This window comes from Pararhizobium sp. DWP3-4, assembly GCF_049898205.1.
GTDB lineage: Bacteria > Pseudomonadota > Alphaproteobacteria > Rhizobiales > Rhizobiaceae > Pararhizobium.
The window spans coordinates 114227-168906 of sequence record NZ_JAFCXF010000001.1; the positions used below are offsets into that span (position 1 = coordinate 114227).

The 54680-nt window shown below is 59.9% G+C and carries 58 protein-coding genes and 1 tRNA gene (2 of these 59 running past the window's edge); 35 read left to right on the top strand and 24 right to left on the bottom strand.

All coding sequences use genetic code 11. The features are described 5' to 3' along the window. From ACP7E6_RS00535 to ACP7E6_RS00545, 3 genes are all read left to right on the top strand, one after another. A protein-coding gene (locus ACP7E6_RS00535) for a mannitol dehydrogenase family protein (protein ID WP_426226944.1) crosses the window boundary here: on the top strand, positions 1 to 1455 show its 3' portion. It extends 30 nt beyond the left edge of the window; only the last 1455 of its 1485 coding nucleotides appear in the window; its start codon lies beyond the left edge, outside the window; it ends in the stop codon at positions 1453 to 1455. An 81-nt stretch (positions 1456 to 1536) separates the two neighbouring features. Then, a complete protein-coding gene (locus ACP7E6_RS00540; protein WP_426226946.1) occupies positions 1537 to 2232 on the top strand; it encodes an HAD family hydrolase in 696 nt (231 codons plus the stop codon). Further along, the gene (locus tag ACP7E6_RS00545; RefSeq protein ID WP_426226948.1) at positions 2232 to 3812 is read left to right on the top strand and encodes an FGGY-family carbohydrate kinase; all 1581 of its coding nucleotides are present in this window, start codon (positions 2232 to 2234) and stop codon (positions 3810 to 3812) included. The genes ACP7E6_RS00540 and ACP7E6_RS00545 overlap by 1 nt, the downstream gene beginning before the upstream one ends. Positions 3813 to 4048: 236 nt before the next feature. On the opposite strand, the gene ACP7E6_RS00550 is transcribed toward ACP7E6_RS00545, so the two are convergent. Both ACP7E6_RS00550 and ACP7E6_RS00555 read right to left on the bottom strand, forming a co-directional pair. Then, the gene (locus tag ACP7E6_RS00550; protein WP_426228469.1) at positions 4049 to 5011 is read right to left on the bottom strand and encodes an HWE histidine kinase domain-containing protein; all 963 of its coding nucleotides are present in this window, start codon (positions 5009 to 5011) and stop codon (positions 4049 to 4051) included. A gap of 244 nt (positions 5012 to 5255) precedes the next feature. Beyond that, the gene (locus ACP7E6_RS00555) at positions 5256 to 6053 is read right to left on the bottom strand and encodes a response regulator (RefSeq protein WP_426226950.1); all 798 of its coding nucleotides are present in this window, start codon (positions 6051 to 6053) and stop codon (positions 5256 to 5258) included. A gap of 141 nt (positions 6054 to 6194) precedes the next feature. On the opposite strand from ACP7E6_RS00555, the gene ACP7E6_RS00560 reads away from it, so the two are divergent. The 3 genes from ACP7E6_RS00560 (at position 6195) to ACP7E6_RS00570 (ending at position 8628) form a co-directional block, all read left to right on the top strand. Beyond that, positions 6195 to 6389, top strand: coding sequence for a NepR family anti-sigma factor (locus ACP7E6_RS00560; RefSeq protein ID WP_426228471.1), 195 nt, complete (start codon positions 6195 to 6197; stop codon positions 6387 to 6389). Between the two features lie 8 nt (positions 6390 to 6397). Continuing rightward, entirely contained in the window at positions 6398 to 6952 is a 555-nt protein-coding gene (locus tag ACP7E6_RS00565) for an RNA polymerase sigma factor (RefSeq protein WP_426228472.1), read from the top strand. 170 nt (positions 6953 to 7122) lie between these two features. Beyond that, complete coding sequence (locus ACP7E6_RS00570) at positions 7123 to 8628, top strand: sensor histidine kinase (RefSeq protein ID WP_426226952.1); 1506 nt, start codon at positions 7123 to 7125, stop codon at positions 8626 to 8628. Positions 8629 to 8647: 19 nt separating this feature from the next. Here the strand turns inward: ACP7E6_RS00570 and ACP7E6_RS00575 are convergent, their stop codons facing one another. The 7 genes from ACP7E6_RS00575 to hemP form a co-directional block, all read right to left on the bottom strand. Next, entirely contained in the window at positions 8648 to 9079 is a 432-nt protein-coding gene (locus tag ACP7E6_RS00575) for a hypothetical protein (RefSeq protein ID WP_426226953.1), read from the bottom strand. Between the two features lie 118 nt (positions 9080 to 9197). Then, positions 9198 to 9587 (bottom strand): hypothetical protein, encoded by a 390-nt coding sequence (locus tag ACP7E6_RS00580; protein ID WP_426226955.1) that lies wholly within the window; start codon positions 9585 to 9587, stop codon positions 9198 to 9200. Positions 9588 to 9728: 141 nt separating this feature from the next. Beyond that, positions 9729 to 10514: a heme ABC transporter ATP-binding protein gene (locus ACP7E6_RS00585; RefSeq protein WP_426226957.1), complete on the bottom strand. Its 786-nt coding sequence runs from the start codon at positions 10512 to 10514 to the stop codon at positions 9729 to 9731. 3 nt (positions 10515 to 10517) lie between these two features. After that, a complete protein-coding gene (locus tag ACP7E6_RS00590; protein ID WP_426226959.1) occupies positions 10518 to 11642 on the bottom strand; it encodes a FecCD family ABC transporter permease in 1125 nt (374 codons plus the stop codon). Beyond that, complete coding sequence (locus ACP7E6_RS00595; protein ID WP_426226961.1) at positions 11629 to 12579, bottom strand: heme/hemin ABC transporter substrate-binding protein; 951 nt, start codon at positions 12577 to 12579, stop codon at positions 11629 to 11631. The genes ACP7E6_RS00590 and ACP7E6_RS00595 overlap by 14 nt, the downstream gene beginning before the upstream one ends. A 10-nt stretch (positions 12580 to 12589) precedes the next feature. Next, positions 12590 to 13648, bottom strand: a complete 1059-nt coding sequence (locus tag ACP7E6_RS00600) for a hemin-degrading factor (RefSeq protein WP_426226963.1) — start codon at positions 13646 to 13648, stop codon at positions 12590 to 12592. Between the two features lie 9 nt (positions 13649 to 13657). After that, the gene (hemP, locus tag ACP7E6_RS00605) at positions 13658 to 13795 is read right to left on the bottom strand and encodes a hemin uptake protein HemP (protein ID WP_426228474.1); all 138 of its coding nucleotides are present in this window, start codon (positions 13793 to 13795) and stop codon (positions 13658 to 13660) included. 262 nt (positions 13796 to 14057) lie between these two features. On the opposite strand from hemP, the gene ACP7E6_RS00610 reads away from it, so the two are divergent. The 5 genes from ACP7E6_RS00610 to ACP7E6_RS00630 all read left to right on the top strand — a co-directional run bounded on the left by ACP7E6_RS00610 (position 14058) and on the right by ACP7E6_RS00630 (position 16681). Further along, on the top strand, positions 14058 to 14492 hold the full coding sequence (locus tag ACP7E6_RS00610) for a hypothetical protein (RefSeq protein ID WP_426228476.1): 435 nt from the start codon (positions 14058 to 14060) through the stop codon (positions 14490 to 14492). 25 nt (positions 14493 to 14517) lie between these two features. Continuing rightward, positions 14518 to 15426, top strand: a complete 909-nt coding sequence (locus ACP7E6_RS00615; protein ID WP_426226965.1) for an energy transducer TonB — start codon at positions 14518 to 14520, stop codon at positions 15424 to 15426. Positions 15427 to 15603: 177 nt separating this feature from the next. Then, positions 15604 to 16023, top strand: a complete 420-nt coding sequence (locus ACP7E6_RS00620; protein ID WP_426226967.1) for a DUF2325 domain-containing protein — start codon at positions 15604 to 15606, stop codon at positions 16021 to 16023. A gap of 63 nt (positions 16024 to 16086) precedes the next feature. After that, entirely contained in the window at positions 16087 to 16356 is a 270-nt protein-coding gene (locus ACP7E6_RS00625; protein ID WP_426226969.1) for a hypothetical protein, read from the top strand. A 10-nt stretch (positions 16357 to 16366) separates the two neighbouring features. Then, a complete protein-coding gene (locus tag ACP7E6_RS00630) occupies positions 16367 to 16681 on the top strand; it encodes an antibiotic biosynthesis monooxygenase family protein (RefSeq protein ID WP_426226970.1) in 315 nt (104 codons plus the stop codon). Here ACP7E6_RS00630 and ACP7E6_RS00635 read toward each other — a convergent pair. Both ACP7E6_RS00635 and ACP7E6_RS00640 read right to left on the bottom strand, forming a co-directional pair. Then, positions 16678 to 17046: a DUF423 domain-containing protein gene (locus ACP7E6_RS00635; RefSeq protein ID WP_426226972.1), complete on the bottom strand. Its 369-nt coding sequence runs from the start codon at positions 17044 to 17046 to the stop codon at positions 16678 to 16680. The two genes, ACP7E6_RS00630 and ACP7E6_RS00635, sit on opposite strands and share 4 nt — an antisense overlap. Before the next feature lie 2 nt (positions 17047 to 17048). Then, entirely contained in the window at positions 17049 to 17444 is a 396-nt protein-coding gene (locus tag ACP7E6_RS00640; RefSeq protein WP_426226974.1) for a group II truncated hemoglobin, read from the bottom strand. A 155-nt stretch (positions 17445 to 17599) separates the two neighbouring features. Between ACP7E6_RS00640 and ACP7E6_RS00645 the strand changes: the two genes are divergently transcribed. From ACP7E6_RS00645 to ACP7E6_RS00660, 4 genes are all read left to right on the top strand, one after another. Continuing rightward, positions 17600 to 18160: a TetR/AcrR family transcriptional regulator gene (locus ACP7E6_RS00645; RefSeq protein WP_426226975.1), complete on the top strand. Its 561-nt coding sequence runs from the start codon at positions 17600 to 17602 to the stop codon at positions 18158 to 18160. A gap of 19 nt (positions 18161 to 18179) precedes the next feature. Next, positions 18180 to 18521 (top strand): DMT family transporter, encoded by a 342-nt coding sequence (locus ACP7E6_RS00650; protein WP_426226977.1) that lies wholly within the window; start codon positions 18180 to 18182, stop codon positions 18519 to 18521. A 121-nt stretch (positions 18522 to 18642) separates the two neighbouring features. Beyond that, positions 18643 to 19428 carry a ThuA domain-containing protein gene (locus ACP7E6_RS00655; RefSeq protein WP_426226979.1) on the top strand — a complete coding sequence of 262 codons (786 nt, stop codon included), beginning with the start codon at positions 18643 to 18645 and terminating at the stop codon, positions 19426 to 19428. Between the two features lie 8 nt (positions 19429 to 19436). Continuing rightward, entirely contained in the window at positions 19437 to 20480 is a 1044-nt protein-coding gene (locus ACP7E6_RS00660; protein WP_426228478.1) for a Gfo/Idh/MocA family protein, read from the top strand. On the opposite strand, the gene ACP7E6_RS00665 is transcribed toward ACP7E6_RS00660, so the two are convergent. From ACP7E6_RS00665 to ACP7E6_RS00675, 3 genes are read right to left on the bottom strand one after another with little or no spacing between them, the layout of a single operon-like run. Then, positions 20477 to 21496 (bottom strand): substrate-binding domain-containing protein, encoded by a 1020-nt coding sequence (locus ACP7E6_RS00665; protein ID WP_426226981.1) that lies wholly within the window; start codon positions 21494 to 21496, stop codon positions 20477 to 20479. The two genes, ACP7E6_RS00660 and ACP7E6_RS00665, sit on opposite strands and share 4 nt — an antisense overlap. A gap of 40 nt (positions 21497 to 21536) precedes the next feature. Then, positions 21537 to 22580, bottom strand: coding sequence for a DUF4105 domain-containing protein (locus ACP7E6_RS00670; protein ID WP_426226983.1), 1044 nt, complete (start codon positions 22578 to 22580; stop codon positions 21537 to 21539). Then, positions 22577 to 22786: a hypothetical protein gene (locus ACP7E6_RS00675; protein WP_426226985.1), complete on the bottom strand. Its 210-nt coding sequence runs from the start codon at positions 22784 to 22786 to the stop codon at positions 22577 to 22579. Before ACP7E6_RS00675 ends, ACP7E6_RS00670 begins: the two co-directional genes overlap by 4 nt. A 154-nt stretch (positions 22787 to 22940) precedes the next feature. Between ACP7E6_RS00675 and ACP7E6_RS00680 the strand changes: the two genes are divergently transcribed. From ACP7E6_RS00680 to ACP7E6_RS00705, 6 genes are read left to right on the top strand one after another with little or no spacing between them, the layout of a single operon-like run. Then, on the top strand, positions 22941 to 23996 hold the full coding sequence (locus ACP7E6_RS00680) for a dipeptidase (protein WP_426226987.1): 1056 nt from the start codon (positions 22941 to 22943) through the stop codon (positions 23994 to 23996). A 47-nt stretch (positions 23997 to 24043) separates the two neighbouring features. Beyond that, a complete protein-coding gene (locus tag ACP7E6_RS00685) occupies positions 24044 to 25687 on the top strand; it encodes an ABC transporter substrate-binding protein (RefSeq protein ID WP_426226989.1) in 1644 nt (547 codons plus the stop codon). 14 nt (positions 25688 to 25701) lie between these two features. Beyond that, positions 25702 to 26769, top strand: a complete 1068-nt coding sequence (locus ACP7E6_RS00690; RefSeq protein WP_426226990.1) for an ABC transporter permease — start codon at positions 25702 to 25704, stop codon at positions 26767 to 26769. Further along, positions 26766 to 27701 (top strand): ABC transporter permease, encoded by a 936-nt coding sequence (locus ACP7E6_RS00695; protein ID WP_426226992.1) that lies wholly within the window; start codon positions 26766 to 26768, stop codon positions 27699 to 27701. Before ACP7E6_RS00690 ends, ACP7E6_RS00695 begins: the two co-directional genes overlap by 4 nt. Next, positions 27698 to 28531: an ABC transporter ATP-binding protein gene (locus ACP7E6_RS00700; protein WP_426122184.1), complete on the top strand. Its 834-nt coding sequence runs from the start codon at positions 27698 to 27700 to the stop codon at positions 28529 to 28531. Before ACP7E6_RS00695 ends, ACP7E6_RS00700 begins: the two co-directional genes overlap by 4 nt. Further along, positions 28528 to 29292: an ABC transporter ATP-binding protein gene (locus ACP7E6_RS00705; RefSeq protein WP_426226994.1), complete on the top strand. Its 765-nt coding sequence runs from the start codon at positions 28528 to 28530 to the stop codon at positions 29290 to 29292. Before ACP7E6_RS00700 ends, ACP7E6_RS00705 begins: the two co-directional genes overlap by 4 nt. A 25-nt stretch (positions 29293 to 29317) precedes the next feature. On the opposite strand, the gene ACP7E6_RS00710 is transcribed toward ACP7E6_RS00705, so the two are convergent. After that, positions 29318 to 30214, bottom strand: a complete 897-nt coding sequence (locus tag ACP7E6_RS00710) for an MBL fold metallo-hydrolase (RefSeq protein ID WP_426226996.1) — start codon at positions 30212 to 30214, stop codon at positions 29318 to 29320. Between the two features lie 103 nt (positions 30215 to 30317). Between ACP7E6_RS00710 and ACP7E6_RS00715 the strand changes: the two genes are divergently transcribed. Both ACP7E6_RS00715 and ACP7E6_RS00720 read left to right on the top strand, forming a co-directional pair. Continuing rightward, entirely contained in the window at positions 30318 to 31247 is a 930-nt protein-coding gene (locus ACP7E6_RS00715; protein WP_426226998.1) for a LysR family transcriptional regulator, read from the top strand. A 262-nt stretch (positions 31248 to 31509) separates the two neighbouring features. After that, a complete protein-coding gene (locus ACP7E6_RS00720; protein WP_426227000.1) occupies positions 31510 to 32943 on the top strand; it encodes an FAD-binding oxidoreductase in 1434 nt (477 codons plus the stop codon). 28 nt (positions 32944 to 32971) lie between these two features. Here ACP7E6_RS00720 and ACP7E6_RS00725 read toward each other — a convergent pair. After that, a tRNA-Arg gene (locus ACP7E6_RS00725) sits at positions 32972 to 33048 on the bottom strand. A gap of 195 nt (positions 33049 to 33243) precedes the next feature. Between ACP7E6_RS00725 and ACP7E6_RS00730 the strand changes: the two genes are divergently transcribed. Both ACP7E6_RS00730 and ACP7E6_RS00735 read left to right on the top strand, forming a co-directional pair. After that, positions 33244 to 33939, top strand: a complete 696-nt coding sequence (locus ACP7E6_RS00730; protein ID WP_426227001.1) for an SDR family NAD(P)-dependent oxidoreductase — start codon at positions 33244 to 33246, stop codon at positions 33937 to 33939. Further along, on the top strand, positions 33933 to 35483 hold the full coding sequence (locus ACP7E6_RS00735) for a cryptochrome/photolyase family protein (protein ID WP_426227003.1): 1551 nt from the start codon (positions 33933 to 33935) through the stop codon (positions 35481 to 35483). Before ACP7E6_RS00730 ends, ACP7E6_RS00735 begins: the two co-directional genes overlap by 7 nt. 53 nt (positions 35484 to 35536) lie before the next feature. On the opposite strand, the gene ACP7E6_RS00740 is transcribed toward ACP7E6_RS00735, so the two are convergent. The 3 genes from ACP7E6_RS00740 to xylF all read right to left on the bottom strand — a co-directional run bounded on the left by ACP7E6_RS00740 (position 35537) and on the right by xylF (position 38910). Further along, positions 35537 to 36322, bottom strand: a complete 786-nt coding sequence (locus tag ACP7E6_RS00740) for an ATP-binding cassette domain-containing protein (RefSeq protein WP_426227005.1) — start codon at positions 36320 to 36322, stop codon at positions 35537 to 35539. A gap of 13 nt (positions 36323 to 36335) precedes the next feature. After that, on the bottom strand, positions 36336 to 37649 hold the full coding sequence (locus ACP7E6_RS00745; RefSeq protein ID WP_426227007.1) for a sugar ABC transporter permease: 1314 nt from the start codon (positions 37647 to 37649) through the stop codon (positions 36336 to 36338). A 220-nt stretch (positions 37650 to 37869) separates the two neighbouring features. Continuing rightward, positions 37870 to 38910 carry a D-xylose ABC transporter substrate-binding protein gene (gene xylF, locus ACP7E6_RS00750; RefSeq protein ID WP_318410288.1) on the bottom strand — a complete coding sequence of 347 codons (1041 nt, stop codon included), beginning with the start codon at positions 38908 to 38910 and terminating at the stop codon, positions 37870 to 37872. Between the two features lie 230 nt (positions 38911 to 39140). Between xylF and ACP7E6_RS00755 the strand changes: the two genes are divergently transcribed. Then, positions 39141 to 40376, top strand: a complete 1236-nt coding sequence (locus ACP7E6_RS00755) for an ROK family protein (protein ID WP_426227010.1) — start codon at positions 39141 to 39143, stop codon at positions 40374 to 40376. A gap of 48 nt (positions 40377 to 40424) precedes the next feature. On the opposite strand, the gene iolG is transcribed toward ACP7E6_RS00755, so the two are convergent. After that, positions 40425 to 41420 carry an inositol 2-dehydrogenase gene (iolG, locus tag ACP7E6_RS00760; RefSeq protein ID WP_426227012.1) on the bottom strand — a complete coding sequence of 332 codons (996 nt, stop codon included), beginning with the start codon at positions 41418 to 41420 and terminating at the stop codon, positions 40425 to 40427. A gap of 384 nt (positions 41421 to 41804) precedes the next feature. Here iolG and ACP7E6_RS00765 point away from each other — a divergent pair, with 384 nt between their 5' ends. Beyond that, positions 41805 to 42032 (top strand): hypothetical protein, encoded by a 228-nt coding sequence (locus ACP7E6_RS00765; RefSeq protein ID WP_426227014.1) that lies wholly within the window; start codon positions 41805 to 41807, stop codon positions 42030 to 42032. Between the two features lie 21 nt (positions 42033 to 42053). Here ACP7E6_RS00765 and ACP7E6_RS00770 read toward each other — a convergent pair whose 3' ends face one another. Both ACP7E6_RS00770 and ACP7E6_RS00775 read right to left on the bottom strand, forming a co-directional pair. Beyond that, positions 42054 to 42521: a hypothetical protein gene (locus ACP7E6_RS00770; protein WP_426227015.1), complete on the bottom strand. Its 468-nt coding sequence runs from the start codon at positions 42519 to 42521 to the stop codon at positions 42054 to 42056. A gap of 54 nt (positions 42522 to 42575) precedes the next feature. Further along, entirely contained in the window at positions 42576 to 43553 is a 978-nt protein-coding gene (locus tag ACP7E6_RS00775) for a LysR family transcriptional regulator (RefSeq protein WP_426227017.1), read from the bottom strand. A gap of 296 nt (positions 43554 to 43849) precedes the next feature. Between ACP7E6_RS00775 and chvE the strand changes: the two genes are divergently transcribed. The 8 genes from chvE (at position 43850) to ACP7E6_RS00815 (ending at position 53082) form a co-directional block, all read left to right on the top strand. Then, complete coding sequence (gene chvE, locus ACP7E6_RS00780) at positions 43850 to 44917, top strand: multiple monosaccharide ABC transporter substrate-binding protein (protein ID WP_426227018.1); 1068 nt, start codon at positions 43850 to 43852, stop codon at positions 44915 to 44917. 119 nt (positions 44918 to 45036) lie between these two features. Next, positions 45037 to 46572 (top strand): multiple monosaccharide ABC transporter ATP-binding protein, encoded by a 1536-nt coding sequence (gene mmsA, locus ACP7E6_RS00785; protein ID WP_426227020.1) that lies wholly within the window; start codon positions 45037 to 45039, stop codon positions 46570 to 46572. Then, positions 46572 to 47780 (top strand): multiple monosaccharide ABC transporter permease, encoded by a 1209-nt coding sequence (gene mmsB, locus ACP7E6_RS00790; RefSeq protein WP_426227022.1) that lies wholly within the window; start codon positions 46572 to 46574, stop codon positions 47778 to 47780. Before mmsA ends, mmsB begins: the two co-directional genes overlap by 1 nt. Before the next feature lie 230 nt (positions 47781 to 48010). Further along, positions 48011 to 49003, top strand: coding sequence for an AraD1 family protein (gene araD1 / locus ACP7E6_RS00795; RefSeq protein WP_426227024.1), 993 nt, complete (start codon positions 48011 to 48013; stop codon positions 49001 to 49003). Positions 49004 to 49072: 69 nt separating this feature from the next. Continuing rightward, positions 49073 to 50506, top strand: coding sequence for an aldehyde dehydrogenase family protein (locus tag ACP7E6_RS00800; protein ID WP_426227026.1), 1434 nt, complete (start codon positions 49073 to 49075; stop codon positions 50504 to 50506). A gap of 55 nt (positions 50507 to 50561) precedes the next feature. Beyond that, positions 50562 to 52301, top strand: coding sequence for an L-arabinonate dehydratase (gene araD / locus ACP7E6_RS00805; RefSeq protein ID WP_426227028.1), 1740 nt, complete (start codon positions 50562 to 50564; stop codon positions 52299 to 52301). 125 nt (positions 52302 to 52426) lie between these two features. Beyond that, positions 52427 to 52672, top strand: a complete 246-nt coding sequence (locus ACP7E6_RS00810; protein WP_426227029.1) for a type II toxin-antitoxin system Phd/YefM family antitoxin — start codon at positions 52427 to 52429, stop codon at positions 52670 to 52672. Next, positions 52669 to 53082, top strand: a complete 414-nt coding sequence (locus tag ACP7E6_RS00815; protein ID WP_426227031.1) for a type II toxin-antitoxin system VapC family toxin — start codon at positions 52669 to 52671, stop codon at positions 53080 to 53082. Before ACP7E6_RS00810 ends, ACP7E6_RS00815 begins: the two co-directional genes overlap by 4 nt. Positions 53083 to 53094: 12 nt before the next feature. On the opposite strand, the gene ACP7E6_RS00820 is transcribed toward ACP7E6_RS00815, so the two are convergent. Both ACP7E6_RS00820 and ACP7E6_RS00825 read right to left on the bottom strand, forming a co-directional pair. Continuing rightward, positions 53095 to 53916, bottom strand: coding sequence for a transglutaminase family protein (locus ACP7E6_RS00820; protein ID WP_426227032.1), 822 nt, complete (start codon positions 53914 to 53916; stop codon positions 53095 to 53097). Between the two features lie 21 nt (positions 53917 to 53937). Then, positions 53938 to 54680 carry the 3' portion of an alpha-E domain-containing protein gene (locus ACP7E6_RS00825; RefSeq protein ID WP_426227034.1) on the bottom strand. 196 nt of this gene lie beyond the right edge of the window, so the window shows 743 of its 939 coding nt (coding positions 197-939); its start codon lies off the right edge, out of view; it ends in the stop codon at positions 53938 to 53940.

Genomic DNA, 54680 nt, shown 5'->3' on the forward strand with positions numbered 1-54680 from the left:
ACCGCCATCAAGGCGACCGCCGCGATCCCGGCCTATGACCGATCCGCGTTAAAGGCTGGCATCGTCCATTTTGGCGTTGGCAACTTCCACCGCGCCCATCAGGCGATCTATCTCGATGATCTGTTCAACACCGGCAGCGACCACGACTGGGCGATTGTCGGGGCAGGGGTTTTGCCATCGGACGAGGCGATGCGGGAAAAGCTCGAAGCACAGGATTTCCTGACGACGGTGGTCGAGCAGGACAACAACAAGAGCGCTGCGCGCGTCACCGCGCCGATGATCGATTATCTGCGGCCGGGCAATGCTGCAGCGACGATTGCCGTGCTTGCCGATCCAGCGATCCGCATCGTCTCGCTGACGATCACCGAGGGCGGCTATTTCATCGATCCGGCATCCGGCGTGTTCAATCCCAAACACCCGGCCATCGTTGCCGACAGCCAGAACCCGAATGACCCGAAGACCGTGTTCGGCCTGATCATTGCCGGTTTGAAAGCCCGCAAGGACAAGGGCATCGTGCCGTTCACGGTAATGTCCTGCGACAATATTCCGGGCAACGGCGAAGTCACGCATGCGGCCGTATCTGGTCTTGCGAGCCTGTCCGATCCGTCCTTTGCCGAATGGATCGAGGCCAATGTCGCCTTTCCAAGCGGCATGGTCGATCGCATCACCCCGGCGACCAGCCCGCGTGAAGTCGGCATTGTTGCCGATGATTACGGTATCGACGATAACTGGCCGGTCTTCTGTGAAGAGTTCAAGCAGTGGGTGCTTGAAGATCATTTCCCCGCTGGCCGCCCGGCGCTTGAAAAGGTCGGTGTCCAGTTCGTGCCGGATGTCGGCCCTTACGAGCACATGAAGATCCGTATCCTCAATGGCGGCCATGCAGCGATTGCCTATCCCGCAGCGCTTCTCGATATCCATTTCGTCCATGAGGCGATGGAGGACAAGACGGTCTGCGCCTTCCTGGCGAAGCTCGAACAGGATGAGATCATCCCGGTCATCCCGCCGGTGCCGAATACCGACCTGAACGCCTATTTCAAAAAGGTCGAGTCGCGGCTGTTCAATCCTAAGATCGCCGACACCATTCCGCGCCTTGCGCAGGACGGTTCCAACCGGCAGCCGAAATTCATCCTGCCGACGACGGCTGACCGGCTCCGGCGCGGCGAGGACGTTGTCGGCCTTGCGCTGGTGTCGGCGCTTTGGTGCCGCTATTTTGCGGGAACCTCCGATAGCGGCAAGCCGATCGCCTTCAACGATGCCAGCGCCGACCGGCTTCATGCGGCGGCGATCAAATCCAAGGACGATCCACAGGCCTTTCTTGCGCTTTCGGACATCTTCGGCGATGTTGCGCAATCAACGCTGTTCCAGAAACGGTTCGCGCATGCGCTGCGGACGCTTTGGGACAAGGGCACGCGGGCGACGCTGCAGCTCTATCTCGACGGAAAACTTGGAGAATGATTTCATGACGCTTCAGCCCCTGGGTAACGTCGTGGCCGGATACTGCGGCCGCTCCGGCGGGCAAGCGGTGGTCTGACGCCTATGAATACGCATCCGCCAAAACTGGTGATTTTCGATTGCGACGGGGTTCTGGTCGATAGCGAACCTTTGTCGCTTGATGTGCTGGTGCGTGTGTTGCGCAATGCCGGTGTCGATATGGATGCCGAAGAGGCAGCCGAGCGGTTTCTCGGCAAGAGCCTGAAGACCATGTCGGACATCCTGCATGACGATTACGGTCTTGCGGTGGACGATCATTTTCTGGAGCAGATGCGCCTTGATCTCTACAAGCGGTTTCAGCAGGAACTACAGCCTGTAGCGGGCATATCCAAGGCACTCGATCAGCTCGATCTTCCCCGATGCGTCGCCTCGTCAAGCCAGATGGAGCGTATCCGGCTTTCGCTGACCATCACCGGGCTGATCGACAAGCTTGAGCCCCATCTGTTCAGCTCCAGCATGGTGAAGCACGGCAAACCGGCACCGGATCTCTTCCTGCATGCCGCTGCCGAGATGGCAACGCCGCCGGAAAACTGCATCGTCGTCGAGGACAGCCCTGCCGGGATTGAGGCTGCCAAGGCAGCCGGCATGCGGGTTTTTGCCTTTGCCGGCGCCTCGCATGCAAAGTCCGAACGGCATCTGGAATCATTGCGGCGGCTTGCGCCTGACGTGCTGTTTGACGACATGCGGGAATTGATCCATTTTGTCCGCAAAGAACAAAGGGACGGGAACGCAGGGCTCTGATGGCTGATTTGATCGTTGCTGTCGACGTCGGAACCGGCAGCGCTCGCGCTGGTATTTTCGATCGGCATGGCAGACAACTGGCCCGCGCGGATTATCCGATCGCGATGAACCGGCCTGAAGAAAACCACGCCGAGCACGATTCCGAAAACATCTGGGCCGCCGTCTGCATCGCCGTCAAGACCGCCCGCGCCAAGGCCGGAGTGCCTGCCGAATCCATTGCCGCAATCGGTTTCGACGCAACCTGCTCGCTCGTCGTGCGCGACAGGGACGGAGCGCCTTTATCGGTCAATCGCAAGGGCGATCCGCGCTGGGACACGATCGTCTGGCTCGACCACCGGGCGCTGAAGCAGGCCGATTTTTGCACGGCCACCGAACATCCGGTGCTCAACCATTCCGGCCGCGTGATGTCTCCGGAAATGGAGATGCCGAAACTGATGTGGCTGAAGCAGAACCTGCCGCAGCAATGGGAGAAGGCGGGATATTTTTTCGATCTGGCCGATTTCATGTCCTGGCGGGCAACCGGCAATGCCGCCCGGTCGCGTTGCACGCTGACGGCCAAATGGAATTATCTTTCGCACAAGGAAAATGGCTGGCAGGACGGGTTCCTCACAACGATCGGGCTTGAGGACTTGCGCGAGCGTGGCGGTTTGCCGGAAAAGACGCTGCCGGTCGGGCAATCGGTCGGCCATCTGACGGCAGCGGCTGCGGCCGAACTCGGCCTGCATGAGGATTGCGCGGTGGCGACGGGGCTGATCGACGCCTATGCCGGCGCCATCGGTGTGCTTGGCGCGTTTGCCGGCGAACCGGACAGGCTGGAGCGGCAACTTGCCCTGATCGCCGGGACCTCCAGCTGCATTGTCGCCTTTTCCCAGGAGATGAAGCCGGGTTTTGGCATGTGGGGGCCGTATTTCGAGGCGGCGTTTGCCGGCAGCTGGTTGATCGAGGGCGGTCAATCGGCAACCGGTGCACTGCTTGATCACGTGGTGCGCAGTCACAGTGCCGGCGGCGAACCGGATGCCGAAGTTCACGCCAGAATCGTTCTTCGCATTCAGGAACTGCGCGCTGCCTATGGGAGCGATTTTGCAGCGCGCCTGCACGTTCTGCCGGATTTTCATGGCAATCGCTCGCCACTTGCCGATCCGCATGCGCTTGGCGTCATCAGCGGCCTGACGCTGGATAGTTCGTTCGACGCGCTGTGTCGGCTTTATTGGCGCACCTGTGTGGCGATTGCGCTCGGAATCCGCCACATTCTCGAAATGATGAAACAAGCAGGTTACGATCTCGACACGCTGCATGTGACCGGGGGCCATGTGCGCAATGTGCTTTTGATGGAACTCTATTCCGACGTCACCGGCTGCACGGTCGTCGTGCCGGAAACCAACGATGCCGTTTTGCTCGGTACGGCCATGGTGGCCTCTGTCGCTGGCGGTCTCTATCCAGACCTTCGCGCCGCCGGACCGGCGATGTCGCCTGGCGGCCATGAGCAATATCCGAACGCGGACATGCGGGAAATCTATGACCGTGATTACCGCAAGTTCCTCAGCCTCTACAGGCATCGTGCCGAGTTGGAAGCGCTCTGAAAGCGGCCGAATTTATATTTTCAAAAAAATGCAGTTCGATCGGAACCTTTCGTGTGCCGGCCCGTTTCCATGATGTCTGGATAGCGGTTCACATCGCCCCCAATGGGAACCCCAATATATAGTCCAGCATCAGCTCACACGCCCCCTCGGTGAGTTGTCAATATCAGCCAGTGCCTTCCCCGGCGCTGGCTGTTTTTTTGCCATTTTTGCGGTGGTAATCGACGGGCGTGCCCAGCCTACCGCATCATATCATCGTTGATGATTTCGTATTCACGGGATGGGATAGTCAGGCGGTACTCGATGCGATCGGGTGCTGTGAGGTACATCGCCTTGCCGCCGATCGCCACCGGCACGACACGCTCCAGCACTGTGCGCGCAAATGTGTGCTCGTCCGCCTCCCGCTGTGTCGCCGCTGGCGGCAGATCCTCGACCCAGGCAAGCTCGATGGCCGCATTTTCGTCCAGGATCGTCTCGAAACAATCGATGGTCAGGGAGTTGAGGCCTGCCGAGATCGCGCCGTAAGAGGCCGAGTTTACGATGAGTTCGTGTAGCGCAAGGCCGATATGCAGCGTCGCGTTGGGGGAGAGATGCGCATTGATACCGGTGATGGAGATCGGCCTTTGGGAATCCGGCCAATAGGCGCTGAATTGCCGCTCGGTCAATGCAAACAGATAGGCCCCGCGCCAGCTGGAATCGGTGACGAGGTCTTGCGAATAGGACAGCGACTGGATACGGCCGCGAAATTTGGTGAGGAAATAGTCGAGCGACAGCGCTTGACGGGCTGTCTGTGTCGCAATGCCCTGAATGATCGCCAGCAGGTTTTTTGAGCGATGGCTGAGTTCGCGCAGCAGGGTCTTCAAGATCCGCTCGCGGTGCCTTGTCTCAGAGATATCGGTGATCACCGAGAGAATTCCGGTCATGTCCGCCGTCTCGATACGTTCGATATCGATGCGGTATGTCAGCACACCGGCGGCGGCGGTTACATCAACTTCCGTCGATATGGGTGTGTTGTGGCCGGCGACGCTGCGTTTCAGGGCAATCAGACGGGCGCCATCATCCGCGCCAAACACGGTTTCGTCTGCCTGTGCAGCCGTTGCCAGCAGTTGCAGCCCTTCAGGCAGGTTTCCGGACAGAATGGTGTCGAGATTGTCGGACTGGTAGACAAAGCCGGAGCCTGATTTCTTTAAAACCAGCTCCATCAAAACCTTGCTTACCGTGGCGCCGGTCATGATCGGGGCTGAATTGCCTGCATTGCCCACGCGAAGCGCCTTCCATTTTCTGATCAGTTCTCCGTGCAAGCCCAGCATTCGGAACAAGCGGTGGATCCGATCGGCATTCTGACCGGAAATGGGGCCGGCTCTCTTGCCTGTATGTTACACGGGATGCCGATTGACCCCGTGCCGTGATCGAGACTGTTCAGTCGTCGTTCGTGCAAAGCCGAACTCAGGCTGCAGCAGCCTTTGTGGATTCGTTAAAGAACAACGCTTGGGAGATCAATGCCTTGACCATGTCCGGATTGAATGGCTTGGTGACCAGAAAGGTTGGTTCCGGCCGTTCTCCGGTCAACAGGCGCTCGGGAAACGCCGTGATGAAAATCACCGGAATGGCGGTGTTCTTCAGAATATCGTTGACGGCATCAATACCGGAGCTGCCATCGGCCAGCTGGATGTCGGCAAGCACCATGCTGGGCCGTGTGGCCTTGAACAGGGCGACTGCTTCGTCACGCGTACGGGCAATGCCGGTCACCGTGTGACCCAGGCTTTCCACCATCTGTTCGATGTCGATCGCGATCAGCGGCTCGTCCTCAATGATCATGATATCGGTCGCAACCTGGCGGGAAATCTCTTCGGATGCGCGCTCGAGCAACTGGTTCATGCCGCTTTCTGTCATATCGAGCACTTCGGCGGCTTCGCTTGTGCGAAAGCCTTCCACGGACACGAGAAGAAAAGCCTGGCGGGCGAGCGGCGATACCGAAGCAAGATTGATAGAAGCGCGCTTTTCCCAAGCAAATGGCGAAACCGGTTCCGGAATCAGAACGGATGATGAGCCGAAAAGCTTGGTATACAGCTGGAACAAGGCAACCCTGTCACTGCTGGCTTCGGGAAAAATGCTGACGTCAGTGATCAACGCCTCCAGAACGGCTGCGACATAGGCGTCGCCCGACGTCTGCGATCCTGTCAATGCGCGGGAATATCGGCGCAGATAGGGCAGAAACGGAGCGATCCGGGTGGATAGTGACATGTAAAAACTCCCTCAATCTGGCCGAGCTTGTGGCCATGACAGCAAACAAACGCGACGCGAAAAAAAAGGTTCCTTTTCGCGGAACATTTTTTTTCGCCGCGCATTATGCTGCCATATGAATATTGAAGGTATCTGGCATTGATGACGGACAAAATTGGGGCAGGGCGTGACGCCGTGAGGTCAGCGCGTACCGATAATCCTAACGCGCAGATTGCGACCAAGCTCCGCGCGCTTTATCTTTCAGTTCAGGAAGAAGCTATTCCGGACCGCTTTCTCGACCTGCTTGAGAAGCTTGACGCGGTTGAGCGCCAGTCGATGCCGGATGTGGCAGAATGAGCGGCGCCATGACGTCTGAGGAACCCAGTTTCAAGCGTGAGATGCTCGCGGCGCTTCCAAGCCTGCGCGCCTTCGCCATGTCGCTGATCGGCAGGCACGACCGCGCCGACGATCTGGTCCAGGATACCATCATGAAGGCGTGGGCAAAGCAGGACCATTTCGAGATGGGTACGAATATGAAGGCTTGGCTTTTCACCATCCTTCGCAACGAGCTTTACAGCCAGATGCGCAAGCGCGGCCGGGAGGTTCAGGACAGCGACGGGTATTTTACCGAGTCGCTTGCCCAGCACCCTGCACAGTATGGTTCGCTGGATCTCCAGGATTTCAAGCGGGCGCTGGAAACGCTGCCGCCGGATCAGCGCGAGGCGATCATCCTCGTCGGAGCCTCCGGGTTTTCCTATGAGGAAGCGGCGGAAATATGCGGCTGCGCCCTTGGTACGATCAAGAGTCGCGTCAATCGGGCACGTCAGCGATTGCAGGATATTCTGCAGGTGACCGGTGAGAACGAATATGGACCGGATGCCACCTCGGCGCCCATAACGTCGCGTGCTTTTATCTCCTGACAATCAAGATCGTTGGCATCAACCAAATCTTTCCTGCGAGGTTTGGTCGATGCAAAGTTATCGTGCACGATTGCACCGCAGGGTGCAATCGTGCAGAAACTGCACAGGCGCATCGCAGCGCCAAGGCTGACGGACGAGATTTTGGCACTGCCTGGCCGGGTATGGAATTTATGATTGATGAGACTAGTGATTTGCAGCCGGCGGTGGCGGCAGCTTTGGCCTCAGCCCAGAGGCTTGCGGTCCTGCACGCGGTCATTCCGGACATGGCCGAACCAGACGCCGATTTCCGCGATCTCGCCGATATAGCCGCCGGTCTCTTCGATGCACCGGTTGCACTGGTCACTCTTGTCGATGCCAAGGATCAATGGTTCAAGGCGGCCAGCGGCATCAGCGAGCCACGGGCGCCGTCGGTTGATTCCTTTTGTGTGCACACCATCGCGGGGGCTTCCGATGGCGCACTGGTGGTTGCTGATGCCACTGCAGATCCGCGTTTTTCCAACCAGCCGCGCGTTGTCGGTGAGCCCTTTCTGCGATTTTATGCAGGGGTTCCCTTGGTTATCGGCAATCAATCGGTGGGCACCATCTGTGTTTTCGATGTCAAGCCGCGCGCCGACCTGGCGCCGCAACTTATTGTTCAGCTGCAAAGGCTGTCACGCATAGCTTCGTCTCTTTTTACCCTCAAGCACGAGGCGCGACAGCGCGCTCTGAAGGAAGCAGCGCTGTCGCGCGAAGAGCAGCGGCATGCAATGGCGCTGGATGCGGCCAATGTCGGTAGCTGGTTGTGGAATATCTGCTCGGGTAATGTCTCCTGCAATGAGCCGATGCTGCGCATGTTCGGCATGCCCTTCGCCAAGAGCGTGCAGGCACGGGACATATTTGGCGCTATTCATCCGGACGACCGCGTGGCGACGCTCTCGAAGCTGCGGTCTGCGATGACGCAGGACCAGGAATATGACGGGACCTTCCGTGTGGCGTCATCGGGACGCTGGCTGCTGGGCCGTGGCCGCGTTCACGAGCGCGACGCCAAGGGCAAGCCAACGGTTTTTCTGGGTATCAATATCGATGTGACGGAGCAGCAGGGCGCGACCCAGCGCACCCGGCTTTTGCTCCGCGAGCTTAATCATCGCGTCAAAAACACGCTTGCCATGCTGCAGTCGTTGGCGCGCCAAACATTGCGGCAGACAAGCGATCCGCAGGAATTCATGACTGCCTTCGCGGGGCGCCTACAGGCCATTTCCGAAGCGCATGGGCTGCTTTCTGACCATGAATGGGGCGAAATTCGCCTCTCTGCATTGCTGGCAAAACAGCTCGCACCGCATGTCCGCGACTATGAAAAGCAGATCGAGATCCACAAGGACGAGATCCTGCTCGGGCCGGATCAAGCGGTCGGGCTGGGGCTGGTTCTGCACGAGCTGGCAACCAATGCCGCGAAATACGGATCGTTGTCGGTTTACGGCGGCAGGGTGGTTTTGACCGCCCGCAGTGTCGATGAGGATGGCCATCGTGTTTTGCACATGACGTGGACAGAGGTCGGCGGTCCCCCGGTCGAGGAGCCCTCACGGCGCGGTTTCGGCTCGATCCTGATCGAGCGGAGCCTGGACAAGGTCATGGGAAGTTCGGTGAAGATCGAGTATCTGCCGGCAGGCCTGACGGCGATTGTCCGCCTGCCGCTTTAAGCGTTTCTTCCTGTGTGCCTCAGGACCGGTCGCGGTCACCCGATTTTCGCATCAGCCCGAGAACGGTGCCAACACCGACGGCAAGGCCTGCGGCCAGAAGCGGCTGCCGGCGGAACAGCGTCAGTGCCGTGGCAATGGCAAACGTCGTCTGTGCCTGCGAGCGGCGCCGCTTTTCGGCTGCGAGACGCTTATCGCGGGCATTGAGCGCATACATGATGCCAATGATGACAAGCCCAATGAGGATGGAAACACCGGCAAGGATAAGGGTGGCTTTCAGAGGCTTATATAGTGCACTGAGATAGATGGCGCCTGCCGCCATTGCAAAGATGTAAGCCGTCAGGAAGGACAGCGCCACGACGGCCCACATCGCACCATTACGCTTGTAGCGCGCTACGGTAACACTGACATCCGTCACGACAAGAGCCGAAAGCATTGCGGCCAGAGGACCCATTTTATTCTCCAGGAGGCGGATGGCACAAAGGCCGGCTGACAACCGAGTTGTTCGCCAGCCTTCGACAGGAATGCAGACGGCCGCCCTGATGGACTGCCGCCTGCCTGGAAAGGTTCGTCTAGCGGCGGATCAGCGCGGCAACCATTAGGCCGAGCGCAGCAGCGGCGCCCAGTGTGGCAACCGGGTGCTGGCGCACGGTCTGGCGAACCTGCTTTTCCGTTACCGAGTAACGGCTGCGCAGTTCGGCAAACAATGCCTCGCCATTTTCCAAAAGGTCCTGAAGGCCGGCTTCCGCTTGATCACGGGCATCGTGGGCGCGACCACGAACATCCTTGGAAGCTTCGTATGCTCTTGAACGCACATCTTTCGATGCGTCGGCACCGCGCTGCGAGAGGAGCTTGGCGAGCGATGCGATGTCGTCGCGGATTTCGCTGATCTGATCTTCGATCGGGGCATCGAGGAGGCTGCCGTTGCGCTTCTTTGCGCCGGAAAAGAGACCTGGGGCCATGAAGAAACTCCTTCGTGCTTCGGGACTATTGGTTCAGGTTCGTCCCGGTGTGCGGTAGTGCCGACAAATGACATGATCGCCGTGTCAGCGGTTCGCCACAATAACGCGCAAATTGGAGTTTGGTTCCATCGTCAGCGCGATCTAGGCTGCCGTGTGGGGCAGAACGAACGGGACGTTGCCTTCCGGTGTTGCATTGACCCGCATGGCGCAGCCGAACACCGCTTCCATCACGGCGTCGGTCATCACCGCGTTCGGATGTCCCGTCGCATGGACACGCCCCGCCTTCATCATGATCATCCGGTCGGCGAACATCGCGGTCAGATTGAGGTCGTGCATGATGGCGATGACGCCGCCGCCGCGTTCGCAGAAATTCTTGGCCAGCCGCATGATGGTCAGCTGGTGGCGGATGTCGAGGCTCGATACCGGCTCGTCCAGCAGCAGGAAGGCGGGCTCGCCGTGCTGGACCGGCTCCCAGATCTGGCACAGGGCGCGCGCAAGCTGCACACGCTGCTGTTCGCCGCCGGACAGTTCCTGGTAGAACCGGCCGGCAAACCCGGACAGATCGACGGCTTCGAGCGCATCGCGGGCAATCCTGTCGGTATCGGCCGCATCGGACTTTGCCCCAACTGACAGGCCCATACGAACGATTTCGCGCACGGTAAAGGGAAAGGAAATGACGGTGGATTGCGGCAGCACGGCCCGTTTCAATGCCAGTTCCCATGGTTTCAGCGTCGCGATGTTGTGACCGTTGATGCTGACGGTGCCGTCATAGGGCAGTTCACCGGCGATCGCCTTGAGGCTGGTGGTCTTGCCGGAACCGTTGGGGCCGACGATTGCCGTCAATTGTCCGGCCGCAGCCTCGATGCTGACGCCGTGCAGCACCTGCGTGCCGGAAAGCCGGACGGAAAGATTGCTGGCCTTGATCATGGTCTAAAGCCCCATATGGGAGCGCCCGCGCAGCAGGATCCACAGGAAGAACGGCGCGCCGGCAAAAGCAGTGATGATGCCGATCGGCAATTCGGCCGGCGGGACGATGGTGCGGGCGATCATATCGGCAAAGATCAGCAAGCTGCCGCCGAGCAGGGCCGATGCGGGCAGAAGATAACGGTGATCGGGGCCGATCAGCATCCGCAGAACATGCGGAACGACGATGCCGACAAAGCCGATGCCGCCGCTGACGGCAACCGAAGCGCCGGTCGAGGCCGCGACGCTGACGATGGCGATGTTCTTCAGCCGCTGGACCGGAATGCCCATGTGGAACGCTGCGGCTTCTCCCAGCGTCAAGGCGTTCAGTCCGCGCGCCAGGAAGGGAACGACCGCGAGCGACACGAGGATGATCGGACCGGCCGACAGGATCTTCATCCAGTTGGCTCCGGCCAGAGAGCCGAGGCCCCAGAAAGTCAGGTCGCGCAACTGCTTGTCGTCGGCGATGAAAATCAGCACGCCGGTGACGGCACCGGCCAGGGCTCCGAGCGCGATGCCTGCCAGCAGCATGGTGGCGACCGATGTCTGGCCGCTACGGGTGGCGATCTTGTAGAGCAGCAACGTGGTGATGAGACCGCCGATGAAGGCCGCGACCGGCAGAGCGTAAAAGCCGAAGATCGCAAACAGCGGGCCGAAAAACGAACTGCCGAGAACGATCAGCAGGACGGCGCCGAGGCTTGCGCCGGAGGAGACGCCGACCAGTCCGGGGTCTGCCAGCGGATTGCGGAACAGGCCTTGCATCACCGCTCCCGAGACGGCAAGCGAGGCGCCGACCAAAAGGCCGAGCACCGCACGCGGCAGACGAATATCGAGGATGATGATCCGATCGCGGACGCTCAAAGCCTGCTCGGCGCCTTCCATTCCCACCAGCCAACGCAGAACGTTGCCGAGCGAGGCATCGGCAGCACCGGTCATGATCGAGGCTAAAAATATTGCGGCTGCGACGGCGATGAGCACGAGGATCAGCATTTGGGCGAGCCGCGAACGGTCGCCCAAATGCCAATCGGATTTCAAGCGCGACGCAAAAGACTGCGACCGGCCATCACCCGCAACCATTTCACTGCGAGGCATTCGGGTTTTTTCCGTAGATGGCGGCGTTGAGTTCGCGCACCGTGCTTGCCGTGCGCGGTCCGAAGCCGAGCATATGCAGGCCGTCCATGCGGATGATTGCGCGGGTCTTCGCCGCTGGGGTCAGGCTCAGCGCCGGATGGCCAAACAGTTCGTCGTCGCTGGCGGCATGGCCGCCGCTGCGTGTCATCATCAAGACGATATCGGGTTTGGCTTCGATGATCGCCTCGTCGGTCAGCGGCTTGTAGCCCTGGAACGTGCCGGTGGCGTTGATGGCCCCGGAAAGCGCGATGATGCCGTCGGCAGCCGTGTCTTTGCCGGACGCCATGATCTTGCCGCCCTGCGTGCTGAGGATGAAGATCACGCGCTTGCGCTCGCTTTCCGGCCGTTTGGCAGCATCTGCTACGGCCGCGTCGAGATCGGCCTTGACCTGATCGGACAGAGCGGTGGCTTTTTGGGGGACCCCAAGGAAATCGCCGACAGCTTTTATCTTCAGGAGAATGCCGTCGCGATCATAGGTTTCCGGAACAGTCTGGAAAGGGATTTTTGCGTCTTTCAGAACCGCGAGAGCCTCGGGCGGGCCACTGCCTTCCACGGCGATGATGGCGCTCGGGTTGATGGCAATCACGCCTTCCGGCGACAATTGCCGCATGTAGCCGACATCGGGAAGCTTGGTTGCCGCATCCGGATAGAGGCTGGTCGAGTCGCGGCCGACGAGCTTTCCTTCTTCGCCGAGTGCATAGATGATCTCGGTGATGGCACCACCAACGGAGACGAGCCGGGACGTGTCGGGCTTCTGCATTTCCTGGGCGACAGCCGTACGGATGAAGGAAGCGCCATCCGGCAGGGCGGCCGGCAGCACGAAGGGGGTAGAGACCGCGAAGATTGCCAGCGCCAGTTCCCAGGAACGCAGCCGGCGGAAATCATAGGGAGCTTTCATGACCGTTCCTTCAGGCCGCTTCGGTGATGTCGAGCCGGGCAAGGTTTTCCATGACGGTGCGCCATTCCTCGCGCTCGGCGAAGCCTTCCTTACGCTTGCCGAAAAACTGGATGACCATGTCTCCCTTGGCGTCCAGCGCTTCGAGCGAGGTCACGTGGCCGTCGGCCGTCGGCTTGCGAACCGCCCAGATTTCGGCGAGGTGATCGCTGCGCAGGTGCAGATGCAATGTCGGGTCCATGATGTTGAGCCAGGGACCCATGGTCTGGATATTGGCAACCGGACCGGAATGGATTTGGATGATGCCGTGATTGCCGACGAAACACATGATCGGCACTTCGACCCTGGCAGACTGGCGCAGCATCTCTTCGACGGCTTCGGGCTGCAGTTTCCAGGCAAAATCGTCACCGACCGACTGCAGCGCCTGGCGGCGGCCGAGCTTCAACTTGCGCAGCAATCCATGGAACTGATGCGTATCGGTCATCTTGCTCCATTCGTCGCGCAACGTCGCCACATCGACCGATTCGGTACCGCCATCGGCAATGCTTTCGACCTTGGTCTCGGGGATGAACTCCTGCGACTGATCCTCAAGCCGGAAGGCTTCGACGATGCTGTGATAGGCATCGAGATTGGATGCCGGGCGCAGGTGCACCTTATGGACGGCCGTTCCCTGCTTGTCGAAGAACTGCAGGCTGCGGCGCACATCGTCGCCATCCGTCTTGCTCACGGCAAAGCCATGTGCCCAGGCGCCCGGAAAAATGCGCAGGTCGATATTCTCTCCAAGCACGATCGAGGCGTGTTTGCCGGGAGTGATGTTCTCGAACACGCCGATCTTTTCGTGAACGGCACTGTCGTTGCGGGTCAGTGCCATCACTTCCCCAAGTTCCGCTGCCCGTTCCAGAAAGCGATTGGCGCCGCCATCGATCCGAATGCTGGTCAGGCCGCATTCGGCGGCAACCAGGGCTGCTTCCGAAATACCGAGCTGAGCGGCGATATCGCGCTCGCGCATCTTCGGATTGGCGGCCCGGTAGGCACGGATTTCGGTCGGGGTCGGACGGGGTGTCTGGGTCATGTGTGTAGCCTATTTGTTCAGAATAAGTTTGCCCTGGCGGGTGATCTTCATGCGGTAGATCGCGCCTTCATGTGCAATGAGAATTTCGTTTCCGCCCCGAAAAAGCTCGCGGCTTTCAACGATGCGCTGTGTCTGGCCGACCGGCACGGCAACCGGCACGGCATCTGGTTCATTTGGTGTCACCGGTTTCCGGTCCTGATCGTGACGGCCGAAACAGGGGATTTACCCCCTTCTTTGGCCGGGTCATTGTGATTTGTATCTTGACTTCATTACTCATCTTTTATTATGGACGCAATACAGGATTTGCAGTCAAGATTAATCGCCGAGCCGAAATGTGCCGCGTGCGGGTGGGTTCCCAAAGAGCCGGTCTTCCCCCGAAGCGCCACTCTTTGAGAATGGATGGACCATGATGAAATTTGTTCGCCTGCTGCCGCTAGCCGTCATGGCCGCCTTATCTTCGGGTTCGGCTGCCTTGGCGCAGGATCCGGGAGCGCCCGGTAACCTGTCGATCGAGATCAACGATCTCACGCCGTCCGATAAAGGCTGCAAGTTGACATTCGTGGCGGCAAACGAGCTGCCGCAATCGCTGTCCAAGGTTTCCTTCGAATTCGTGCTTTTCGATGCGAAGGGACTGGTCGAGCGAATGGCGGTTCTCGATTTTCGCGATCTGCCTGCTGGAAAGACGAAGGTCAGGCAATTCGATCTGCCCGGAACGAAATGCGATGCCGTCAAGAGCCTGCTCATCAACGATACTCCGGTTTGCACTGGCGACGGTGTGGCCAAGGATGCCTGCATGAAGGCGCTGAAGACGGGTTCAAAATCACCTGTCGAACTGAAGGGCTGATGCGGATTTCGCGTCGGTATCTGCGATGAACACTCTTATCAAATGGACCGGGGCGATCCTCCTTTCGCTTTTGGCGCATGCAGGCTCAACGCAACTGTTCGAGCCAAACGAGAAGCCGCTCGATCTAGCGCTGGTTGCGGGCGGTGAAGCCATGGAGGTGGCCGTTCTCGGTAACGCCTTTGAAGAGACGGTGCTGGCGGGCGATCCCAGCGAAGCAATCGAACCGGAGGAAGTCGAGCCCGAGGAGGTCGAGCCGGAGCCGATGGAAGTGGCAGAGATAGCGCCCGTTCAATCCGAATTGACCGCCGAAACGCCGACGGACATCGTTCCCACCGAGGCCGATGTCATTCTCCCGGCCGAGGAAATTGTACCGGCCACCGCCGAACAGCCGGAGATCACGGCAACTGTTGCGCCGGTGGAGACCGTCATTCCGGAGGAAAAGCCGGAAATCAAACCGGAACCTGAAAAGAAGCCTGAGCCGAAAAAAGAGCCGGAGAAGGAAAAACCGAAGAAGAAGGTTGTCCGCAAGAAGGCCGGCGATGCCGGAAAACAGGTCGAGACCGTGAGCAAAGGTCAGGCCGATGGCGTCGAAGGCGCCGTCGCCACAGCAAGCACCGGTAAAAAGGGAAAGGTCGCGCAGGCTTTCGGAAATGCGGCCGAAAGCAATTACAAGGGTAAGGTACGCACGAGAGTGCAGCGGTATTTCCGCTATCCCAAATCGGCAGATAGCTCCGGGACGGTAACGGTGGGCTTCACCATATCAAGCGGCGGAGGTGTATCGAGTTTGCGAATTCTCCGGGGATCCGGTTCGCCCGCGCTTGACGAAGCGGCCCTGAATGCTGTTCGAAAAGCTGAACCTTTCCCCAAAATTCCCGCAGATGCGAACCGCAGTAGCTGGCAGTTCATTTTACCGCTCCAATTTGGACGTCGATAGCGCCGCAGGATTTTTTTCGAAGGCATCATGGGTTTGCCGCATGAAGGCGCTGCGGCGAAACGTTCCCCAGATAATATGATAAAAAAACTCATGTTTATACTTTACTCTGTTTATCAAGTTAAATAGGTTCCCGCACGATCAGCCGAACGGCCGGTTCCGAAACACGCGGAGACTGACATGGGTGACAAGCGGCAGCAGCTCAAGCCGAAGCAGAAGCAGAGCCGGGAGGCCGAGACGCGCAATGTGCCGGCTTCCAGCAAGGCGCAGGAAACACGGCTGGAGGGGCGCAGTTTCCTTTACGTGGGCGGCCGCGATTGCCAGGTGGCGCATTTGCGCCAGATCGCCAGTTCGCATGGCGCCGAGCTGATCCATCATGACGGCGGTTTGCGCGAGGCAGTGTCCCGTATCGACAATATCCTGCCGTCCGTCGACTGCGTTTTCTGCCCGATCGACTGTATCAGCCATGATGCGTGTCTGCGGGTAAAGACCGGCTGCAAGAAGTGGGGCAAGGCCTTCGTGCCCTTGCGCAACGGCAGCAAGTCGAGCCTGGAACGCGCTTTCCTGGACCTGAAGGCAGCCCGCAGCAACGCTAGCTGACTTGCCGCTCGGATCGATATCCGGGCGCATGTTCAGCCGTCCAAATCCTCTGGAGACGAAGACATGAGCAATGAGCGTCCCGATCAGTACATGATGATCGGACTGCACAAGCTGGCCTCGCAATCTGGCGACGGTTTGGTGCCGGAACTGTACGAGTTGCTGTCACGCCGTGCGCGCAGGGTTGAAGACAATCCGAACGTCACGGAATTTCCGGTCTGGCAGGCGCGGCCGCCGACGCGCTCCGTTTTGGGGCTTGCACCTGAGCCGAGAGGTAATATCCTGCCATTCCCTTCCGGTGCTGCCGCTACAGTGCAAACCAAAGATCAAGCTTGAGGATACCCGCATGTTTTTCGCCATGAACAGGTTCAGGATCGCGATCGGCCATGAAACGGCGTTCGAAGACGTCTGGAAAAACCGCGATTCCAGCCTTGCGGAAAATCCCGGTTTCAAGGAATTCAAGCTGTTGCGCGGCGATACCGTTGTCGACGAAGGCTACACCTTGTTCGTGTCGAGTTCGATCTGGGAAAGCCGCGACGCCTTCATCGCCTGGACGAAGTCCGAAAACTTCCGCGCAGCCCATAAAAATGCGGGTGATAACCGCGCGATGTATCTCGGGCCGCCGAAGTTTGAAGGTTTCTCGGTCGTCGAAGGCGCTTAACCTTCCTTCCGCATAAAGAATGCGCCGGTGGCGACGGAAAGCCAGCCGAGTATCATCAACACGCCGCCTGTCGGCGCCGACATCGGAAACAGCCCGTGGCCGAGGAAGTGGCGCGCCGTCAGGTCGGCTGCGAATAGGGCCGTTCCGGTTGAAAGCAGCAGGGCTGAAATCGCTGCTGTGCGCATGACCGGCCAGGCGGCGTAAAGCGCGATCAGGGCAGGGGCATGTGCCAGGCACATCGCCGAGGCGCCACCGAGCAGGCGCGGATCGGCTCCGTGTGAAGCAGCTGCAGCGCTGATGACGCCGGAAAGGCCCATCAGGCCGGCAATGAAAAGGGTAACCGTCCGAAACTGCCCGCTCTGCATCTCTATTCTTCCTTGTTCTGCATGTGATAGGCAAGCCGCGTTACCGGCTCCAGAATGATGGAGCGCAATTGCGGATGTGGCACCGTCTCTTCCAGCGCCAGGTTGAAACAGAGCAGCCACTCGTCACGCTCCTCAGCGCCGATCGCGGCGCCGAAATGCCGGCTCCTGAGCCTCGGATGGCCACGTTTGTCGGTGTAGAGCGGCGGTCCGCCGAGCCAGCCGGTCAGATACTCGTAGAATTTCTCTTCGCTGCCGGAGAGGTCGTCCGGATGGATCGCCCGGCAACGGGCTGCTTGCGGCAATGTATCCATCAATTGGTAGAAACGGTGAGTGAGGGCCCGCACGGTCGTGTCGCCGCCAATGGCGTTGTAAAGTGTTTCCGTCTGCCCGTCCGTCATCATCGCTTCCCTGATTGATGGACGTTCTAGCGTGTCGTGCTTTGCCGTTCCAATCGTTTTTCACAGGGCTCGCCAGGTTGCGTCGATTGACCGCGCCGGCATCATCAGAGCGAAAATCACCTTGACAAACCGTCCAGACGGTATCTTATTGGCTCATGTCCATCGCCCATCATCGACGTAAGCAACCGGAATTGGTCCGCCAGCAACTGCTGGATGTGGCTGCACGCCTGTCATTGGAGCAGGGGGCTACGGGCGTGACGCTCGACGCCGTGTCGCAGGCCGCCGGCGTCAGCAAGGGTGGGCTGCTGCATCATTTCCCCAACAAGATGGCGCTTCTGAACGGCCTCTTCGACGATCTGACCGGGAAACTCGACCGAGCGATCGCAGAGGAGATGCGCAACGACCCGGTCGCCCATGGCCGCTTCACCCGTGCCTATCTGTCCATCGTTTTTGCCTTGGAGTATGAAGTGGATGCGCAGGGCTGGCAGGTCCTGACGGTTGCGCTTTTGTCCGAGCCGCAATTGCGTGAGCGCTGGCGGGTATGGGTGGCGGATCACGCCGACGAATTTGTCGGCACCGATTCCTCACCCGGATGCCTGCTGGCGCGGTTTGCGGCCGACGGTCTGTGGCTGGCGGATATCCTCAAAAGCCACGATGTCGATCTGCCCATGCGTCAGGCCATGCGGGCGCAACTCGTCGCACTTTCCCAGCAATAACCGGCTATCGGAGCCCCACATGAACCCCGCAATGCTCTATGCCGTGCTCGTGATTGCCATCGTTTTCGAGGTGCTCGGCACATCGGCCATGCAGGCTGCCCAGCACTTCACCAAACTGGTGCCGACGCTGATCATGGTGGTCTGCTATGCCATCGCCTTCTATTTCCTGTCCTATACGTTGCGGGTCATTCCCGTCGGGATCGCCTATGCGATCTGGAGCGGTCTCGGCATCGTGCTGATTTCGCTGGTCGGCTATTTCGTCTTCGGGCAGAAGCTGGATCTCGCCGCCATTCTCGGGCTCGGGTTGATCATTGCCGGCGTCGTCGTGCTCAACGTCTTTTCCAAATCCACCTTTCACTAAACCTGTCCCGTCGTCAGATTTTCACTTGCAAAAGCCTCGGGCGGATTCTATCGCTGGAAATTGAAAGCGGTTTCAATTTTATCGAGCGCTGATGAATGCGGCATCGAAAGAAGGATTGGTCATGACCATCAAGGCAGTTGTCTGGGGCGAAAATATCCACGAGCAGACCAATGAGGTCGTGCGAAATATTTATCCGAACGGCATGCACAACACGATTGCCGCAGCGCTGAATACGGATCCTTCGATCGAAGCCACGACGGCGACATTGCAGGAGCCGGAGCATGGCCTGAGTGTCGAGCGATTGGCAAAGACCGACGTTCTGCTCTGGTGGGGCCACAAGGATCATGGCGCGGTATCCGACGAAGTCGTCGAGCGGGTTGCCAAGCGGGTCTGGGAAGGCATGGGGCTGATCGTTTTGCATTCCGGCCATTTCTCAAAACCGTTCAAGCGGCTGATGGGCACGCCCTGCGCGCTGAAATGGCGCGAGGCAGGCGAGCGCGAGCGGCTGTGGGTGATCAGTCCGCGCCATCCGATCGCCGAAGGCCTGGACGAGAATTTCGTGCTGGAAAACGAGGAAATGTACGGCGAGCAGTTCTCCGTGCCGGAGCCGCTGGAAACCGTGTTCATCTCCTGGTTTGCCGGCGGTGAGGTGTTCCGTTCGGGGCTCACCTGGCGCCGTGGTGCCGGTAACATTTTCTATTTCCGCCCGGGCCACGAGACCTATCCGACCTATCACGACGCCAATGTCCAAAAGGTTCTGCGCAACTCGGTCAAGTGGGCCTACAATCCACAGGGCACCTACACCGCCATCCACGATGCGCCGAACGTGCCGGTCGAAAAGGCACTGGAGCCGATCGTCGAACGCGGCCCGAAACTGCATCAGGCCGGCGAAGAGGGGTACAAGTGATGAAGCCTATCCGTCTCCTCGTTCTCGGCACGGGTGGCATGGCCAATACGCATGCGATGAATTTTGCCACGATGAGCGGCGTCGAACTCGTCGCTGCCGTCGATGTCGATCAGGTCCGGGTGCAGGCGTTTGTCTTGCGTCATGCGATCGCCAAGACATTCACCTCGCTTGATGAGGCAATTGCTTGGGGCGAGTTCGATGCCGTCACCAATGTGACGCCGGACAAGATCCACTATCCGACGACACTGAAGTTGCTGGCTGCCGGCAAGCATGTGCTGTGCGAAAAGCCATTGGCCGAGGATTATGCCAAGGCCGACGAGATGGCGACGGCTGCGGAAAAATCCGGTCTGGTGACGATGGTCAACCTCACCTACCGCAATGTCGCAGAAGTGCAGAAAGCCCGGCAGATGGTTCTGGCCGGCGAGATCGGCAAGGTGCGCCATATCGAGGCGTCCTACTTGCAGAGCTGGCTGGTGTCCAAGGCGTGGGGCGACTGGGCGACGGAATCGCAATGGCTCTGGCGGCTATCGACCAAGCATGGCTCGAACGGTGTGCTCGGCGATGTCGGCATCCATATCCTCGATTTTGCCGGCTTTGGCGCGGCCACCGACGTGGAGCATATTTTTGCCCGGCTGAAGACCTTCGACAAGGCTCCCGGCAACAGGATCGGCGAATACGATCTCGATGCAAACGACAGCTTCACCATGACGGCCGAGTTTGCCAATGGTGCGATGGGCGTTGTTCACGCCAGCCGCTGGGCCGTGGGCCATCTCAACGAACTGCGTCTGCGCATGCACGGCGACAAGGGCGCCATCGAGGTGATCCACACGCCCGATGGTTCGATGCTCAAGGCTTGCCTGGGCGACGACATCGAAAAGGGCATCTGGAAGAACATCGATGCGGGAACCGTATTGACCAACTACCAGCGCTTCATCGACGCGGTGCGTGCTGGCAAGACGGTCGAGCCGGGCTTTCGCCATGCTGCCGATCTGCAGAAGGTTCTCGATCTCGCCATGGTCACCGAGAAGGAACGCCGCGAACTTAAGGTTTAAAGCTTCTTCACGGCGGCGGTCGAATTGCGGATCACCAGTTCGACCGGCCAGACCTCGCGCAGGTTCTCGGCCGGTGTTCCCTGTAGCATGTCGAGCACCATTTCGCCGATCCGCGCCCCCGCCGCGCGGATCGATGATCGCGTCGTTGACAGCGCCGGTGAGAGATGGTCCGGGCTGATATAGGGAAAGACGTCGTCATGGGCGATCAGCGAGATATCCTCGCCGACGGTCAGACCGGCAATGCGGATCGCCCGCATGGCACCCAGCGCCGACATCATCGATCCGGCGATCACGGCCGTCGGCCGGTCCTTTAGCTTCAGCAGACCCTGCATCAGCCGGAAGCCCATCTCGTCGGTGAATTCGCCATGTCCGCAGAGCGCCGGATCGATCATGACTCCTCGGCCGCTCAGCGCCGTCTGGTAGCCATCCTGCCGGTGTTCGGCAAAAATCCGGCCGCGATAGCCGTTGAGCAGGGCGATGCGGCGATGGCCGAGATCGAGCAGATGGCTGGTCGATTGCCGTACCGCCCCGAAATTATCGATATCCAGCCAGCCGAAACTGCCGTCGCAATTGGTGCGTCCATGCACGATGAAGGGCAGGCGCAGCGAGTTGAGCAGCGCAATGCGCGGATCATCGATAAAAGGCGAATGCAGGATGACGGCATCGACGCGCTTGCTGGCGGCAAGACGCCGGTAGGTGGCAAGCTCGGCCTCGGGCGAATCCACCGTCGAGACGAGAATGTCGATTTCCTCCTGCTGCAACCGCCCGCCAAGCCCGCCCATGAATTCGCTGGTGTGCGGGCCGAACTCGCCGCCGCCCTTCAACACGATGCCGATGGCGCCGACCCGGCCCGTCGCAAGCCCCAATGCGCTGGTGTTTGGCCGGTAGCCATATTCGAGCGCTGCCTTCAACACCCGTTCGCGGGTTGCCTGCTTGACTTCGGGATAACCGCTCAAGGCGCGGCTGACCGTCGTCTGCGACAGTTCCAGCCGGTTTGCGAACTCCTTGAGGTTCATGCGGAATTTCCTGTTGTCTTTGGTCTCAGTGTAAGCGGCTTCAAGGTCGCGTCAAAGGACCTATGCCGGGCACCCCCTCGCGAATTCGACGGGAGAAATCGGGTGTAACGGCTGGGGCCTGTGCCCGCGCGCTGATGGCGCCGCCGCTTTGAAGTTGCTCCAGCGTGAAGCCGGGGGTGAACCCGTTCACATCGATGATGTAGGAGGGCAGGTAGCCCGAAAAGATCAGCCGGTAATCCAGCGGCAAGGCCCCGGAGACGATATGGTCGATCATGGCGAAAACGATCGTCGTGCAGTTGGCCGTGATCGTATTGTAATATTGCGGGGTCTCATTGAGGCCATTGGCCGTATCGACATAGGACAGGAAGAGCGAGCGCATCGCCGGCTTTGGAATGTTGAGACGGTAGAGATAGACATCTTCCTTGCGGATATTGGTGCGCACTCCGACGATATCGCGTTCGTCGGCGGCAATGACGCTCATCTCGAATTCCTTGAAGAACCCGCCGATCTCCGAAAAGCTCTCATTGCGCTCCTTGCGGATTTCCACCGAAAAAGTGACGAACTGGCCGTCGTCGAAGCCGAAGGAAACCAGGGTGTGCGCGATCGCAGGGCCTGACCAGTAAGACAAGAGCAGATCGACCGAGGCGAGCTTGTCGAGGTCGTAAGTGCGGTTTTCCCAGCGCACCGTGTAATCTGCCGGTGATCGCCAGTCGAAATTGCGGACATTGGCGAGCGTGACCTCCGGGCCGTTGACGACGCCGGAGACGATATGCGCGACCTCGTCGGCCCAATCGCGATTGTTGCTCGCCGGTATGGCGTTCCACCAGAACAAAAGGCCGGCGATCATCAGGGGATAGAGCAGTGCCGCAACCCGGGAGTGCCAGCGGACATAGGCATAGAGCGCGACAAGCGAGAGGATGGCCCAGAGCGCTGCGAGCAATATCTTGACCGGGGCCGGGCCGGGCGCCTGATAGGACAACGCCATCGCCCCCCAGACTGCAAAGCCGAGAATGGCAAGTGTCGAGATCACCCGGATGATGATGCCAAGGATATGAAAGCGGCGGCGTTCAACAGGTTCGCTCATCGATCAGCGACCGTCATGGACGCTACTGTTGCAAGCTCTCGACGCGGTTCCATGCCCATGCAGGCCTCCTTGGTTTTACCTGCCTGCAATGCCAGATTTCCGGGCAGGAAGACATTCGATTTTTTTTTGGTTCCTGCATTTTCAAAGAGAAAACTCTTTACGCTCTGCAGGTTTTTCCGGGGCCGAACCTTAAGCTGGACGATCAAGTAAGCCGTTATACCACCATTGTTTTTCGGTTGTTGAAATTTGCACAAGCCGCATTGTTATTTGTCATATGATTGACTAGCATCCCATTCTTGACCAACCGGACAAAAATTGGCTGACGCCAACAGACGTATCAGGCAGGACGGGATTTTTTGAATGCAGGCGGTTTTCGACGGCCACAATGATGTGTTGCTGAGACTGTGGAGCAATGCCAAAAAAGGCGCTGACCCGGTTGTCGAGTTTTCCGAAGGAACAACGGAAGGCCATATCGATGGCCCCCGGGCCAGGAAGGGCGGTTTCATCGGCGGACTGTCGGCGATCTATATCCCGTCTGATCATCTCGTCTTGAAGACCCCTGACGAAAATGGCCATTATGCGACCGAGCTGTCCGAGCCGCTGGAGCGGCAGCCCTCCCTCGATATCGCACTGGAATTTGCCGCCATCGCCCTGCGGCTTGACCGCGCCGGCGCCTGGAAGCTTTGCCGTTCGACCGACGATATTCGCGCGGCGATGGAAAACGATATCTTCGCCGCAGTGCTCCACATGGAAGGCTGCGAGGCGATCGGCGCCGATCTTACCGCGCTTGAAACATTCCACGCCGCCGGATTGCGTTCGCTTGGCCCTGTCTGGAGCCGCAACAACATCTTCGGACACGGCGTGCCGTTTGCCTTTCCGATGGGGCCGGACACCGGGCCGGGCCTGACCGAGGCCGGCTTCGGCCTTGTGCGCGAATGCAACCGTCTCGGCATTCTCATCGATCTCGCCCATATTACCGAGAAGGGGTTCTGGGACGTGGCGAAAACCACCGACCAGCCGCTGATCGCCAGCCATTCGAATGCCCATTCCCTCACCACCGTTGCCCGCAACCTGACCGATCGCCAGCTGGACGCCATCCGCGACAGCAAGGGGCTGGCCGGGTTGAACTATGCGACGACCATGTTGCGGCCTGACGGTCTGGAAAATGCCGATACGCCGTTGTCCGATATGGTCCGTCATGTCGATTATATGGTCGAACGCATGGGCATCGATTGCGTGGCGCTTGGATCCGATTTCGATGGTGCAACCATTCCGGAAGGCATAAGCGATGCGGCCGGCAACCAGAACCTGATTGCTGCCCTGCGGGACGCCGGATATGGTGACGCGGAACTGACAAAAATATGCCGGGAAAACTGGCTGAGGGTTTTGGCTCAAGCCTGGCACGAAGCCGCTTGAACCAAAAAGAGAAGGCCCATCGCGGGCTTAAAAAAGGGAACAGAGAGATGATGCATTCACTGAACAAGCATGTGCGCATGTTGACGGCCGGCGCCGCCATGTCGCTGATCTTGATGGCGGCCGCGCCCGCATTCGCCGAAACGCCGGCCGACACGCTGGTCGAAGGCTGGGCGATCGACGACATCATCACCATGGATCCGGGCGAAGCCTTCGAGCTATCGACCGCCGAAGTCACCGCCAATACCTATAGCTATCTCGTTCGCCTCGATATCAACGACACGTCCAAGGTCGTCGGCGATCTCGCCGAGAGCTGGACTGTTTCGGACGACGGCCTGACCTACACGTTCAAGCTGAAGCCCGACACGAAATTTGCCTCCGGTAACCCCGTGACGGCCGAGGATGTGGCTTACTCCATCGAACGCGTCGTCAAGCTCGACAAGAGCCCCGCCTTCATTCTCACGCAGTTTGGTCTGACCGGCGACAACGTCACGGAAAAGGCCAAGGCTACGGATGCCGGCACGTTCACCTTCACCGTCGATAAGGCCTATGCACCGAGCTTCGTTCTCAACTGCCTGACCGCAACGGTCGGCGCGGTCGTTGATAAAAAGCTGGTGCTCGAACACGTGGCTGCCGTTACGCCATCGGCCGAATACAAGTACGACAACGATTTCGGCAATGAATGGCTGAAGACCGGTTACGCCGGATCGGGTGCCTTCAAGCTGCGCGAATGGCGCGCCAACGAAGTCGTCGTCATGGAACGCAACGACAATTATTACGGCGAAAAGACCCCGCTCGCCCGCGTCATCTACCGCCACATGAAGGAAAGCTCCGGCCAGCGCCTGGCGCTGGAAGCCGGCGACATCGACGTGGCGCGCAATCTCGAGCCGGGCGATTTCGACGCTGTTTCAAAGAATGCCGAGCTTGCCACCACCAATGCCCCGAAGGGTACGGTCTATTACTTCAGCCTCAACCAGAAGAACGCCAACCTGGCCAAGCCGGAAGTGGCCGAAGCGTTCAAGTATCTGGTCGATTACGATGCGATCGGCTCGACCCTGATCAAGGGCATCGGCGAAATCCATCAGAGCTTCCTGCCAAAGGGCGTTCTGGGCGAGCTACCAGAAAACCCCTACAAGCTCGACGTCGCCAAGGCCAAGGAACTGCTGGCCAAAGCCGGTCTTGCCGATGGTTTCTCGGTGAGCATGGACGTGCGCAACACCCAGCCGATCACGGGTATTGCCGAATCGATCCAGCAGACGCTGGCCCAGGCCAACATCAAGATGGAAATCATCCCCGGCGACGGCAAGCAGACGCTGACCAAGTACCGCAACCGCACGCACGACATCTATATCGGCCAGTGGGGCCAGGATTACTTCGATCCGAACTCGAATGCCGAAACATTCACCGTCAACCCGGACAATTCCGACGAAGGCAAGAACAAGACGCTCGCCTGGCGCAACACGTGGGACGTTCCGAAGGAATGGACGGAACAGAGCAAGGCTGCTCTGCTCGAAAAGGATGCCACCAAGCGTGCCGAGATGTACAAGGACCTGCAGAAGAAGGTGCTTGAAAAGAGCCCGTTCGTGGTCATCTTCCAGCAGACCGAAGTTGCAGGCATCCGCGCCAACGTGAAGGGTTTCAAGCTCGGTCCGAGCTTCGATACCAACTACGTCTTCACGGTTTCCAAGGATTGAGCCGGAGATAGCCGGTGAGCATTCCCGAAACAGTACCAAAGGCCGGGCGCTCACGCGCCCGTGCCTACGGTTGGGCCAAGAGCATCCTGCGCTTCCTGGTCATCATCGTCACGACCTATCTCGGTCTTCTGGCTGTGACATTCTTCATCGGCCGCGTCATCCCGATCGATCCCGTGCTCGCCGTTCTCGGCGACCGGGCGCCGGCGCATGTCGTCGAGCGAACCCGTGAGCTGATGGGCTTCAACAAGCCGCTTTATGAGCAGTTCTTTATCTATGTGCGCGATGCGCTGACCGGCAATTTCGGCACCTCGGTGCTGACGACCAATCCGGTTATGGCCGATATCCGCCGCGTCTTTCCCGCCACGCTTGAGCTTGCAACGCTGGGCACCATCATCGGCAGCCTGATCGGCGTGCCGCTCGGCGTGCTCGCTGCCGTCAAGCGCGGCTCGATCGCCGACCAGATCGTCCGCGTCGTCGGGCTCGTCGGCTATTCCGTGCCGATCTTCTGGCTGGCTTTGCTGTCGCTTCTGTTCTTCTATGCCAAGCTGCGCTGGGTCGCCTATCCGGGCCGCATCGATATCGTCTACGAATACAGTTTCACCCCGATCACCGGCCTTTATCTGCTGGACTCGCTCTGGCAGGGACAGTGGGATGTGTTTCGCGACGTGTTCCGCCACATCATCCTGCCGGCTGGCCTGCTCGGATATTTCTCGCTCGCCTATATCAGCCGCATGACACGCAGCTTCATGCTCAACGAGCTCAGCCAGGAATATATCGTCGCGGCGCGCGCCAAGGGTCTGTCGGAAACCCGCATCATCTGGGGGCACGCGCTTCGCAATGCCGCCGTGCCGCTGGTGACGGTGATTGCGCTCTCCTATGCCGGGCTTCTCGAAGGCTCTGTCTTGACGGAGACGGTGTTCGCGTGGCCTGGGCTTGGGCTCTACATCACCAATTCGCTGCAGAACGCCGACATGAACGCGGTTCTGGGCGGCACCATCGTGATCGGTTCCGTCTTCATCGCCATCAATATCCTGTCCGATCTTCTCTACCGGACGCTTGACCCGAGGACGCGCGCGCGATGAGCCAGTCCACCCTTCAAACCACTCCCATGACCCGCCGCCAATGGCTGATGTCCGACAGGCCGCAATCGCGCCTGCAGGCCCGTCTTGGCCGTGCCTACATGACCTGGCAGCGGTTTTCAGCCAACAAGCTGGCCGTTGCCGGTCTCTGCATCATCCTGCTGCTGATCCTGATTGCGATCTTTGCCGATGTGCTCGCACCGCATTCGCCCGTCATCGGCAATCTCGGCGGCGCGCGTCTTTTGCCGCCCGGCAGTCCGGGCTATCTGCTCGGCACCGATGATCAGGGCAGGGACATTCTCTCGCGCCTGCTGCATGGATCGCGGCTGACACTTTTGGTCATCGTGCTCGTGGCGATCATAGCAGCCCCCATCGGCCTTCTGGTCGGCGCCGTCTCCGGCTATGCCGGCGGCTGGGTCGATGCGGTGCTGATGCGGATCACCGATATCTTCCTCGCATTCCCGAAGCTGGTGCTGGCGCTCGCCTTCGTTGCCGCCATGGGGCCGGGCATCCAGAACGCGATCATCGCCATCGCCATCACCTCCTGGCCGCCCTATGCCCGTATCGCCCGTGCCGAAACGCTGAGCGTGCGCAATTCCGATTACATCGCTGCCGTGCGGCTGATGGGGGCTTCGCCGTTCCGCATCGTGCTGCGGCATGTCATGCCGATGTGCATGTCGTCGCTGATCGTGCGTGTGACGCTCGATATGGCCGGTATCATTCTGACGGCCGCCGGTCTTGGCTTTCTCGGCCTCGGCGCACAGCCGCCGCTGCCGGAATGGGGCGCAATGATCGCATCCGGCCGCCGCTTCATCCTCGACCAGTGGTGGGTTGCCACCATGCCCGGCATCGCCATCCTGATCGTCAGCCTCGGCTTCAATCTTCTGGGTGACGGCCTGCGCGATGCGCTCGATCCGAAGGAGAGCGGCCAATGAGCACGATGCTGACGGTCGACGATCTCCGGGTCTCGTTTCCCACCCGCACCGGCCTGATCGAGGCGGTGCGCGGCGTCTCCTTCACGCTTGGCCGCGAACGGCTCGGCATTGTCGGCGAAAGCGGCTCGGGGAAATCGCAGACGGGCAGGGCGATCATGGGCCTGACGCCGGCGCATGCGAAGATTTCGGCGAAGACATTGAATTTCGACGGCATCGACCTGTTGACGGCGCCGGCCAAGGTCAGGCGATCCTTGCGCGGCAGCCGTATCGCCATGATCCTGCAGGACCCGAAATATTCCCTCAATCCGGTGATGAGCATCGGCCGCCAGATCGTCGAGACGCTACGCACGCATGAAAATGTCAGCAAGCGCGAGGCGCGTGACCGCGCCATTGCCATGCTCGAAGCTGTGCAGATCCGCGATGCCGGCCGTGTTTTCGATCTACATCCACACGAGGTCTCCGGCGGTATGGGCCAGCGGGCGATGATCGCCATGATGCTGATTGCCGGTCCGGAATTGCTGGTCGCCGACGAGCCGACATCGGCGCTCGACGTCACGGTGCAGCTCGAAGTGCTCGGCATTCTCGACAAGCTGGTTGCCGACCGTGGCATGGGCCTGATCTTCATCTCGCACGACCTGCGGCTGGTCTCGTCCTTCTGCGATCGCGTCATCGTCATGTATGCCGGCAAGATCGTCGAGGAACTGGCAGCGTCGGATCTCGGCAATGCCAAACATCCCTATACCCAAGGCCTGCTCAACTGCATGCCGACGCTCGGCACCAACCGGCATCCGCTGCCCGTGCTCGACCGCCAGCCGGAGTGGGCGCTATGACTGCAATCGTCTCTGCTGAAAACCTGACTGTCGCCTATGACGATTTCCTGGCGCTCGACAATGTCAGCATCGATGTCGCGCCGGGGGAGTCTTTCGGTCTCGTCGGTGAATCCGGGTCTGGAAAATCAACGCTGTTGCGCGCCATAGCCGGGCTGTCGCCCGTCACCGGTGGCAAGATCGTGCTCGACGGGAAGCCCCTGGATGTCAAATACCGCGACAAGGCATTCTATCGCCAGGTCCAGATGGTGTTTCAGGATCCCTACGGGTCGCTGCATCCGCGCCAGACTGTCGACCGGCTGCTGCAGGAACCGCTCGCTGTCCATGGCGTCCAGGATGCCGAACGGCGCATCCTGCGGGCGCTTGACGAAGTCGGGCTCGGCTCTTCATTCCGCTTCCGCTATTCGCATCAGCTCTCCGGCGGACAGCGCCAGCGTATTGCCATTGCGCGGGCGTTGATCATCGAGCCGCAGATCATGCTGCTCGACGAGCCGACCTCGGCTCTCGATGCCTCGGTTCAGGCCGAAGTCCTCAACCTCTTGGAACAGGTGCGCCGCGACCGCAAGCTGACCTATATCATGGTCAGCCACGACCTCGGCGTCGTCACCCATATGTGCGAGCGGCTGGCGGTGATGAAGAACGGCAAGGTCGTCGAGCGGCTGTCATCCGCCGATCTGGTCGCGGGCCGCCTCAAGGAGGATTACACCAAGAACCTGATGGTCGCGAGCAAAGGGTTCGTGCGGGACGCGGCCTTGGCGCCGTAGCGCCGCCAAGGCCAGTGGCGCTGCTTCAGCCCCACTTCATTTCGCCCTTTGCAACTTTTGCGCCGAGCTCCAGCGACGCGGTGTCAGCAAGGTTCGGGTAGAGCTTTGTCATGGCCCTGATCAGTGCTGCGCTATCCTTTGCACTGGCTGCTTCTCTATCGAAGGCAACGAGATAGTCGCGTGTGAACGTGATCGCATCAACGCCCTGCGGCGCGCCTTCGAGCTGGTGGCCGGGAATGACGATCTTCGGTTTGCGGGCGATCAGGTCATCAAGAGCCTTGATCCAGGCGGCGCGTTTCTCAGGTGTACCTTCGTCGGCAACCCATACATGAATGCCGGAAGAAACGAGAACGCCACCGAAGACCGCTCCGAGGGACGCAACCCAGAGATAGCGGCGGTCATGCATTGTCGAAACTTCAACAATCTCGATCGCATTGCCTTCGAGGTCGAGCGATGTCGCATCCGACGCTTCCGGAATCACCACGTCTGCCAGCGTCTGCGGACCGTTGCCCTTGAGCTGCGGTCCCCAGACGCCCAGCTTGGCTTCGACATTGGCCTTGATCGCTTCGACAGTGACCGGTTTTGCAATGACTTTTGCATCCGGAAATGCATCGGCGATCGGACGCAGGCCGAAATAGTAGTCGGGGTCGTTACAGCTTATGTAAATCGTTGTCAGGCGCTTATGGGTGGCCTTGATGGCATCAGCGACGGCTTTGCCATCGGAAAGGGTGAAGCCGCCGTCGATGAGGATCGCATCCTTTTCACCGGTCAAAAGCACCGGCGTGCGGCGAAAGCCGGCCTCGCTCGCCTGAAAGAACGTCCAGGAAAGGGGGCCGCCGGCGGCGCGCGCGAAGGCCACGGGCAGGGTTGTCGCTAAGCCAACGGCAGCGGCGAGTTTGAAGGTTTCGCGGCGCGTGATCATCGTGTGTCTCCTGACATTGAAGTGCTGAATTCCTTATCTCAAATCTTGTATGTGCAATAAATATCGGTCAATCGTACAAACTGTATGATCAGATGAGACAAACATGAGCGATCTTCTCAATCTCAACCGGTTGGTCTTCTTTACGTCCGTCATTGAGGCCGGCTCTTTTACGGCTGCTGCAGACCGTCTCGGTGTTGCCAAGGCGGTCGTCAGTCACCAGATCGCCCGGCTGGAAGAGGAGCTGGGTGTAACGCTGTTGATGCGCACGACGCGCCGCGTTCATGCGACGGACGACGGCAATATGTTCTACGACCGTTGCGTCCTCATTTTGCGGCAAGCGGAATCCGCCTACGGCGAAATATCGCTTCGCAACGCAGAGCCGTCCGGAACGCTGACACTGACGGCTCCGCTCGACTATGGAGCCGCAGTCGTGGCGCCCACGATCGCTGCCTATATGTCGGTTCATAGGCAGATGCGCGTCGATGTGGTCTTCGACGACAGTGTCAGCGATATGATTGCCGACCGGATCGATCTGGCCATCCGGGTCGGTTGGCTGGCAGATTCCAGTCATCAGGCGCGCCGGCTGGGCACGTTCGAGCAGATTGTCGTTGCAGCGCCGCCGGTTGCCGCCCGTGTCCCCAACGGTGCTGTTCCGGCCACATCCGCCGACCTGCCATGGATCGCGAATGGAGCCCTGAAGAACCCGCTGCGCTGGACGTTTTCCAGCGACCAGGCAGAAGCCGTTACAGTCGAAACAAGGCCGGTGATGACCACGGACAAGACGCCGGCGGCCTACGCCTGCATGCTGGCAGGCGCCGGGATTTCCATCTTTCCCGATTACCTGGTCGATGCCGACATCCGGTCTGGAAAGATCGTAAGGCTTTTTCCGGAATGGACGTTGCCGCAAGGCGGGATTTATGCCGTGTTACCACCCGCCCGGTTTCGTCCGGCGAAGGTCAGGACGTTCCTCGACCTGCTGGTTTCGGCCGAACGCAAGCGGAAACGGCAAAACGCTATCCTTCCTGGGACGTGACCCGACAGATTGCAAACCAGACGGGCCGTGAACACCGGTTGTTTCCCGCTGTAATGGCAAAAATTGGCCCCGGCTGGATGAACCAGTGACCTCTGCCTTCGGACGGCCGCACTCCAACCAACTGAACTACGGGTGCATCCGGCGCCTATTCCGGACAGGCAGCGGCGGCCTGATGCGTGCAGTCTGACCCCGCCTTGCGTCGTTCATTAGAAAAGTGCAAAATACGGAGGCTGGGGCATGGTTCACCTTGGAGGGGTGTCTCATGAACGATATGAGCCTCATGAATCTGCAGGCAGGAAAGACGATCGTAAGCGCGGCGGCCATTGAAGCCTTCGCGTGGCAGCAGCGCGGAGATGTGCTGGATGCCGGCGACGCGTCCTATGACGAAGTGCGCGCCATCTGGAACAGCATGATCGACCGAAAACCGGCGCTGATCGTGCGATGTGCCGGCGCTGGCGACGTTGTTCGAGCCGTGCGCTTTGCCCGCGACAACCGGTTGCTGGTCGCGGTGCGCGGCGGCGGGCACAACATTGCCGGCAATGCGGTCTGTGACGGTGGCCTGATGATCGATCTGTCGCCGATGACGTCCGTGCGGGTTGATGCTGCGGCAAAGCGTGCCTGGGTTGAGCCTGGAGCAACGCTGGCTGATGTCGATAGCGAAACCCAGTCCTTCGGACTTGCGGTGCCGACCGGGATCAATTCCACGACGGGCATTGCCGGACTGACGCTGGGTGGTGGTTTCGGCTGGATCACGCGCAAGTTCGGCCTGACCATCGACAGTCTCGTCTCCGCCGATGTGGTGACTGCGGACGGCAATCTGGTGCGTGCAAGTGCGACGGAAAACAGCGATCTGTTCTGGGCGCTACGGGGCGGTGGCGGCAATTTCGGTATCGTCACGGCGTTCGAATTCAAGCTGCACGAACTTGGCCCGCAGGTTACCGCCGGTCTCGTCGTCCATCCGTTCGCGGATGCGAAAACCGTGCTCGAACAATATCGCCAGGCACTTGAAACCGCGCCGGACGAGCTGACGTGCTGGGCCGTCATGCGGCAGGCGCCGCCGCTGCCATTTTTGCCCGAGGCGTGGCACGGCAAGGAAGTGCTGGTTCTGGCGATGTGTTATTGCGGTGATGCAGCATCGGCCGAAACGGCAACGGCCCGGTTGCGCGCGATCGGCACGCCGATCGCCGACGTCGTCGGTCCCAGTCCCTTTGCCGGCTGGCAGCAGGCATTCGATCCGTTGCTGACGCCCGGCGCCAGAAATTACTGGAAAAGCCACGATTTCATGGAGTTGTCCGATGCAACGATCACAATTCTGTTGGATGCCGTCCGCAGGCTGCCGGGACCGGAATGCGAAATCTTTATCGCCCATGTCGGTGGCGCTGCCGGCCGCATCGCAACCGATGCCACCGCCTTCCCGCGGCGAAACTCACATTTCGTCATGAATGTTCACGCCCGCTGGCGTGAACCGGCGATGGACGCGGCTTGCATTGGCTGGGCGCGCCAACTCTTCGAAGCAGCAAAGCCGTATTCTGTCGGAACTGCCTATATCAATTTCATGCCCGAAGACGAGGGTGATCGCGTCGAGGCGGCCTATGCCGGCAACTATCCGCGGCTCGGTGAGATCAAGCGGCGTTACGACCCGGACAATCTGTTCCGCATGAACCAGAATGTGAAGCCGGGAGGTGAGGTGGGTTAGGTCGAGGGATTTCGCCGCGAACAAGAAATGGTGCACCCGACTGGATTCGAACCAGTGACCCCTGCCTTCGGAGGGCAGTACTCTATCCAGCTGAGCTACGGGTGCATCCGCGACGCAAGGCGTCGAAGCAGGCTGAGCCCGGTTCATAGCCTAGGAAAGACGGCGCATCAATGGCCAATGCGCATCGCGCTTCGAATTTTGCGAAGAGGCCTCCGGTATCGATCCGCCCCGTCCTTGCTTGCGTAAAGAGCCCTGTGTTTGCGTCGAGACGCAGGGACTAAGGAGCGCGAGGAAGGCGGAATGGATTCTCTGCGACAGGCCTATAAGGCAACCATCATCGGTGCCAGCGGCGGCATTGGCCGTGCGCTTGCAGATCAGTTGGAAGCGAGCCCGAACTGCGCTGTGCTCGTTCGCCTGTCGCGAAAGGAGACCGGTTTCGATCTTGGCGACGAAGCGACGATCCAGCATGCGGCCACAGCGGTCAGAGACGCTCATGGCGATATGGATCTGGTGTTCGATGCCACGGGCGCGCTTCAGATCGACGGCATCGGCCCGGAAAAAAGCCTGCGGGCGATCGACCCGGCGGTGATGGCACGGCAGTTTGCGGTCAACGCGATCGGGCCGGCGCTGATCCTCAAGCATTTTACGCCTCTGATGCCGCGTGGCCGTCGCGCCGTTTTTGCAACGCTGTCTGCACGCGTCGGCTCGATTGGCGACAACCGGCTTGGCGGTTGGATATCCTACAGGGCTGCCAAGGCGGCGCTCAATCAGATCGTCAAGACGGCGTCGATCGAGATCGCCCGGACCCATCCGCATGCCGTCGTCGCCGCCCTGCATCCGGGTACCGTCGCAACCTTGCTCACCGCGCCTTTTCACCATGGCGAGGCGACTGCGCCGGAAGAAGCGGCACGGCAATTGATCGCCGTTCTCGATAGCCTGCAGGTTCCTTCCACGGGCGGATTTTTCGCCTATGACGGTCAGGCCATAGAATGGTGAAGGTTCGCCATCTGGTTTTCATTCTTGGTGATCAGCTTTCGGCCGCCATCAGCAGCCTTGATCAGGCCGATCCGGCTCTTGATGTCGTGCTGATGTGCGAGGTGATGGAGGAGGCGACCTATGTGCGCCATCACCCGAAAAAGATTGCCTTCATCTTCTCGGCAATGCGCCATTTTGCAGATGAACTGCGTCAGCGTGGGTTCACTGTCGACTATACCGTGCTGGATGCACCTGATAACGCCGGTTCCTTCAGCGGTGAACTTGAGCGTGCAATCAAGCGTTTTGACCCGGAGGCGGTGCGGATTACCGAGCCCGGCGAATGGCGGGTTCTTCAGATGATGGCGGCCTGGGCGGAGACGTTGCACTGTCCGGTGGACATCCTGCCGGACAAGCGGTTTGTCTGTTCGCGCAGCGAGTTTGTGGCCTGGGCCAAAAATCGCGCGCAGTTGCGAATGGAATATTTCTACCGTGACATGCGCCGCAAGACCGGCCTTTTGATGCGCGGAGAGGAGCCGGAGGGTGGGCGCTGGAATTTCGATGCGGAGAACCGCAAGCCCGCATCGCCCGACCTGTTTGCGCCCAAACGGCAAGGCGTGGTCCCGGACGCCATCACCAGAGAGGTCATCGATCTCGTCGGCCGCCGCTTCAAGGCCCATTTCGGTTCGCTGACAAATTTCGATTTCGCGGTGACTGCGGCCGATGCGAAAATCCTGTTGGACAGTTTTGTCACGCATCAACTGCCGACCTTCGGCGAACAGCAGGATGCGATGCTGTCATCCGATCCGTTCCTCAGCCATTCGCTGTTGTCCTTCTATATCAATGCCGGATTGCTTGATCCGCTCGATGCCTGCAAACGCGTCGAGGCCGCCTATCTCTCCGGCGATGTCCCGCTCAATTCCGCCGAAGGGTTCATCCGCCAGATCATCGGGTGGCGCGAATATATTCGCGGCGTCTACTGGCTGAAGATGCCGGACTATCGGGACGTCAATTTTCTTAAGGCCGAACGGGCGTTGCCGGACTTCTACTGGACGGGCGAGACGGACATGAACTGTGTGCACACCGTCGTCTCCGAGACCCGCGACAATGCCTATGCCCATCATATCCAGCGGCTGATGATCACCGGAAATTTCGCACTGCTTGCCGGCGTCCGGCCGCAAGCCGTCCATGAATGGTATCTCGAAGTCTATGCCGATGCCTATGAATGGGTTGAGCTACCCAACGTCATCGGTATGAGCCAGTTTGCCGATGGCGGGTTTCTTGGCTCCAAACCCTATGCCGCAGGTGGCAACTATATCCATCGAATGTCGGACTACTGCGGCACGTGCCGCTACGACGTGAAAAAGAAGACCGGCGAGGGGGCGTGCCCGTTCAACGCGCTGTATTGGGATTTTCTCGATCGCAACGTGGAGAAGCTGAAGCGTAACCAGAGGCTCGGTCCGGTCTATGCCACTTGGGGCAAAATGACCGAGGTGCAGAAGAACGCTTACCGGCAAAGTGCTGCCGCGTTTCTGGCAAAGCTGGATGGCGCTGTCCGGACGTATTGAGCTGTTGGTGTTCGGGGAGGAGGGTGTCCTCCCCGAAATGGCACGGATTGGTGCTACGCCGTCTGCATCGCACCGGGGCCGGGGATGGCCTTGGGCGGGACCTTGCCGAGGATGATCATGCCCAGAACCTCGTCCTTGGTGACGTCCTCGGTGCGGGCATGGCCGACGACCTGGCCGTTCTTCATTACCGAGACGCGGTCGGCGAGATCGAAGACGTCATGGATGTCGTGGCTGATCAGGAAGATGCCGATGCCCTCGCGCTTCAGCTGCTTGATCAGTTCGCCGACCTGCGCCGTTTCCTGCGGGCCGAGCGCTGCCGTCGGCTCGTCCATGATCAGGATGCGAGCGTCAAACAGGATCGCACGGGCGATGGCGACCGACTGGCGCTGGCCGCCCGAAAGCGCTTTTACCGGCTCCTTGAAGCGGCGGAAGTTGGGGTTGAGCCGCCCCATGACTTCGCGGGCCTTGGCTTCCATCGCCACGTCGTCGAGCGTGCCCCAGGGGGTGCGCAGTTCGCGGCCGAGATAGAGGTTGGCGGCGGCATCGACATTGTCGGCGACGGCGAGCGTCTGGTAGATCGTCTCGATGCCGTAACCCTTGGCGTCGCGCGGGTTACTGATCTGGACCGGTTCGCCGTTGATCAGGATTTCACCGGCGTCGCGCTTGTAGGCGCCGGACAAGATCTTGATCAGCGTCGACTTGCCGGCGCCGTTATGGCCAAGCAATGCGACGACTTCGCCCGGATAAAGATCGACCGAGGCATTGTCGACGGCGTGGATGCCGCCGAAGGAGATGGAAATGTTCTTCATTTCCACCAGCGGAGTGCGTTGTTCCGTCATTGTCGTACTCCTCTTACTTGGCTCGGCCGCGATAAACGGTATCCAGCCAGACGGCCATGACCAGCACGATGCCGATGACGATGCTTTGCAGCGGCGTGTCGATGCGCAACAGCACCATGCCCGACTGCAGCGACTGCATGACGATCGCACCGAGAACCGCGCCGGAGATCGTGCCCATGCCGCCGGCAAGCGAGGTGCCGCCGATGACCGCGGCGGCGATCGTGTAGAGTTCGTCGAGCGTGCCTTGCGCATTGGTGGCGGCGTTCAGGCGGGCGGTCGAGATGGCCGCGGCGATGGCACAGAGCGCGCCCATCAGCGCGAAGATGCGCACCGTCACCCAGCGGGTCTTGATGCCGGCAAGCTCTGCTGCTTCCGGGTTGCCGCCGATCGCAAAGACATAACGGCCGAAGCGCGTGCGGGTGGTGAGGAAGCTCATGGCGATGGCGATGCCAACGGCCATCAGCACTGGAATGGCGATGCCGAGCGGGATCTGCAGGCCACCTTCCGGCCAGGGGATATTGTGAGCCTCGGCATATTTCTTGGCGAGGTTGACCGGCATGTAATAGCTGTTGAGCACCCAGACGGCGATCATCACCGTGACGCAACCAACCAGCGAGAGGAAATATTCAGCCCACATCGGACGCAGCGGAAAGCCGAAGCGCTTGCGCTGCTTGCGAGAATTGATGATCGAGGCGACGATGATCAGGCAGGCGATGATGCCGACGACCCAGCTTGCCGTGGCACCGATCGATCCCTCTGCGCCACCGCCCATCAGGCGGAATGTGGTATCCATCGGGGCGACCGTTGCGCCGCTGATGACCAGGAAGGCCGCCGCGCGCCAGATCAGCAGGCCGCCGAGCGTGACGATGAAGGCGGGGACATTGAGAAAGGCGATGATGACGCCCTGAAATGCGCCGATGGCGGTTCCAAGCACGATGCCGACCGTCAGCGCGATGATCCAGGTGGCCGGATTGTCGAAACCGATCAGCGGCGGCAGGATTTTCGCCTGCGTAATCGCCATGATCATGCCGACGAAGCCGAGGATCGAGCCGACAGAGAGGTCGATATTGCGGGTGACGATCACCAGCACCATGCCTGTTGCCATGACCGAGACCGATGCAGCCTGGACCGTGAGGTTCCACAGGTTGCGTGGCGTCAGGAAAAGCCCGCCGGTGAAATATTGAAAGCCGAGCCAGATACACAGCAGGGCTGCGATCATCCCGAGAAGTCGGGTATCGATCTCGGTCGCCTGCAGGAAACGCTGCAAGGCTGTTCCCTGTGTCTGGCGCACGCTGCTGGAAGGCGTGGCAATGGTGGTGTTTGCCATTTCCGGATTACTCCCCCTTTATTCTTGTCTTTACAGCGCCGCGCGTCATGAATGACGCGCAAAGGTCGCTGTAACGCTTTAAATTTGCTGCATAATTTTTCCTTAAATCGATCCCGATTTAAGGAATTATGCAGTAAAGTACCGCACATCGGAGAAGCGCCGCAACGTGGTCGCTGCGGCGCTCGTGACGGGACTTTATCTGCCCATGGTCAGGATCGGATCAGTTGCAGACTGCAACGGTTCCGGCCTTCACGCCCTGGCAGGTTTCTTCCTTGGAAATCCAACCGGCGTCGATGACGACGTTGAGATTATCCTTGGTGATCGGCTGCGGCGCGATGAAGAACGACTGCATTTCGACGCCCTTCGGACCGCCGGCAAACTTGACCGTGCCTGGGATCGCATCCATGGCGGCGCCGCCAGCAAGAGCTACGGCGATTTCGCCGGCCTTCTTGCCAAGTTCGCGGCTATCCTTCCAGACGGATACCGTCTGGGTACCGAGCGCGACGCGGTTCAAGGCTGCCTTGTCGCCGTCCTGGCCCGAAACCGGAACCGAGCCTGCGAGGCCCTGGGCTTCGAGTGCTGCGACAACGCCGCCGGCCATGCCGTCGTTCGAGGAGACGACGCCATCGACCTTGTTGTCGTTGGCGGTTAGGAACTGCTCCATGTTCTTCTGGGCAGCTTCCGGCTTCCAGCCGTCCGTATAGGCTTCGCCGACATTCTTGATCTTGCCTGCGTCCATGGCGGCCTTGAGCACTTCCATCTGGCCGGAGAACAGGAAGTCTGCATTCGGGTCTGTCGATGCGCCCTTGATGAAGACGTAGTTGCCTTCCGGCTTGACCTTGAACACTTCGGCAGCCTGCATGCGGCCGACTTCCTTGTTGTCGAAGGTGATGTAGTAAGCGGCCGGATTTTCGATCAGGCGGTCGTAACCGACGACCGGAATACCTTCAGCGGCGGCCTTTTCGATGGCCGGGCCGATGGCTTCCGAATCCTGCGCCAGAACGATGATGGCGTTGGCGCCCTGTGCGATCAGGGATTCGATGTCGGTCAGCTGCTTTGCAGCCGATGCCTGGGCGTCAGCGGAGATGTACTTGTCGCCGGATGCTTCGAGCGCTGCCTTGATGGCGGCTTCGTCGGTCTTCCAGCGCTCTTCCTGGAAGTTCGACCAGGAAACGCCGACGACCAGATCCTTGGCCATGGCTGCGGTGTGCAGGGATACGATGATGGCAGCGCCTGCCATCAGTGTCAAAACTGATTTCATGAAGTCCTCCCAGAGTGGCCGCTGACCGTCCGCGCGAACCTCCCGCACGGCCCCCGGTCAGCAAATTTGCCTGCCGCAAACTCAAAAGAGTTTTTTCTCGACAGTCGAGAAAATAGATGTCAGAGTTTTCAGGGGCTGTCAACAATGCTTTGGGCAAGGCGGTTTGACATCGGGCAGATGCTTTGGGAGGAGCATGTGTTTGTGGAATTCGTGAATAACAGGGATGCGCAATGCTGAGCAAATCGAGCACCGAACTGGTGCGTCAGCAAAACAGCGCGCTCGTGCTTGCGACGTTGCGGCGCCTGGGGCCGCTCTCTCATACCGACATATCGGAACATACCGGGCTGGCATCCGCGACGGTTTCGGCGATCACTGCAGAACTGGAACGGGCAGGGGTGATCGAGAAGGCGGAACAGCAGGCGCCTTCGGGACGCGGACGGCCGCGCGTGCTGTTTGCGCAGCGGCGCGACAGCGGCTTTCTGATCGCCGTGCGGATCTCGTCGGATATCGTGCAGTATTCGCTGGTCGATTATTCCGGACGGTTGATCGACCGTTTCGAGGAGCCGCGCAATCACAAGGTCGTTGGAACGCAGCCATTCGCCGAGGGGTTCCTGGATGCGTTGGTCCGCCTCATTCACCGGTCGCAGATGGAGAAGACGCAAATCCTTGCCGTGTCGATTTCCAGCAAGGGTACTGTCGATGCGGATGGCAAGCGGCTGTTGTGGTCGCCTGTCTTTGGCGGGGAGCAGATCGATTTCGTTGCGCTGCTGCAGCCGGACTGGCGTGCCAAGGTCACCTTGAACAACGAGACCCTGCTGGTCGCACAGGCGCTGGGTATGAAGGCGGATGTGAGCGAAGCTGGTTCTTTTCGCGCGCTTGCCGCCTTGTCGCTCGGCCACAGCATCGGGCTGGGCGTTGCCCGCAAGGACCGGTTCGGCGAACTCGAGGTGACGGCTCCCAACTTCGGCCATATGCTGCATGCTGCCAATGGCTGTCTGTGCCGATGCGGCTCCTTCGGCTGTATCGAGGCATCGGCGGGGTTTTACGGCATTTTGCGCACGGCGTTCGAGGTGCCGCCCGATACGATCCCGGCCAAATTCGTGCCGCTGGCGGAAATGGACAAGATCGCCGCAAGCGCCCGCCAGGGGAATCGCATGGCGGGTTATGCTTTCAGGCAGGCGGGTATTGCGCTCGGCAACGGCCTCTCCCGGCTGCTCAGCCTTTACGATCGCATGCCGATCTTCATCACCGGACCGGGAACGCGTTATTTTGATCTTTTGCAGCGCGGTATCGATGAGGGGCTCGAGCAATCGCATGAGGTCCGTCTACAGGGCAAGCCGGAGATTTCGGTAATCTTCGATGAGCAGCGGCTGGTTTTTGAGGGTCATCTGGATCGGGCTTTGACCGATATGGATCATGATATCGCTGCCTTCCGGCCGGTTCCGCCGGTAGTCGATCAGGTTTGATATGAGAAAGGCCGGGAGAACCCGGCCTTTCGGCGTTCAACACGACGATCAGGCGTCGATGCGGATCTGACGTTTTTCCGTCACCGACTTCACAGCCGCATCGGCGAGGGCCAGCGCTGCAAGGCCATCGGCGCCGGAGGGCGTGATCTTCGTGCCCTTTTCGATCGCCGAAATGAAACCGGCGATTTCGTTGGCATAGGCTTCGGTGTAGCGGGTCATGAAGAAATCATGCAGCGGCGGGCGGGTATAACCATCGCCATTGGCGATCTCGATCGAGACGGCGCGCTGGTTTTCGGCAGAGACGACGCCCTTTGAGCCGTGCACTTCGATGCGCTGGTCGTAGCCATAGGTGGCGCGGCGCGAGTTGGAGATGATCGCCTGTTTGCCGGATGCGGTCTCCAGGATCACCGAGACGCTGTCATAATCGCCGGCCTTGCCGATGTCCGGATCGACCAGAACAGCGGCATGAGCCGTGACGATGACGGGCTCTTCACCGAGCAGGAAGCGGGCCATATCGAAATCATGGATGGTCATGTCGCGGAAAATGCCGCCGGAACGCTTGATATAGTCCACCGGCGGGGCGCCTGGATCGCGCGAAATGATCGTCACCATTTCGACATCGCCGATCTTGCCGTCGTCGATCGCCTTGCGCACAGCCATGAAATGCGGATCGAAGCGGCGGTTGAAGCCGACCATCAGCTTGCCCTTGGTCTCCTCGACGACCTTCATGCATTCGCGCACGCGGCCGACATCGAGATCGATCGGCTTTTCGCAGAAGATCGCCTTGCCGGCGCGGGCGAAACGCTCGATCAGGTCGGCATGGGTGTCGGTCGGGGTGCAGATGACGACGGCGTCGATATCCGCCGACTTTTCGATCTCTTCGATCGTGCGCACCGCGCAGCCGTACTGCTTGGCAATCGAGTCGGCAGCCTCTGGAAAGGCGTCGGCAACGGCGACGAGGATGGCATCGGGGTTGGCGCTGACGGCTTTTGCGTGGACCTTGCCGATACGGCCGGCACCAAGAAGACCAAATCTGACGGTCATGTTCATCTCTTTTTGACGAGCGGCAAAGCGCCGCGAAGGGACGGGGTGATGACGCTCACTCCGGACAGGCGTTGCGGAAGACAGGTCCGCGATGATGTACTCAAGATGGTTTCGGGCGTCTGCCGGCGCGTGTTGCGGGCAGACGCAATCTCTCTCCTGTTTCTGCCTTATGCCGATCAGCGTACCGTCTATCTCCTCCGGCACATTCGAAAATCGGAATAAAAACATAACAAACACAATTTTCAGAATATTTATTCTATTTGAGGTCGCGCCGTCAAGCTGTTAAACCGTCCGGCCCCTTGCGGCAAATGTCATTTTGGCCATAAAGCTGTGACCTTTGATGCGAGGCCCGCATGGCCGGGAAAATCCCCAAGGACAGTTTGCATGATAAAGCTCATCGATCCGGATCATCCGTTCTACAGGCCGCTTTGGGTTCGGCTTCTGATCGTAGCGCTGTGTTCTGCGTGGACTGCCGTTGAATTCTGGAATGGAGCAGAGACCTGGGGGATGATCTTCCTTGCGGTGTCTGCCTATACGGCCTGTGTGCTGATCATCTTCTTCAAGCCGAAGATCGAGGTTGCCGAAGAGATAAAGACCGACGATCCCGCCTGACCTGCCGGCCTGCTTAGATTGTCACCGCCGCTGCATCAGGCGTAGCCGCCGCTGCGCCTCGTCGATCAGCATGTTGGCGATCTTCATGCGCAACGTGGCATTGGCGCGGTAGTCTGGGTCATGGCGGTCCGGATGGTTTTCGGCGGCAAAGCGGCGGCGTTTGCCGGTCAGTGTCTGCAGGGTTTCGATCTCCGTCAGCGCCAGATCGGCGGCGATCTGCTCGGGAAGGATACGGGCAAGGTGCCCCGGCATGACGGGCTTGGGCACTGGTTTGGCGGGGGCAAGCATCTCGTCGCTGGCCGTGTCGAAATAGGCGCGCTGAACCGCGCCGCTGTCGGCAATGCCGGATGCAGCAAGATTGCCGACGAAACCGCCGTTGAGCCCGCGGATACTGGCGTGCGCCACCTGCTCTTCCGCAGATGCGCCTTCCCCGTCTTCCTCTGCCTTCAGCCGCTCCAGAACCGACTGGAATACCGACATTCCGAACATGTGTTTCGCCCCGTTTCGCCGGCTTTAGAGCATGCCAGGGTTTTGCGGACCTGATCAGGCGTTGCTCTGCTTCAGGATCAGGTCGTAGAGGAGCTTGGCGCTTGGCGGCAGGGCGCGGCCGCGTGCGGTGATCAGGCTGTAGGGACGGATCTTGATGTTAAAATCCGTCGGAAGAACGCGGATTTCGCCCGCCTGGCTGCCGCTTCCGGCAATCAGCGTGGCGACGTCGCGGGCGACGGGCGCCACGGCATTGGTGTGGCGGACGATGGAAACCGTGAGGATCGTCGACGACGTGTTGATGATGGTTGCGGGCAGGGGCGTACCGGCCGACAGAAAGCTGTCCTCGACCGCACGCCGCAACAGCGTTCCGGATGGCTGGAACACCCAGTCGTAACCGGGCAGATCGGCTGAGCTGACGATGTCCTTGTCGAGCAGAGGATGACCTGTGCGGACGATCAGGCAGACATCTTCCTCGCCAAGCTCGATCAGATTGAACTGCCGCGGATCCATGTCGTCCGGTATCCGGCCGATGACGAAGTCGTGGCGGGCTGCCAGCAGTTCGCGCACGAGCACGTTGCTGTTTTCGATCTGGATGTTGATTTCGATGCCGGGATAGGCGGTCGAAACCTGCCTTATGGCGGGAACGGCAAGATTGAGGGCCGGGCCCGTGACGGAACCCAGCGAGACCGAGCCGCCGCTTCCTGTCTTCAGCTCGTTGATTTCGCGTGTCGTTTCCCGCAGTTCCAGGAAGATCGTGCGGGCGCGGCGCGCCAATGCCCGGCCATATTGCGTCAACTCGACACCCCGGGCGACGCGGGCACACAGCGGCGCCTTCAGAATGGTCTCGATCTCACCCAGCATGCGGGAAGCGGCTGGCTGCGAAATGTTGAGGGAATCGGCGGCCGCACTGATCTGGCCATGCTCTTCGATGGCCAGAATCAGCTGCAAATGACTCATTTTTAAGCCTAAGCGAAAAATTCCGCGTTCGGAATAATCCAAAGCTGTGGACGAGAGTGGCGCCGGATCGTCCATATTTTACCCACCTTCCGAGAAAAATGCCTTCGCACATGCGAAAAATCACACTGTTACAGCTTAGTATACCCATATTGTTATAAGGATACACCTATATTGTATTTGACAGTTATGACGTTTGATTCCAGTTTGCAGCCATGTGCGCCAGCGTGCTCGGGAGCGTGTAAGGCCTGGGAGGGCTTTCTTTCACCCCTTAAACCTCCGCCAAGAGATTTTTGGATCTCCTGGCCGCGCGAAGCGCTGCACATATCGAGGCCGGCCGATCGCCGCCTGGATCAACACTCAGGGAGAGATACATGAGATTAGTTACTTCGCTTCTCGCCGCCGCAGCGCTCAGCGTGGCGTCGTTCGTCGTTCCGGCGATCGCCCAGGACAAGGGCACCGTTGGTATCTCGATGCCGACCAAGACCTCGACCCGCTGGATTTCCGACGGCGAGACCATGGAAAAGCTGTTCAAGGAAGCCGGCTACACGGCGGACCTGCAGTTTGCCGACGACGACATCCCGAACCAGCTGGCCCAGATCGAGAACATGGTCACCAAGGGTGCCAAGGTTCTGATCATCGGCGCCATCGACGGCACGACGCTCTCCGACATCCTGGCAAAGGCTCACGAAGCTGGCGTCAAGGTCATCGCTTACGACCGTCTGATCCGCGATTCCGGCAATGTCGACTATTACGCAACGTTCGACAACTTCCAGGTCGGCGTTCTGCAGGCAACGACGCTCGTACAGGGCCTCAAGCTCGACGCCGCGACAGAGCCGAAGAATGTTGAACTGTTCGGCGGTTCGCCGGATGATAACAACGCCTTCTTCTTCTACGATGGCGCAATGTCGGTTCTGCAGCCGCTAATCGACGCCAAGAAGATCGTCGTCAAGTCCGGCCAGACAGGCATGGAAAAGGTCGGTACGCTGCGTTGGGACGGTGCTGTTGCACAGGCCCGCATGGAGAACCTCCTGTCCTCGACCTACACCGATGCCAAGGTTGACGGTGTTCTGTCGCCTTACGATGGTCTCTCCATCGGCATCATCTCGGCTCTGAAGGGCGTTGGCTACGGTTCCGGCGACATGCCGATGCCGATCGTCACCGGCCAGGACGCCGAGCTGCCGTCGGTCAAGTCGATCCTCGCTGGCGAACAGTATTCCTCGATCTTCAAGGATACCCGCGAGCTTGCCAAGGTTGCCGTCTCCATGACGGACGCCATCATTGGCGGTAAGGAGCCGGAAATCAACGACACCAAGACCTACGACAACGGCGTCAAGGTTATCCCGTCCTACCTCCTGAAGCCGGTCGCTGTTGACAAGACCAACGTCAAGGACGTCCTGGTCGGCGCCGGTTACTACACGGAAGACCAGATCAACAACTGATCCCGCCTTTTCCATCCGGGGCCCGCGATCACTTGCGGGCCCTTTTATCTTGATGAGAGACTTGTATTGTCGCTGTGTCTGGCCTCATCATCCACGGACTGCCGCAGGAATACCTGAACATGGACAACATCATTCTCGAAATGCGGGGCATCACCAAGACGTTTCCGGGCGTAAAGGCCCTGGACAATGTCAACCTCAAGGTCCGCGAAGGTGAAATTCACGCACTTGTCGGCGAAAACGGCGCGGGAAAATCGACCCTGATGAAGGTGCTGAGCGGTGTCTATCCCGCCGGAACCTATGACGGCGAGATCCACTACGACAACGAAGTGCGCAACTTCTCGACGATCTCCGACAGCGAGCATCTCGGCATCATCATCATTCACCAGGAACTGGCGCTCGTCCCGCTTCTGTCGATTGCCGAAAACATCTTTCTCGGCAATGAACTCGCCACCAACGGCGTCATCGACTGGAAGCAGACGTTTTCGCGTACCCAGGAACTGCTCGACAAGGTGGGCCTTAGGGAACCGCCGACGGAGCGCATCACCGACATCGGCATCGGCAAGCAGCAACTGGTCGAAATCGCCAAGGCGCTGTCGAAAAAGGTCAGGCTGTTGATCCTCGACGAGCCGACCGCATCGCTCAACGAAACCGATTCCGACGCGCTGTTGAAGCTCCTGATGGAGTTTCGCAAGCAGGGCATGACCTCGATCATCATTTCGCACAAGCTGAACGAGATCAAGAAGGTCGCCGACAAGATCACCATCATCCGCGACGGCGGAACGGTCGAGACGCTCGACTGTCATAACGAAGACATCAGCGAAGACCGGATCATCAAGGGCATGGTCGGCCGCGATATGGAAGACCGCTACCCCGCGCGCGAACCCAAGATCGGCGAGACGCTGCTGGAAGTGAAAAACTGGAACGTCTTTCACCAGCACCATCGCGACCGCCAGTTTCTGCACGATATCAATTTCACCGTTCGCGCCGGCGAAGTCGTCGGTATTGCCGGCCTGATGGGTGCAGGCCGCACCGAAACCGCGATGAGCATTTTCGGCAGGTCCTGGGGGCACAAGATCACCGGCGACGTCCTGATGCACGGCAAGCCGGTCGATGTCAGCACCATTCCGCGCGCTATCGATGCCGGTCTCGCTTATGTCACCGAGGACCGCAAGCATCTGGGTCTCGTGCTCAACAACAACATCATGCACAACACGACGCTGGCCAACCTCAATGCCGTGGCCAGTGGCGGCGTCATCGATGGGCACCGGGAAGCCAAGGTCGCCACAGATTACCGCACCAAGCTGCGTATCCGTTCGCATTCAATCTATCAGGAGGCCGTCAATCTTTCCGGCGGCAACCAGCAGAAGGTCGTCCTGTCGAAATGGCTGTTCACCAATCCCGAGGTTCTGATCCTCGACGAGCCGACGCGCGGCATTGATGTCGGTGCGAAATATGAAATCTACTCCATCATCAACCACCTTGCGGCCGAAGGGAAAGGCATTCTGATGATCTCGTCGGAAATGCCCGAATTGCTCGGAACCTGCGACCGCGTCTACGTCATGAACGAGGGACGCATCGTCGCCGAGCTTTCGAAAGCGGAAGCAAGTCAAGAATCCATCATGCGCGCCATCATGCGCTCCGGGGAGAAACACTAATGGCCGCCGACAAAAGCGCTCAGAAAACCACACCATCCCTTGGCGATTACTTCAAAAGCAATATCCGCGAATACGGCCTGCTCATCGCCCTCGTTGTCATCATGCTGTTTTTCCAGTTCATGACCGGCGGCGTGCTGTTCCGTCCCGTTAACATCACCAACCTGATCCTGCAGAACTCGTTCATCGTCATCATGGCGCTGGGCATGCTTCTGATCATTGTGGCAGGTCATATCGACCTCTCAGTCGGATCGATTGTTGCCTTTACCGGCGGCCTGTCGGCGATCATGCTGGTGAAATGGGGTATTCACTACTCCATCGTAGTGCCAGTTTGCCTCATCCTCGGCGGTCTCGTCGGCGCGGCACAGGGATATTGGGTCGCCTACCAGAAGATCCCGGCCTTCATCGTGACGCTGGCTGGCATGCTTGTCTTCCGCGGACTGACCTACCTCATCCTGCAGAACCGGCCGATCGGCCCATTCCCGAAGGATTTCCAGTCGCTGTCGACCGGTTTCGTCCCTGACTTCCTGTATCTCCTCAATCCACTCCCGGAAACGATCACCAATTTCTTCTCACTGGTCGTCATTGTCGCTTTGGTTGCGCTCGCCATCTATTACGGTGTGCGCGACCGCCGCAACAATGACAAGCACGGCACGGAAAACGAACCTTTTGCGTTCTTTGCCGGCCAGATGGCGATCATTGCCGGCGTCGCGATTTTCCTCGGCTTCCAGCTCTCGACCTACAAGGGCTTTCCAAACGTCCTGATCGTGATGGGACTGCTGATCGCACTCTATACGTTCATCACTACGCGCTCGACGATCGGCCGCCGCATCTATGCGATGGGCGGCAACGAGAAGGCGGCAAAGCTCTCCGGTATCAACACCGAGCGGCTGACCTTCTACACCTTCGTCAACATGGGCGTACTCGCGGCTCTCGCCGGCATGATCATCGCGGCCCGCCTGAATTCGGCAACGCCGAAGGCCGGCGTCGGCTTCGAACTCGACGTCATCGCGGCCTGCTTCATCGGTGGTGCCTCGGCATCCGGCGGCGTCGGCAAGATCACCGGCGCCGTGATCGGCGCTCTGATCATGGGCGTGATGAACAACGGCATGTCGATCATGGGCCTCGGCATCGATTACCAGCAGCTGGTCAAGGGCCTCGTGCTTCTGGCTGCCGTGTTCTTCGACGTCTACAACAAGAACAAGGGCTGACCCGGTCCGGTCCGTCCCGCGCGCCGGGCTTGTCCGGCGGGTGAAATTGGTGCCGGAGCGTGTCTTGCGCTGACATTTGGCGCGATGCTCCGGCCCACGCATCATAACGAGAACGGCGGCCTTGCCGCCACCAACGGGAGCATGTGCCATGTCTCCCAACGGGGTGTTGTTGCCGAAAGCCCGCCGCTTGACGCCGAAAACACAGCCCGGATTGAGAAAAGGATAGTGCTGTGCTGATTTCCCAGGTGAAGAACAAAGACGGCTCGATCACGGTCGCCGTCCGTGAAGCGGGGCAAACCGCGCGTGCGGTCAAAAACGCGGCAAGCGTCTACGCACTGGCGATGGAAGCGGCCAATTCGGGCAAAAGCCTGAAGGCTGTCGTCGAGACACATGGTCTGGGCGATGAAGTCGATCTTCAGGACGTTCACGCCAAGGGCAACTTCCTGCCGCCGATCACCCATCCGGACAATGCGCATCTGCATCTGACCGGAACCGGCCTGACGCATCTGGGCTCCGCATCGACACGCGACGCGATGCACGCGGCCGTATCGAAGGTGGAAGAGGGCGCCACCGACACGATGAAGATGTTCAAGATGGGTCTTGAAGGCGGCAAGCCGAAGCCCGGCGAAAAGGGCGTTCAGCCCGAATGGTTCTACAAGGGTAACGGCAGCCAGACGGTCGCCCCCGGCGGCGACCTCGTCTCGCCCTCTTTTGCGCAGGATGGTGGCGAAGAGCCGGAAATGGCCGGCATTTATGTTATCTCCGACAAGGGCGCACCGTTCCGCATCGGATTTGCTGTCGCCAACGAATTTTCCGATCATGTGACCGAGCGCGTCAACTATCTCTATCTCGCCCATTCCAAGCTGCGACCTGCAAGCTTCGGTCCGGAAATCCGGGTCGGCGAAGCGCCCAGCGACATCCGCGGTACGTCGCGGATCATCCGTGACGGTGCAGTCTTCTGGGAAAAGCCGTTTTTGTCGGGCGAAGCCAACATGTCTCATACCTTCGCCAATCTCGAATATCACCACTTCAAGTATGGAATTTTCCGTGCGCCGGGCGACGTGCATGTCCATATGTTCGGGACGGCAACGCTGTCCTTCGGCGACGGCATCAAGACCGAGGCGGGCGACATCTTCGAAATCGAGGCGTCCGAATTCGGTCTGCCGCTGCGCAACACGCTGGCGATCGCCGGCGAAGACGAGATCACGATCGGCCAGCTCTGATCTGCTCACATATTTGACTGCGGGTACCGCTCTCGGGGCGCTCGCTGAAACCAAGGAGGCTTTAAGCCCATGACACTCCATCACAACCTGATTGCCGGCGAATGGGTCGGCAGCAACGGCGTTGAAAACATCAATCCGTCGAACACCAAGGAAATCGTCGGCCTGTATGCCAGCGCCAGCGCTGACGACGCCAAGACCGCGATCGCTGCTGCAAAGGCCGCGTTTCCGGCCTGGTCGCGTTCCGGCATTCTCGAGCGTCACGCGATCCTGAAGAAGACCGCTGACGAAATTCTTGCCCGCAAGGACGAACTTGGAAACCTGCTTGCCCGTGAAGAAGGCAAGACGCTTCCGGAAGCGATCGGCGAAACCATCCGCGCAGCCCAGATATTCGATTTCTTTGCTGGCGAGGCCCTGCGTCTGGCTGGTGAAGTCCTGCCGTCGGTGCGTCCGAACATCGGCGTCGAGATCACCCGCGAGCCGATCGGCGTCATCGGCATCATCACGCCGTGGAATTTTCCGATCGCCATCCCGGCCTGGAAGATTGCGCCGGCCCTCTGCTACGGCAACACCATCGTCTTCAAGCCGGCCGAACTGGTGCCGGGTTGCTCGTGGGCGATCGCCGACATCCTGCACCGCGCCGGCCTGCCGAAGGGCGTCTTGAACCTCGTCATGGGCAAGGGCTCGGTCGTCGGCCAGGCCATGCTCGATAGCCCGGATCTCGCTGGCATCACCTTTACCGGCTCGACCGGCACAGGCAAGCGCGTCGCTGCGGCCTCGATCGAGCATAACCGCAAGTTCCAGCTGGAAATGGGCGGCAAGAACCCGATGGTCGTGCTGGATGATGCCGACCTGACCGTTGCTGTCGAGGCGGCTGCAAACTCCGGCTTCTTCTCGACCGGCCAGCGCTGCACCGCATCGTCGCGCCTGATCGTCACCGAAGGCATCCACGACAAGTTCGTCGCAGCACTGACCGAAAAGCTGAAAACGCTGGTGGTCGATGATGCGTTGAAGGCTGGTACGCACATTGGACCGGTTGTCGATGAGCGCCAGCTTGCCACCGATACCGATTACATCGCCATCGGCAAGCAGGAGGGCGCCAAGCTCGCTTTCGGCGGCGAGACCATCACCCGTGACAATCCGGGCTTCTACCTGCAGCCGACGCTGTTTACCGAAGCGACCAACCAGATGCGCATCAGCCGTGAAGAAATTTTTGGCCCTGTCGCCTCCGTCATCCGGGTCAAGGATTACGAGGAAGCGCTCAGCGTTGCCAACGACACGCCGTTCGGCCTGTCGGCCGGTATCGCCACGACCAGCCTCAAGCATGCGACCCATTTCAAGCGCAACTCGGAAGCCGGCATGGTGATGGTCAACCTGCCGACCGCCGGTGTCGATTTCCACGTGCCGTTCGGCGGCCGCAAGGCTTCGTCTTTCGGCTCGCGCGAGCAGGGCAAGTATGCGGCCGAGTTCTTCACTGTTGTGAAGACCGCCTACACGCTGGCTTAACGACGTTTCCGGACTGGGCAAGACCCGGTCCGGTCCCTCTTAAAGGACAAGGACTATGACGAAGAAAGCGGAATGGCCGCGCAAGCTGCGGTCCCAGGAATGGTACGGCGGCACGAGCCGCGACGTGATCTACCATCGCGGCTGGATGAAGAACCAGGGATATCCGCACGACCTGTTCGACGGACGCCCGGTGATCGGCATCCTCAACACATGGTCGGATATGACGCCGTGCAACGGCCATCTGCGCGAGCTTGCGGAAAAGGTGAAGGCCGGCGTCTGGGAGGCCGGCGGCTTCCCCATGGAAGTGCCGGTATTCTCTGCATCGGAAAACACCTTCCGCCCGACGGCGATGATGTATCGCAATCTGGCGGCTCTGGCGATCGAAGAGACGATCCGCGGCCAGCCGATGGACGGCTGCGTGCTTCTGGTCGGCTGCGACAAGACCACGCCGTCGCTGATCATGGCAGCAGCCTCCGTCGACCTGCCATCGATCGTCGTCACCGGCGGGCCGATGCTGAACGGCTATTTCCGCGGTGAACGTATCGGTTCCGGCACGCATCTGTGGAAATTCTCCGAGATGGTGAAGGCCGGCGAGATGACGCAGGACGAGTTCCTCGAGGCGGAAGCCTCGATGAGCCGCTCGTCGGGCACCTGCAACACCATGGGCACCGCCTCCACCATGGCTTCCATGGCCGAAGCGCTCGGTATGGCGCTTTCCGGTAATGCCGCAATCCCGGGCGTCGACAGCCGCCGCAAGGTAATGGCGCAGCTCACTGGCCGCCGGATCGTTCAGATGGTCAAGGACGACCTGAAGCCGTCCGACATCATGACGAAACAGGCCTTCGAGAACGCCATCCGCACCAATGCGGCGATCGGCGGATCGACCAATGCCGTCATCCACCTGCTCGCCATGGCCGGCCGCGTTGGCATCGATCTGACGCTGGACGATTGGGACCGTTGCGGCCGCGACGTGCCGACCATCGTCAACCTGATGCCGTCGGGCAAATATCTGATGGAAGAGTTCTTCTATGCCGGCGGCCTACCGGTGGTCATCAAGCGCCTCGGCGAGGCAGGCTTGCTGCACAAGGATGCGCTGACGGTTTCCGGCGAAACCATGTGGGACGAGGTCAAGGACGTCGTCAATTGGAACGAGGACGTCATCCTGCCAACCGACAAGGCGCTGACGCAATCGGGTGGCATCGTCGTGGTGCGCGGCAATCTGGCGCCAAAGGGCGCGGTGCTGAAGCCGTCCGCCGCATCGCCGCATCTGTTGACGCATCGGGGCCGGGCCGTCGTGTTCGAGGACATCGACGACTACAAGGCCAAGATCAACGATGACAATCTCGACATCGACGAGACCTGCATCATGGTCATGAAGAACTGTGGTCCGAAGGGCTATCCGGGGATGGCCGAGGTCGGCAATATGGGCCTTCCGCCGAAAGTGCTGAAGAAGGGCATCACCGATATGGTGCGCATCTCCGATGCCCGCATGTCCGGTACGGCCTACGGTACCGTCGTGCTGCACACCTCGCCGGAAGCTGCCGTCGGCGGACCGCTGGCGGTGGTCAAGAACGGCGACATGATCGAGCTCGACGTGCCGAACCGGCGTCTGCATCTCGACATTTCCGAAGCGGAACTGGCGCGCCGGCTTGCCGAATGGCAGCCGAACCACGACCTGCCGACATCGGGCTATGCCTTCCTGCACCAGCAGCATGTCGAAGGTGCCGATACCGGCGCCGACCTCGACTTCCTCAAGGGCTGTCGCGGAAGCGCTGTCGGCAAGGACAGCCACTGATCTGCACGGTATTCTGAATCGAGAAAAGGCGGGGCATTTGCTCCGCCTTTTCTGTTTCTGGACCTGCATTGTCGCGGCGAACGATAAGGACTATATAGTTACCTATATGTACAGGAGATGTGGTCATGCATGGGAAGGCAGTCGGTGCGGCCGAATTCAAGGCAAAGTGCCTCAATCTCATTGATCAGATGAACGATGACGGTGAACCCATCACCATCACCAAGCGAGGTAAACCCGTCGCTATGCTCTCGCCGGTTCCAGACGCTGTGGCTAACACCAGCATCATCGGCGCGATGAAGGGCAGCGTTTTAAGCTATGATGACCCGTTTTCACCGGCGATCGAGGCCGGCGAGTGGGATGCCAACCGGTGATCGTCATCGATACGCATGTGCTGATCTGGGCCGTGCAGGACGATCCGCGACTTGGCTCCAAGGCCCGGCAGATTATTGATCATACGACTGCGCATAGTCGCATTCTGGTTTCGGCGATCACGCCTTGGGAGATCGCGATGCTGGCCGAGAAGGGACGCATTGCGCTCGGTGACGATGCCGGCCGCTGGATCGAGCGGGCTCTGGCCTTGCCAGGTGTGCAACTTGCGCCTTTGGAGGCTCCCATCGCCGTTGGCAGCGTCCGTCTCCCAGGAAGTTTTCACGCCGATCCTGCCGACAGGATGATCGTTGCAACAGCCCGGTTTCATCAGGTGCCGTTGATGACGGCAGACCAAGCGATCCTTGAGTATGGGGCGAAGGGCCATGTCGGTACTCTTGCCGCATCGTCATGACCGGGCGTTAGTTCACTGACTCTGCGTCTGGCTCTGACCCTGCTGCTCGACCGTTACCGAAACCTTCAGCGCTTCACTGGACGAGCCGTGGATCAGGCCGGAAATCGGTGCGGCGTCACGGTAGTCCAGCCCGCAGGCGATACGGACATAGCGGTCGTCGGGGCACATCTTGTTGGCGGCGTCGAAGCCCACCCAGCCGAGACCGGTCAAATGCACCTCGGCCCAGGCGTGGCTTGCCGTCTGCTCCGGATGATCCTCCATCATCAGGTAACCGGAGATGTAGCGGGCGGGCAGGCCTAGAGTGCGCGCAGCAGCGATCATGATATGGGCGTGATCCTGACAGACGCCGCTCTTCTGCAGGAGGGCCTGTTCCGCCGTCGTTTCCGTTCCGGTCTCGCCTTGCCTGTATTCGACGGTTTCGGCGATCTCGCCCATCAGGGCATGCATCTTCGCCAAGTCCGTATCGCCAGCCATCGCCTTGGCAAGATTGCGGATCGGCTTGGCCATCTTCGTCAGCGGAGTTTCACGCAGATAGAGCCAGAGCGGTGCATAAGCCTGATGCAGGCCGTAGACGCCGGCCTTGTCTTCGGTTTCCACTTCGCCTGATGCGACAATGCGGATGAAGGTCTGGTCGCCATCGACGCTGACGAGATTGACGCGGTTACCAAAATGGTCGTCATAACCGACCTCCATCTTGGCACCCTCAACGGAGGTTTCCCAGCTGATGACGGTCTGCCCGGTCTGCGTCAGCGGCGTCAGGCGCAGGCGCTGCAGCGAGTATTGCACCGGTTCGGCATAGGTATATTCGGTGGTGTGACTGATCTTCAGACGCATTGGTCTCTCCCCATCCGAATCTCAGTTGAACCGGTAGCCATCGGAGATTTCCTGTCCCAGACGGTTGTTGTGGCTGATGAAATTCTCGATGTACTCGTGCAGTCCCTGGTCCATGACATCCTTGATCGAATGGCTGCGCAGGGAAGAAAGCGTCCCCTCCGCCGTTGCATGGGCCGCATGGCCTTCACCATATTCCCGGGCGAGGTAGCCGAGATTGCTGACGATCTTATCGTAGCAGTAGGCGAGGGAGCGCGGCATGCGGCCGTTGAGGATCAGGAAGTCGGCAATATTCGACGGCTTGTATTCCGCCTCGTAGACCCAGCCATAGGACCGATGCGCCGACACCGAACGCAGGATCGATTCCCACTGGACGTTGTCGATCGAGGAACCGACCTGCGACACTGCCGGCAGCAGCACATAGTATTTCACATCGAGAATGCGGGCGGTATTGTCGGCCCGCTCGATGAAGGTGCCGATACGCGAGAAGTTGAAGATCTCGTTGCGCAGCATGGTGCCATGGAAGGCGCCGCGGATCAGCGCGGTCCTCTGCTTGATCGCATCGATCGCTTCCGGCAGGTCTGCCGGCTTGACGCGCCGTGCCAGCATGGTCTTCAGGTCCAGCCAGCATTCATTGGTGGCTTCCCAGGTTTCGCGCGTCAGGGCGGTACGCACCATGCGGGCATTGTTGCGGCCCGAATCGATGCAGGACATCACGCTGGACGGATTGGACTTGTCGCGCAGCAGGAAATCGATGGCGTCGGCAC

What these genes read in the sequence shown, in the direction of transcription:
- ACP7E6_RS00540 (WP_426226946.1), top strand. Translation starts at nt 1,537, where the DNA reads ATGAATACGCATCCGCCAAAACTGGTGATTTTCGATTGCGACGGGGTT.
- ACP7E6_RS00545 (WP_426226948.1), top strand. Translation starts at nt 2,232, where the DNA reads ATGGCTGATTTGATCGTTGCTGTCGACGTCGGAACCGGCAGCGCTCGC.
- ACP7E6_RS00550 (WP_426228469.1), bottom strand. Translation starts at nt 5,011, where the DNA reads ATGGAGCTGGTTTTAAAGAAATCAGGCTCCGGCTTTGTCTACCAGTCC.
- ACP7E6_RS00555 (WP_426226950.1), bottom strand. Translation starts at nt 6,053, where the DNA reads ATGTCACTATCCACCCGGATCGCTCCGTTTCTGCCCTATCTGCGCCGA.
- ACP7E6_RS00560 (WP_426228471.1), top strand. Translation starts at nt 6,195, where the DNA reads ATGACGGACAAAATTGGGGCAGGGCGTGACGCCGTGAGGTCAGCGCGT.
- ACP7E6_RS00565 (WP_426228472.1), top strand. Translation starts at nt 6,398, where the DNA reads ATGACGTCTGAGGAACCCAGTTTCAAGCGTGAGATGCTCGCGGCGCTT.
- ACP7E6_RS00570 (WP_426226952.1), top strand. Translation starts at nt 7,123, where the DNA reads ATGATTGATGAGACTAGTGATTTGCAGCCGGCGGTGGCGGCAGCTTTG.
- ACP7E6_RS00575 (WP_426226953.1), bottom strand. Translation starts at nt 9,079, where the DNA reads ATGGGTCCTCTGGCCGCAATGCTTTCGGCTCTTGTCGTGACGGATGTC.
- ACP7E6_RS00580 (WP_426226955.1), bottom strand. Translation starts at nt 9,587, where the DNA reads ATGGCCCCAGGTCTCTTTTCCGGCGCAAAGAAGCGCAACGGCAGCCTC.
- ACP7E6_RS00585 (WP_426226957.1), bottom strand. Translation starts at nt 10,514, where the DNA reads ATGATCAAGGCCAGCAATCTTTCCGTCCGGCTTTCCGGCACGCAGGTG.
- ACP7E6_RS00590 (WP_426226959.1), bottom strand. Translation starts at nt 11,642, where the DNA reads ATGCCTCGCAGTGAAATGGTTGCGGGTGATGGCCGGTCGCAGTCTTTT.
- ACP7E6_RS00595 (WP_426226961.1), bottom strand. Translation starts at nt 12,579, where the DNA reads ATGAAAGCTCCCTATGATTTCCGCCGGCTGCGTTCCTGGGAACTGGCG.
- ACP7E6_RS00600 (WP_426226963.1), bottom strand. Translation starts at nt 13,648, where the DNA reads ATGACCCAGACACCCCGTCCGACCCCGACCGAAATCCGTGCCTACCGG.
- ACP7E6_RS00610 (WP_426228476.1), top strand. Translation starts at nt 14,058, where the DNA reads ATGAAATTTGTTCGCCTGCTGCCGCTAGCCGTCATGGCCGCCTTATCT.
- ACP7E6_RS00615 (WP_426226965.1), top strand. Translation starts at nt 14,518, where the DNA reads ATGAACACTCTTATCAAATGGACCGGGGCGATCCTCCTTTCGCTTTTG.
- ACP7E6_RS00620 (WP_426226967.1), top strand. Translation starts at nt 15,604, where the DNA reads ATGGGTGACAAGCGGCAGCAGCTCAAGCCGAAGCAGAAGCAGAGCCGG.
- ACP7E6_RS00625 (WP_426226969.1), top strand. Translation starts at nt 16,087, where the DNA reads ATGAGCAATGAGCGTCCCGATCAGTACATGATGATCGGACTGCACAAG.
- ACP7E6_RS00630 (WP_426226970.1), top strand. Translation starts at nt 16,367, where the DNA reads ATGTTTTTCGCCATGAACAGGTTCAGGATCGCGATCGGCCATGAAACG.
- ACP7E6_RS00635 (WP_426226972.1), bottom strand. Translation starts at nt 17,046, where the DNA reads ATGCAGAGCGGGCAGTTTCGGACGGTTACCCTTTTCATTGCCGGCCTG.
- ACP7E6_RS00640 (WP_426226974.1), bottom strand. Translation starts at nt 17,444, where the DNA reads ATGACGGACGGGCAGACGGAAACACTTTACAACGCCATTGGCGGCGAC.
- ACP7E6_RS00645 (WP_426226975.1), top strand. Translation starts at nt 17,600, where the DNA reads ATGTCCATCGCCCATCATCGACGTAAGCAACCGGAATTGGTCCGCCAG.
- ACP7E6_RS00650 (WP_426226977.1), top strand. Translation starts at nt 18,180, where the DNA reads ATGAACCCCGCAATGCTCTATGCCGTGCTCGTGATTGCCATCGTTTTC.
- ACP7E6_RS00655 (WP_426226979.1), top strand. Translation starts at nt 18,643, where the DNA reads ATGACCATCAAGGCAGTTGTCTGGGGCGAAAATATCCACGAGCAGACC.
- ACP7E6_RS00665 (WP_426226981.1), bottom strand. Translation starts at nt 21,496, where the DNA reads ATGAACCTCAAGGAGTTCGCAAACCGGCTGGAACTGTCGCAGACGACG.
- ACP7E6_RS00670 (WP_426226983.1), bottom strand. Translation starts at nt 22,580, where the DNA reads ATGAGCGAACCTGTTGAACGCCGCCGCTTTCATATCCTTGGCATCATC.
- ACP7E6_RS00680 (WP_426226987.1), top strand. Translation starts at nt 22,941, where the DNA reads ATGCAGGCGGTTTTCGACGGCCACAATGATGTGTTGCTGAGACTGTGG.
- ACP7E6_RS00685 (WP_426226989.1), top strand. Translation starts at nt 24,044, where the DNA reads ATGATGCATTCACTGAACAAGCATGTGCGCATGTTGACGGCCGGCGCC.
- ACP7E6_RS00695 (WP_426226992.1), top strand. Translation starts at nt 26,766, where the DNA reads ATGAGCCAGTCCACCCTTCAAACCACTCCCATGACCCGCCGCCAATGG.
- ACP7E6_RS00700 (WP_426122184.1), top strand. Translation starts at nt 27,698, where the DNA reads ATGAGCACGATGCTGACGGTCGACGATCTCCGGGTCTCGTTTCCCACC.
- ACP7E6_RS00705 (WP_426226994.1), top strand. Translation starts at nt 28,528, where the DNA reads ATGACTGCAATCGTCTCTGCTGAAAACCTGACTGTCGCCTATGACGAT.
- ACP7E6_RS00710 (WP_426226996.1), bottom strand. Translation starts at nt 30,214, where the DNA reads ATGATCACGCGCCGCGAAACCTTCAAACTCGCCGCTGCCGTTGGCTTA.
- ACP7E6_RS00715 (WP_426226998.1), top strand. Translation starts at nt 30,318, where the DNA reads ATGAGCGATCTTCTCAATCTCAACCGGTTGGTCTTCTTTACGTCCGTC.
- ACP7E6_RS00720 (WP_426227000.1), top strand. Translation starts at nt 31,510, where the DNA reads ATGAACGATATGAGCCTCATGAATCTGCAGGCAGGAAAGACGATCGTA.
- ACP7E6_RS00730 (WP_426227001.1), top strand. Translation starts at nt 33,244, where the DNA reads ATGGATTCTCTGCGACAGGCCTATAAGGCAACCATCATCGGTGCCAGC.
- ACP7E6_RS00735 (WP_426227003.1), top strand. Translation starts at nt 33,933, where the DNA reads ATGGTGAAGGTTCGCCATCTGGTTTTCATTCTTGGTGATCAGCTTTCG.
- ACP7E6_RS00740 (WP_426227005.1), bottom strand. Translation starts at nt 36,322, where the DNA reads ATGACGGAACAACGCACTCCGCTGGTGGAAATGAAGAACATTTCCATC.
- ACP7E6_RS00745 (WP_426227007.1), bottom strand. Translation starts at nt 37,649, where the DNA reads ATGGCAAACACCACCATTGCCACGCCTTCCAGCAGCGTGCGCCAGACA.
- xylF (WP_318410288.1), bottom strand. Translation starts at nt 38,910, where the DNA reads ATGAAATCAGTTTTGACACTGATGGCAGGCGCTGCCATCATCGTATCC.
- ACP7E6_RS00755 (WP_426227010.1), top strand. Translation starts at nt 39,141, where the DNA reads ATGCTGAGCAAATCGAGCACCGAACTGGTGCGTCAGCAAAACAGCGCG.
- iolG (WP_426227012.1), bottom strand. Translation starts at nt 41,420, where the DNA reads ATGACCGTCAGATTTGGTCTTCTTGGTGCCGGCCGTATCGGCAAGGTC.
- ACP7E6_RS00765 (WP_426227014.1), top strand. Translation starts at nt 41,805, where the DNA reads ATGATAAAGCTCATCGATCCGGATCATCCGTTCTACAGGCCGCTTTGG.
- ACP7E6_RS00770 (WP_426227015.1), bottom strand. Translation starts at nt 42,521, where the DNA reads ATGTTCGGAATGTCGGTATTCCAGTCGGTTCTGGAGCGGCTGAAGGCA.
- ACP7E6_RS00775 (WP_426227017.1), bottom strand. Translation starts at nt 43,553, where the DNA reads ATGGACGATCCGGCGCCACTCTCGTCCACAGCTTTGGATTATTCCGAA.
- chvE (WP_426227018.1), top strand. Translation starts at nt 43,850, where the DNA reads ATGAGATTAGTTACTTCGCTTCTCGCCGCCGCAGCGCTCAGCGTGGCG.
- mmsA (WP_426227020.1), top strand. Translation starts at nt 45,037, where the DNA reads ATGGACAACATCATTCTCGAAATGCGGGGCATCACCAAGACGTTTCCG.
- mmsB (WP_426227022.1), top strand. Translation starts at nt 46,572, where the DNA reads ATGGCCGCCGACAAAAGCGCTCAGAAAACCACACCATCCCTTGGCGAT.
- ACP7E6_RS00800 (WP_426227026.1), top strand. Translation starts at nt 49,073, where the DNA reads ATGACACTCCATCACAACCTGATTGCCGGCGAATGGGTCGGCAGCAAC.
- araD (WP_426227028.1), top strand. Translation starts at nt 50,562, where the DNA reads ATGACGAAGAAAGCGGAATGGCCGCGCAAGCTGCGGTCCCAGGAATGG.
- ACP7E6_RS00810 (WP_426227029.1), top strand. Translation starts at nt 52,427, where the DNA reads ATGCATGGGAAGGCAGTCGGTGCGGCCGAATTCAAGGCAAAGTGCCTC.
- ACP7E6_RS00820 (WP_426227032.1), bottom strand. Translation starts at nt 53,916, where the DNA reads ATGCGTCTGAAGATCAGTCACACCACCGAATATACCTATGCCGAACCG.